The 57671-nt window shown below is 38.2% G+C and carries 54 protein-coding genes, 1 pseudogene and 2 riboswitches (1 of these 57 running past the window's edge); of the genes and pseudogenes, 36 read left to right on the forward strand and 19 right to left on the reverse strand.

Going from position 1 to position 57671, the window contains the following annotated elements:
* Positions 1 to 686 precede the first annotated feature (686 nt).
* Together NQ185_RS15750 and NQ185_RS15755 are read left to right on the forward strand one after the other, a co-directional pair.
* A complete protein-coding gene (locus NQ185_RS15750) occupies positions 687 to 2405 on the forward strand; it encodes an ABC transporter ATP-binding protein (protein ID WP_257582950.1) in 1719 nt (572 codons plus the stop codon).
* Positions 2402 to 4249, forward strand: coding sequence for an ABC transporter ATP-binding protein (locus NQ185_RS15755; protein WP_373370821.1), 1848 nt, complete (start codon positions 2402 to 2404; stop codon positions 4247 to 4249). Before NQ185_RS15750 ends, NQ185_RS15755 begins: the two co-directional genes overlap by 4 nt.
* Before the next feature lie 48 nt (positions 4250 to 4297).
* Here NQ185_RS15755 and opp4C read toward each other — a convergent pair whose 3' ends face one another.
* From opp4C to NQ185_RS15785, 6 genes are all read right to left on the reverse strand, one after another.
* A complete protein-coding gene (opp4C, locus tag NQ185_RS15760) occupies positions 4298 to 5197 on the reverse strand; it encodes an oligopeptide ABC transporter permease (protein WP_257582951.1) in 900 nt (299 codons plus the stop codon).
* Positions 5198 to 5210: 13 nt separating this feature from the next.
* On the reverse strand, positions 5211 to 6161 hold the full coding sequence (locus tag NQ185_RS15765; RefSeq protein WP_257582952.1) for an ABC transporter permease: 951 nt from the start codon (positions 6159 to 6161) through the stop codon (positions 5211 to 5213).
* A gap of 140 nt (positions 6162 to 6301) precedes the next feature.
* Positions 6302 to 7987 (reverse strand): peptide-binding protein, encoded by a 1686-nt coding sequence (locus NQ185_RS15770; RefSeq protein WP_257582954.1) that lies wholly within the window; start codon positions 7985 to 7987, stop codon positions 6302 to 6304.
* A 91-nt stretch (positions 7988 to 8078) separates the two neighbouring features.
* Positions 8079 to 9107 (reverse strand): ABC transporter ATP-binding protein, encoded by a 1029-nt coding sequence (locus tag NQ185_RS15775; RefSeq protein ID WP_257582955.1) that lies wholly within the window; start codon positions 9105 to 9107, stop codon positions 8079 to 8081.
* Positions 9104 to 10087 (reverse strand): ABC transporter ATP-binding protein, encoded by a 984-nt coding sequence (locus NQ185_RS15780; RefSeq protein ID WP_257582957.1) that lies wholly within the window; start codon positions 10085 to 10087, stop codon positions 9104 to 9106. Before NQ185_RS15780 ends, NQ185_RS15775 begins: the two co-directional genes overlap by 4 nt.
* A 451-nt stretch (positions 10088 to 10538) precedes the next feature.
* Complete coding sequence (locus NQ185_RS15785) at positions 10539 to 10685, reverse strand: lmo0937 family membrane protein (RefSeq protein WP_257582959.1); 147 nt, start codon at positions 10683 to 10685, stop codon at positions 10539 to 10541.
* A gap of 167 nt (positions 10686 to 10852) precedes the next feature.
* Here NQ185_RS15785 and NQ185_RS15790 point away from each other — a divergent pair, with 167 nt between their 5' ends.
* Positions 10853 to 11455 carry a spore coat protein gene (locus NQ185_RS15790; protein ID WP_257582960.1) on the forward strand — a complete coding sequence of 201 codons (603 nt, stop codon included), beginning with the start codon at positions 10853 to 10855 and terminating at the stop codon, positions 11453 to 11455.
* Positions 11456 to 11641: 186 nt separating this feature from the next.
* Here the strand turns inward: NQ185_RS15790 and NQ185_RS15795 are convergent, their stop codons facing one another.
* Complete coding sequence (locus NQ185_RS15795; RefSeq protein ID WP_257582961.1) at positions 11642 to 11959, reverse strand: thioredoxin family protein; 318 nt, start codon at positions 11957 to 11959, stop codon at positions 11642 to 11644.
* Between the two features lie 234 nt (positions 11960 to 12193).
* Between NQ185_RS15795 and NQ185_RS15800 the strand changes: the two genes are divergently transcribed.
* Positions 12194 to 13363, forward strand: a complete 1170-nt coding sequence (locus tag NQ185_RS15800) for an FtsW/RodA/SpoVE family cell cycle protein (RefSeq protein ID WP_257582962.1) — start codon at positions 12194 to 12196, stop codon at positions 13361 to 13363.
* A 31-nt stretch (positions 13364 to 13394) separates the two neighbouring features.
* Here the strand turns inward: NQ185_RS15800 and NQ185_RS15805 are convergent, their stop codons facing one another.
* From NQ185_RS15805 to NQ185_RS15825, 5 genes are all read right to left on the reverse strand, one after another.
* On the reverse strand, positions 13395 to 14456 hold the full coding sequence (locus NQ185_RS15805; RefSeq protein ID WP_257582963.1) for a Ger(x)C family spore germination protein: 1062 nt from the start codon (positions 14454 to 14456) through the stop codon (positions 13395 to 13397).
* Positions 14453 to 15535, reverse strand: coding sequence for a GerAB/ArcD/ProY family transporter (locus NQ185_RS15810; protein WP_257582964.1), 1083 nt, complete (start codon positions 15533 to 15535; stop codon positions 14453 to 14455). The genes NQ185_RS15805 and NQ185_RS15810 overlap by 4 nt, the downstream gene beginning before the upstream one ends.
* 20 nt (positions 15536 to 15555) lie before the next feature.
* A complete protein-coding gene (locus NQ185_RS15815; protein ID WP_257583058.1) occupies positions 15556 to 16992 on the reverse strand; it encodes a spore germination protein in 1437 nt (478 codons plus the stop codon).
* A 184-nt stretch (positions 16993 to 17176) separates the two neighbouring features.
* Positions 17177 to 17512 (reverse strand): spore coat protein, encoded by a 336-nt coding sequence (locus tag NQ185_RS15820; protein ID WP_257582965.1) that lies wholly within the window; start codon positions 17510 to 17512, stop codon positions 17177 to 17179.
* 15 nt (positions 17513 to 17527) lie between these two features.
* Positions 17528 to 17833 carry a hypothetical protein gene (locus tag NQ185_RS15825; protein WP_373370822.1) on the reverse strand — a complete coding sequence of 102 codons (306 nt, stop codon included), beginning with the start codon at positions 17831 to 17833 and terminating at the stop codon, positions 17528 to 17530.
* Positions 17834 to 18012: 179 nt separating this feature from the next.
* Here NQ185_RS15825 and NQ185_RS15830 point away from each other — a divergent pair, with 179 nt between their 5' ends.
* From NQ185_RS15830 to NQ185_RS15950, 26 genes are all read left to right on the forward strand, one after another.
* Positions 18013 to 18870 (forward strand): proline dehydrogenase family protein, encoded by an 858-nt coding sequence (locus NQ185_RS15830; RefSeq protein ID WP_257583060.1) that lies wholly within the window; start codon positions 18013 to 18015, stop codon positions 18868 to 18870.
* A 99-nt stretch (positions 18871 to 18969) separates the two neighbouring features.
* Positions 18970 to 21393 carry a 3-hydroxyacyl-CoA dehydrogenase/enoyl-CoA hydratase family protein gene (locus tag NQ185_RS15835; RefSeq protein ID WP_373370823.1) on the forward strand — a complete coding sequence of 808 codons (2424 nt, stop codon included), beginning with the start codon at positions 18970 to 18972 and terminating at the stop codon, positions 21391 to 21393.
* A 10-nt stretch (positions 21394 to 21403) separates the two neighbouring features.
* Entirely contained in the window at positions 21404 to 22576 is a 1173-nt protein-coding gene (locus tag NQ185_RS15840; protein ID WP_257582967.1) for an acetyl-CoA C-acetyltransferase, read from the forward strand.
* Positions 22577 to 22596: 20 nt separating this feature from the next.
* Entirely contained in the window at positions 22597 to 24381 is a 1785-nt protein-coding gene (locus NQ185_RS15845; protein ID WP_257582968.1) for an acyl-CoA dehydrogenase FadE, read from the forward strand.
* Between the two features lie 102 nt (positions 24382 to 24483).
* Positions 24484 to 24843, forward strand: a complete 360-nt coding sequence (locus tag NQ185_RS15850) for an arsenate reductase family protein (RefSeq protein WP_257582970.1) — start codon at positions 24484 to 24486, stop codon at positions 24841 to 24843.
* 63 nt (positions 24844 to 24906) lie between these two features.
* Positions 24907 to 25290 (forward strand): glycine cleavage system protein GcvH, encoded by a 384-nt coding sequence (gene gcvH, locus NQ185_RS15855; protein ID WP_257582972.1) that lies wholly within the window; start codon positions 24907 to 24909, stop codon positions 25288 to 25290.
* Between the two features lie 92 nt (positions 25291 to 25382).
* Positions 25383 to 26315 carry a nuclease-related domain-containing protein gene (locus tag NQ185_RS15860; RefSeq protein WP_257582974.1) on the forward strand — a complete coding sequence of 311 codons (933 nt, stop codon included), beginning with the start codon at positions 25383 to 25385 and terminating at the stop codon, positions 26313 to 26315.
* 624 nt (positions 26316 to 26939) lie between these two features.
* Positions 26940 to 27248: a thioredoxin family protein gene (locus tag NQ185_RS15865; protein WP_257582975.1), complete on the forward strand. Its 309-nt coding sequence runs from the start codon at positions 26940 to 26942 to the stop codon at positions 27246 to 27248.
* 125 nt (positions 27249 to 27373) lie between these two features.
* Positions 27374 to 27480, forward strand: a riboswitch (SAM riboswitch).
* A gap of 115 nt (positions 27481 to 27595) precedes the next feature.
* Positions 27596 to 28735: an N-methyl-L-tryptophan oxidase gene (gene solA / locus NQ185_RS15870; RefSeq protein ID WP_257582976.1), complete on the forward strand. Its 1140-nt coding sequence runs from the start codon at positions 27596 to 27598 to the stop codon at positions 28733 to 28735.
* Between the two features lie 21 nt (positions 28736 to 28756).
* Positions 28757 to 29584, forward strand: a complete 828-nt coding sequence (locus NQ185_RS15875; protein ID WP_257582977.1) for a MetQ/NlpA family ABC transporter substrate-binding protein — start codon at positions 28757 to 28759, stop codon at positions 29582 to 29584.
* Between the two features lie 115 nt (positions 29585 to 29699).
* Positions 29700 to 30728 carry a methionine ABC transporter ATP-binding protein gene (locus NQ185_RS15880; protein ID WP_257582978.1) on the forward strand — a complete coding sequence of 343 codons (1029 nt, stop codon included), beginning with the start codon at positions 29700 to 29702 and terminating at the stop codon, positions 30726 to 30728.
* A complete protein-coding gene (locus NQ185_RS15885; protein ID WP_257582979.1) occupies positions 30718 to 31377 on the forward strand; it encodes a methionine ABC transporter permease in 660 nt (219 codons plus the stop codon). Before NQ185_RS15880 ends, NQ185_RS15885 begins: the two co-directional genes overlap by 11 nt.
* Before the next feature lie 280 nt (positions 31378 to 31657).
* Positions 31658 to 31798: a YuzK family famiily protein gene (locus NQ185_RS20425; protein WP_506323686.1), complete on the forward strand. Its 141-nt coding sequence runs from the start codon at positions 31658 to 31660 to the stop codon at positions 31796 to 31798.
* 206 nt (positions 31799 to 32004) lie between these two features.
* Positions 32005 to 32790 carry a Fe-S cluster assembly ATPase SufC gene (gene sufC / locus NQ185_RS15890; protein WP_257583061.1) on the forward strand — a complete coding sequence of 262 codons (786 nt, stop codon included), beginning with the start codon at positions 32005 to 32007 and terminating at the stop codon, positions 32788 to 32790.
* 17 nt (positions 32791 to 32807) lie between these two features.
* Positions 32808 to 34118, forward strand: coding sequence for a Fe-S cluster assembly protein SufD (gene sufD, locus NQ185_RS15895; RefSeq protein WP_257582980.1), 1311 nt, complete (start codon positions 32808 to 32810; stop codon positions 34116 to 34118).
* Positions 34118 to 35347 carry a cysteine desulfurase gene (locus tag NQ185_RS15900; protein WP_257582981.1) on the forward strand — a complete coding sequence of 410 codons (1230 nt, stop codon included), beginning with the start codon at positions 34118 to 34120 and terminating at the stop codon, positions 35345 to 35347. The genes sufD and NQ185_RS15900 overlap by 1 nt, the downstream gene beginning before the upstream one ends.
* Entirely contained in the window at positions 35337 to 35771 is a 435-nt protein-coding gene (gene sufU / locus NQ185_RS15905) for a Fe-S cluster assembly sulfur transfer protein SufU (RefSeq protein WP_257582982.1), read from the forward strand. The genes NQ185_RS15900 and sufU overlap by 11 nt, the downstream gene beginning before the upstream one ends.
* A 254-nt stretch (positions 35772 to 36025) precedes the next feature.
* A complete protein-coding gene (gene sufB / locus NQ185_RS15910) occupies positions 36026 to 37423 on the forward strand; it encodes a Fe-S cluster assembly protein SufB (RefSeq protein WP_257582983.1) in 1398 nt (465 codons plus the stop codon).
* 365 nt (positions 37424 to 37788) lie between these two features.
* Entirely contained in the window at positions 37789 to 41865 is a 4077-nt protein-coding gene (locus tag NQ185_RS15915) for a carbohydrate binding domain-containing protein (protein ID WP_257582984.1), read from the forward strand.
* 105 nt (positions 41866 to 41970) lie between these two features.
* Positions 41971 to 42816: a DUF72 domain-containing protein gene (locus NQ185_RS15920; RefSeq protein ID WP_257582985.1), complete on the forward strand. Its 846-nt coding sequence runs from the start codon at positions 41971 to 41973 to the stop codon at positions 42814 to 42816.
* A 65-nt stretch (positions 42817 to 42881) separates the two neighbouring features.
* Positions 42882 to 44243: a bifunctional metallophosphatase/5'-nucleotidase gene (locus NQ185_RS15925; RefSeq protein WP_257582986.1), complete on the forward strand. Its 1362-nt coding sequence runs from the start codon at positions 42882 to 42884 to the stop codon at positions 44241 to 44243.
* Between the two features lie 50 nt (positions 44244 to 44293).
* The gene (locus NQ185_RS15930) at positions 44294 to 44596 is read left to right on the forward strand and encodes a YunC family protein (protein ID WP_257582987.1); all 303 of its coding nucleotides are present in this window, start codon (positions 44294 to 44296) and stop codon (positions 44594 to 44596) included.
* A gap of 78 nt (positions 44597 to 44674) precedes the next feature.
* Entirely contained in the window at positions 44675 to 45421 is a 747-nt protein-coding gene (gene yunB / locus NQ185_RS15935; RefSeq protein WP_257582988.1) for a sporulation protein YunB, read from the forward strand.
* Positions 45422 to 45494: 73 nt separating this feature from the next.
* Positions 45495 to 45677: riboswitch (Lysine riboswitch) on the forward strand.
* A gap of 84 nt (positions 45678 to 45761) precedes the next feature.
* The gene (locus tag NQ185_RS15940) at positions 45762 to 47333 is read left to right on the forward strand and encodes a Na+/H+ antiporter NhaC family protein (protein WP_257582989.1); all 1572 of its coding nucleotides are present in this window, start codon (positions 45762 to 45764) and stop codon (positions 47331 to 47333) included.
* 191 nt (positions 47334 to 47524) lie between these two features.
* Positions 47525 to 49048 (forward strand): sodium-dependent transporter, encoded by a 1524-nt coding sequence (locus NQ185_RS15945; protein WP_257582990.1) that lies wholly within the window; start codon positions 47525 to 47527, stop codon positions 49046 to 49048.
* The gene (locus NQ185_RS15950) at positions 49048 to 49164 is read left to right on the forward strand and encodes a methionine/alanine import family NSS transporter small subunit (RefSeq protein WP_257582992.1); all 117 of its coding nucleotides are present in this window, start codon (positions 49048 to 49050) and stop codon (positions 49162 to 49164) included. The genes NQ185_RS15945 and NQ185_RS15950 overlap by 1 nt, the downstream gene beginning before the upstream one ends.
* Before the next feature lie 34 nt (positions 49165 to 49198).
* Here the strand turns inward: NQ185_RS15950 and NQ185_RS15955 are convergent, their stop codons facing one another.
* Complete coding sequence (locus NQ185_RS15955) at positions 49199 to 50179, reverse strand: M23 family metallopeptidase (protein ID WP_257582993.1); 981 nt, start codon at positions 50177 to 50179, stop codon at positions 49199 to 49201.
* Between the two features lie 70 nt (positions 50180 to 50249).
* On the reverse strand, positions 50250 to 50921 hold the full coding sequence (locus NQ185_RS15960; protein ID WP_257582995.1) for a YhcN/YlaJ family sporulation lipoprotein: 672 nt from the start codon (positions 50919 to 50921) through the stop codon (positions 50250 to 50252).
* 109 nt (positions 50922 to 51030) lie between these two features.
* Here NQ185_RS15960 and NQ185_RS15965 point away from each other — a divergent pair, with 109 nt between their 5' ends.
* Positions 51031 to 51306, forward strand: a complete 276-nt coding sequence (locus NQ185_RS15965; protein ID WP_257582996.1) for a YutD family protein — start codon at positions 51031 to 51033, stop codon at positions 51304 to 51306.
* 153 nt (positions 51307 to 51459) lie between these two features.
* Here NQ185_RS15965 and NQ185_RS15970 read toward each other — a convergent pair whose 3' ends face one another.
* The gene (locus NQ185_RS15970) at positions 51460 to 51774 is read right to left on the reverse strand and encodes a cytosolic protein (RefSeq protein WP_257582997.1); all 315 of its coding nucleotides are present in this window, start codon (positions 51772 to 51774) and stop codon (positions 51460 to 51462) included.
* 133 nt (positions 51775 to 51907) lie between these two features.
* On the opposite strand from NQ185_RS15970, the gene NQ185_RS15975 reads away from it, so the two are divergent.
* Positions 51908 to 52345, forward strand: a complete 438-nt coding sequence (locus tag NQ185_RS15975; protein ID WP_257582999.1) for a DUF86 domain-containing protein — start codon at positions 51908 to 51910, stop codon at positions 52343 to 52345.
* A 407-nt stretch (positions 52346 to 52752) separates the two neighbouring features.
* On the opposite strand, the gene NQ185_RS15980 is transcribed toward NQ185_RS15975, so the two are convergent.
* On the reverse strand, positions 52753 to 53253 hold the full coding sequence (locus tag NQ185_RS15980; RefSeq protein ID WP_257583000.1) for a phosphatidylglycerophosphatase A family protein: 501 nt from the start codon (positions 53251 to 53253) through the stop codon (positions 52753 to 52755).
* A 132-nt stretch (positions 53254 to 53385) separates the two neighbouring features.
* Here NQ185_RS15980 and yutH point away from each other — a divergent pair, with 132 nt between their 5' ends.
* A complete protein-coding gene (gene yutH, locus NQ185_RS15985; RefSeq protein WP_257583001.1) occupies positions 53386 to 54393 on the forward strand; it encodes a spore coat putative kinase YutH in 1008 nt (335 codons plus the stop codon).
* A gap of 235 nt (positions 54394 to 54628) precedes the next feature.
* Here the strand turns inward: yutH and NQ185_RS15990 are convergent.
* A pseudogene (locus NQ185_RS15990) lies at positions 54629 to 54885 on the reverse strand (NifU family protein).
* Between the two features lie 83 nt (positions 54886 to 54968).
* On the opposite strand from NQ185_RS15990, the gene NQ185_RS15995 reads away from it, so the two are divergent.
* Positions 54969 to 55301: a YuzD family protein gene (locus NQ185_RS15995; protein ID WP_257583002.1), complete on the forward strand. Its 333-nt coding sequence runs from the start codon at positions 54969 to 54971 to the stop codon at positions 55299 to 55301.
* A gap of 85 nt (positions 55302 to 55386) precedes the next feature.
* On the opposite strand, the gene NQ185_RS16000 is transcribed toward NQ185_RS15995, so the two are convergent.
* On the reverse strand, positions 55387 to 56454 hold the full coding sequence (locus NQ185_RS16000) for an NAD(P)/FAD-dependent oxidoreductase (RefSeq protein ID WP_257583003.1): 1068 nt from the start codon (positions 56452 to 56454) through the stop codon (positions 55387 to 55389).
* 282 nt (positions 56455 to 56736) lie between these two features.
* Here NQ185_RS16000 and NQ185_RS16005 point away from each other — a divergent pair, with 282 nt between their 5' ends.
* Entirely contained in the window at positions 56737 to 56973 is a 237-nt protein-coding gene (locus NQ185_RS16005; RefSeq protein ID WP_257583004.1) for a YuzB family protein, read from the forward strand.
* Between the two features lie 74 nt (positions 56974 to 57047).
* On the forward strand, positions 57048 to 57410 hold the full coding sequence (locus tag NQ185_RS16010) for a HesB/IscA family protein (protein WP_257583005.1): 363 nt from the start codon (positions 57048 to 57050) through the stop codon (positions 57408 to 57410).
* 228 nt (positions 57411 to 57638) lie between these two features.
* On the opposite strand, the gene NQ185_RS16015 is transcribed toward NQ185_RS16010, so the two are convergent.
* A protein-coding gene (locus NQ185_RS16015) for an NAD(P)/FAD-dependent oxidoreductase (RefSeq protein ID WP_257583006.1) crosses the window boundary here: on the reverse strand, positions 57639 to 57671 show its 3' portion. 966 nt of this gene lie beyond the right edge of the window; 33 of the gene's 999 nt are visible here — the last part of the coding sequence; its start codon lies beyond the right edge, outside the window — the gene reads right to left on this strand; its stop codon occupies positions 57639 to 57641.

The following is a 57671-nucleotide window of genomic DNA, read 5'->3' on the forward strand; positions in this document are numbered from 1 at the left end:
ATTAGCGTTGCGATTAGGCTCGAATCACACCGGAACACGGTCCAATCCTGAATTATCGTTGCGATTAGGCTCGAATCACACCGGACCATGGTTCAATCCTGAATTAGCGTTGCGATTGAGTTCGAATCGCCCCGGACCGTGTTCCAATCCCGAATTAGTGTTGAGATTGAGTTCGAATCGCCCCGGACCGCGGTCCAATCCTCGAATTATCGTTGCGATTGAGTCCGAATTCCCCCGGTCCGTGTCCCAATCCCGAATTAGCGTTGCGATTGAGTTCGAATCGCCCCGGACCGCGGTCCAATCCCGAATTAGCGTTGCGATTGAGTTCGAATCGCCCCGGACCGCGGTCCAATCCCGAATTAGCGTTGCGATTGAGTTCGAATCGCCCCGGTCCGTGTCCCAATCCCGAATTAGCGTTGCGATTGAGTTCGAATCACCACGGACCGCGGTCCAATCCCGAATTAGTGTTGCGATTGAATTCGAATCACCCCGGTCCGCGGTCCAATCCCGAATTAGCGTTGCGATTGAGTTCGAATCACCAACTCTCGTGTTCCAATCCCAAATCCGTCTCGATTCAGCCCGAATCCCGTAGGAGCGATCATCTATTAAATATTTATATTGACTCAATGAATGATTATCAATACGATAGAATTATCAGTTTTTTAATAAGGAAGTGATTCGTTAACATGCTAAAAGCTTTAAAGCCGTATACGTGGCAAATAAGCATGGTTGTCATCTTAACACTGGCAGGAATTTTACTGGAACTATTATTACCAACGTTAATGGCGAATGTAGTTGATATTGGAATTGTAAACGGTGACATTCCATACATAGTAAAAACAGGTGTTTATATGATTCTTTGTGCCTTGGCCGCTGTGTTTCTTACAGTAGGAGTGTCTTACTATGCTTCAAGAGTGGCGCTTGGATTTGGAAGAGATGTGAGAAGAAATTTATTTGTACATGTAGAAAACTTTTCACTACAAGCATTTGAAAAGATTGGAACGGCTTCGTTAATTACGAGGACGACAAATGATATTAAGCAAGTGCAAGATGTTCTCAATATGATTTTACGAATGATGACGCGCGCACCGTTAATGTTGGTTGGAGGGATTATTCTAGCGGTTTCGAGAGATGCAGGTTTATCGCTTGTTTTTTTAGCTGCCTTGCCCATTCTAGCCTTGCTCATTTTTGTGATTTCAAGGAGAGCAATCCCGCTATTTGTTTCAATGCAAAAGAAGACCGATCGACTCAATCTAATCGTTCGTGAAAATTTAACCGGAATTCGTGTTATACGCGCTTTCAATAAAGTAAGCTTTGAAAAAAAGCGGTTTAATACGGCAAATGAAGACTTCCGTGACACTGGAATTAAAGTGAATAAATTGATGGCCCTTATCTTTCCAGTCATGATGATTGTTATGAATTTTACGAGCGTTGCCATTGTTTGGTTTGGAGCGATTCGCATCGATAATGGCTTGCTTCAAGTCGGTAATTTAATGGCATTTTTACAATACGCTTTGTTAATATTAATATCCTTGATTATGCTATCGATGGGCTTCATTATGATTCCTCGTGCTCAAGCTTCTGTGAAAAGAATCAATGAAGTGTTGAAGATGGAGGCGGAAATAGTAGATCCAGAGAACCCGAAGGAAATACCAACTAAAAAAGGGTATGTTGAATTCCAAAATGTAACTTTTCGTTATGAAGGTGCTGAAAAACCAGTGCTTGAAAATATATCATTTAAGGCACAGCCAGGGGAAACAACGGCGATTATTGGGAGCACTGGATCGGGAAAATCAACTCTCATTAAATTGATTGCTCGTTTTTACGATGTCGAGAACGGTGCTGTACTGATTGATGGGATTGATGTAAAAGAAATGACGCAGCAAGCGCTTCGAAACAAAATTGGTTACGTTCCCCAGAAAGCTTCTTTATTTAGTGGAAGTATAAAGGAAAATCTTCAATATGGAAAAGAAGATGCGAGTGAAGTTGAGATGAGAGATGCCCTTGAAACTGCTCAAGCCATTGATTTTGTTATGGAAAAAGAAGATGGCATCCATGCTAAAATAGAGCAGGCTGGAGCAAATCTTTCAGGGGGACAGAAACAGCGTCTTTCTATTGCCCGAGCGCTGATTAGAAAGCCGGAAATCTATTTATTTGATGATAGTTTTTCAGCTTTGGATTATAAGACGGATGCGAAATTAAGAGCTGCATTAAATAAAGTAACACATAATGCGACGATTATATTAGTAGCACAGCGTGTCAGTACCGTTATCAATGCTGATCAGATCATCGTATTGAATGAAGGTAAGGTAGCAGGAATTGGTACACACCGTGAATTGCTGGCGGAAAATAAAATCTACCAGGAAATTGTATCCTCACAACGTACAGAGGAGGAGGGCGCATGAGTAAACATAATCAAAAAAGTACAGGCTCCTCTAGAAGACATCCTGGGGGCGGCCCTCCGCATATGATGCATGGAGAAAAGCCTAAGGAGTTCAAAAAAACTCTCAGGCGGCTGGCTGGATATTTAAAGCCTCGTAAATATCAATTAATATTTGTGTCCATCGCAGCTATTTTTTCTACGTTATTTAATGTCATTAGTCCAAAGTTACTCGGAGATGCTACGACGTCTATTTTTGGGAGCATAACAAAAGGAACTGGAATCGACTTTACATTTTTAAGTAAGTTAATTTTCATATTAATTGGCCTATACATTTTGTCTGCTCTTTTTGCCTATTTACAGCAATATATTATGGCTGGGGTCTCACAAAAGACGACCGCAGAACTTAGACAAGCCGTGAATGAAAAATTAACGAAGCTTCCTTTACGTTATTATGATCAGCATCCGCATGGGGATGTGCTAAGTCGAGTCATTAATGATATCGATAATATTAATAACTCGATTCAACAAGCATTATCACAATTGATTACATCCGCTATAGCAATAATAGGAACCATTATTATGATGCTAGTGATTAGTCCATTATTAACATTGGTAGCACTTGTCACACTTCCGTTAAGTGCAGTCGTTATTCGTTTTATTGCTTCATTTTCCCAAAAACATTTCGTAAACCAACAAACAGAGCTTGGAAATGTGAATGGTCATATCGAGGAAATGTTTTCCGGTCATCAAGTTGTAAAAGCATTTGGGCAAGAGAAAGCATCGATAGAAAAGTTCGATGAAATGAACGATCGATTTTATGAATCAGGATGGAAAGCACAGTTCATTAGTGGTATCATGATGCCGCTCATGACGTTTGTTGGAAATCTTGGCTATGTTTTTGTCAGCATCGCTGGTGGAATTCTTGTTTTAAAAAGAGCCATTTTTTTAGGGGATGTCCAAGCATTCATTCAATATACACAGCAGTTGTCTCAACCTATGGCTCAAGCAGCCGGGATTGCTAATATGATTCAAACTGCCCTTGCATCAGCGGAAAGGGTTTTCGCATTATTGGATGAAGAAGAGGAAAGAGTGGAAGAGCACACAACGGTTAATTTAGACTCGCTTGAAGGAAGGATTTCTTTCGATCATGTTCGATTTGGATATGAGCCAGAAAAGCCAGTCATTAAGGATTTGTCCTTAGAAGTGCAATCTGGGCAAACGATCGCGATTGTTGGTCCGACAGGTGCTGGGAAAACAACGATAATAAATTTATTGATGAAGTTTTACGAGATTGATAAAGGGAATATTATGATCGATAAAATCAGTCTACGTGAGTTGTCACGAGAACAGGTTAGGTCGATGTTTGCTATGGTTCTACAGGATACGTGGCTTTTCAATGGATCGATTCGGGATAATATTGCTTACGGCAGCTATGGTGCAACTGAAAAAGAAATCATCCATGCTGCAAAAAGTGCCTATGCTGATGATTTCATACGAACATTACCAGAAGGGTATGATACCGTTTTAACAGAGGATGCCTCCAATATATCGCAAGGACAGCGACAATTAATCACGATAGCTAGAGCAATCCTAGCCAATCCCAAAATTCTAATTTTGGATGAAGCAACAAGTAGTGTTGATACGAGGACTGAAATGAATATACAACTTGCCATGAATAAGCTTATGGTAGGACGTACGAGTTTTGTCATTGCACATAGACTTTCAACAATTCGAGATGCAGATATTATTTTAGTCATGAACGAAGGGGATATCATCGAAAAAGGCTCACATGAAGAGTTGATAAGTAAAAACGGATTTTACGCTGATTTATATAGAAGCCAGTTTTCTGAAGAGAGTGCTGGTTAGAAATTTTATAAAAACAAAAAGCCAGGAAAAATTCCTGGCTTTTCATAATCAGTCACCTTTCGGATCTAGCGCATCTCGTAATCCGTCACCAACGAAGTTAAAGCATAGAACTGTAATCAAAATGAGTACTCCCGGGAAAGTAGGGTACCAAGGTGCTTTTATTAATACAGTAATACTCTGTGCATCTTGAAGCATGTTTCCCCAACTTGGAGTAGGAGGTTGAATCCCTAATCCCAGATAGCTCAATGCCGCTTCCGAAAGAATAACTCCACCAACCAATAAAGTAGCTGCTACAATAATTGGTCCCATTGCATTCGGTAAGATATGGCTAAAGATAATTTTTGTTGCTCTTGTTCCGATTGTTCTAGATGCGAGGACAAATTCACGTGTCCTTAATGATAAGAATTCCCCGCGAACTAATCGGGCTGTGCTTGTCCAAGATGTTAGAGCAAAGATGTAAATCAACTTATCCCAACCTGGTTGAAAAATCGTGACGATCGTAATTAGCAAAAATAAACTTGGAATCGAGATAACGATATCTACAAATCTCATAAGAATGGCATCCAATATACCGCCATAATAGCCGGCAAGGGCGCCAATGGTTGTTCCAATAATAAGGGCACCAGCAACAGAACCAAAGGCAACCAATAAGGAGATTCGACCTCCGAAAAGGAGACGAGAGAAAATATCGCGTCCAAAACGGTCTGTTCCAAGCCAATATTCTTTACTTGGGGGTTTTAGCTTATCTCCCATTTTAACTAATTCATGATTATGAGGAGCGATTAAGGGAGCAAAAATGGCCATAAGAATAATTATGAATAAAATAACCGCACCAATGACTGCCAATTTATTTTTAAAAAATTTACGGAAGAATATTCTTGTTAATGTGTCAGGCTTTTGTGGTACGGGATTTAATTCGATTTCATCTATAGTAGAATTTGTTGACATATTAAATCCCTCCCTAATACTCAATTCGCGGATCAAATATTGCGTATAGAATATCCGCTATTAAATTTCCGATTACAACAAATACTGCTGAAATAACTGTAAGAGCCATTATGACTGGATAATCACGGGTAAATGCTGATTCGATAAATAAACGACCAAGACCCGGCCAGCTAAATACGGTTTCTGTAATGGCGGCACCACTAATGAAAGATGGAATCATAAGACCAAAAATAGTAATAATCGGAATTAGCCCATTTCTTAGACCGTGTTTTAAAACTACTTTACTTTCTTTAAACCCTTTTGACTTTGCTGTTCGAATATAATCCTGTTGAAGGACATCAAGCATACTTGAACGGGTATAACGTGTTAATGCAGCCATATCGGCAGCAGCCAATACAAATGCCGGCATAATCAAATGGTGAATTCTATCCCATATACTGAATGGGGCATTTAGAGTCGCAACTCCACCAGTTGGAAACCATTTAAGCTGAACCCCGAAAAAGAGGATCAACATTAAGCCGAGCCAAAAGCTTGGGGTAGCAACACCAAGAAACGAACCGACGGTTACGGTATAATCTCGTATCGTGTATGGCCTCATAGAAGAAAATATGCCTAAAGGTACTGCGACGAGGATTGCGAGTATAGTGGATACACCCATGAGTAATAAAGTATTTGGTAAACGAGCCATTACCATTTCACTTACAGGAACACCGCGTTCAATAATGGAAGTGCCAAAATCGCCTTTAGCCATTTTACCAAGCCATACTACATATTGTTTAGGAACAGGATCGTCTAAGCCGTATTTTTCCCTAAACTTTGCTTGGTCTGCAGGTTTTAACGTTGGATCCATCATTAATGTTGTCGGGTCCCCAGGTGCTAATTGAATAATGGCAAATGATAAGATCGATATACCGAGCAATAACGGAATGGCCATCAGCGTTCGACGAATAATATAGGAAATCATTGCCTATTCTCCTTCCAATTGAATCATCTATCTTATATATACTGCTTACAAGCTGTATATTAGTTTTCAATTTTATATTAAACATAAGGAAAAAGGGGAAGCGGACAATCCATTTCCCCTTTATTTTAAATACTTACAATTTATTTAGCTGGCTTTAACCACCATTTGTGTGGGTGATAAATATAGTTTTTAGCATGGAACTCATAACCTTGAAGCTCAGCTGGCATAGCACGGTATTCTTCTGGGTAGTAAAGGAAGCTATATGGTTGATCTTCTGCAATTCCAGCTTGGACTTTACCAATTTGTTCTTTACGCAAATCTTTATCTCTTTGTTGTAGTTGCTCATCCATTAATTTATCTAATTCTGGATTAGAGTAACCAGCAAAGTTTAAACCTTCAGCAATTTCTTTCGTATGGAAAATACCACTTGGGTCTGGATCTGTTGCAAGGCTCCAGCCTAGAACGATTGCATCAAAGTTCCATACACCAGGATCAATATCAGCAATTAAAGAGCTGAATTCAACGATCATTGGTTTAACTTCAATACCAACTTCTTTCAATTGTGCTTGAAGAAGAACTGTGATATCTTCACGTACTTTATTACCTTGGTTAGTTTTTACTTCAAATGAGAATTTTTTTCCATCTTTTTCAAGAATGCCATCAGAACCTGGTGTCCAACCTGCATCAGCAAGCATTTGCTTCGCTTTTTCAGGATCATATTCAAATTTAGGAACATCAGGATTGTAAGCCCAGCTTAATGGACTTTCAGGAACGTCGGCAACTTCACCTTTACCGTCCATGATTTCATTTACGATTTGGTCACGATCAATTGCATGTGTAATGGCTTGACGAACTTCTTTATCCTTAAATAGGTCATTACGTAGGTTATAACCTAAGAAAGTATAAGAAAGAGCTAGACCATGTTCAAGTTTGATTCCAATGGAATCTGCAAAACTTTCAACTGTTTCTACATCAGATTGTGGAACTCCAGCCCAGAAATCAATGTCTCTGTTTTGAAGTTGAGTTAACATAGCGTTAGCATCTGGAACAATTTTCATTGTAATAGAATCCAAATGTGGACGACCTTGATAGAAGCCATCAAATGCTTCTACTTTTACATATTCGCCTGGTTTGTTTTCAACAAATTTAAATGGACCAGAACCGATTGGAGTCTTTGTATTGAATTCATTTGTTCCTAGGTCAGCGATTGGAACATCTTTAAGGATATGCTCAGGAAGAATTCCGAAGCTTAGTCCAACTGATGGGAACTGTACATCAACTTTTTTAAGAGTAAATTTAACAGTTAAATCATCAACTTTTTCAACTTTTTCTAAAGCTTCAAAGTAAGATTTACGAGGACCATCATAGTCATCACTCAATGGAATATTGTATGTGAAAACTACGTCATCAGCAGTTAAAGGCTCATCGTCGTGGAATTTAATTCCATCGCGAAGTTTGACTGTGTAAGTAAGTCCATCTTCAGATTCCTCAACACTTTCAGCCATTGCATCATCTGTAGTAGGATTGAATTCTAAGTCTGAGCCGATTAGGCTGTCATAAATTAAACCTTCAACGTCAGAGCTTACGCTGTCGTTTGAATATAATGGGTTAAATAAAGTAGGTTTACCACTTGACCCGATAATTAAATCTCCGCCATCAACTGGTTCATCGCTTTCTGCTGGTTCTTCAGTTTTTGGACTTTCATTATTACCTGTGTCATTTCCCTTGTTATTGTCTTCAGGAGCAGCGTTATTGCCACCACAAGCAGCCAAGAACATGGAAAGTACAAGCATCATGCTTATTAAAAGCCATGCAGGTTTTTTCATTGTTTTCCCCCCATAAAATTAGTATTTCATAATCAATCACTACTACTTAGAAAAGTTAGATGCATCTCCCCCTTTCAAGTGTTCAATTTCATTACTTATCTTGAAACAAATGACAAGCAACAAAATGTTCAGGTTTTACTTCTTGAAATTGTGGGACTACTTTACGGCAAATATCCATAGCCATTGGGCAACGTGTATGGAATACACATCCAGTAGGTGGATTTGCCGGACTAGGTAGCTCTCCCTTTAATACAATTCTTTCTCGTGCTTGAACACCTTTTTTTCTAGGGACAGGCACAGCTGAAAGAAGTGCTTGCGTATAAGGATGCAGAGGTTCTCCATAAAGATCAGCTTTAGGAGCCATTTCCATCATTTTCCCAAGATACATAACGCCGACACGGTCACTAATATGACGAACGACACTCAAGTCGTGGGAAATGAATATATAAGTAAGACCAAAATCGTCTTGTAAATCTTTCATCAAGTTGATGATTTGCGCCTGGATTGATACATCCAACGCAGATACTGCTTCATCGGCGATAATTAGATCTGGATTTAATGCCAATGCACGAGCGATTCCAATTCTCTGACGTTGACCACCTGAGAATTCATGCGGATACCGGTTGATGAAAGATGGATTAAAACCAACACGATCCAGTAATTCTGCTATTTTTTCGTCACGCTCTTTACGATTGTACAATTTATGAGTAATCATTGGTTCGCTTAAAATTGATTTCAATGTTTTCCGCGGATTCATCGAGGCGTAAGGGTCTTGGAAAATCATTTGAATATTTTTACGGACAGAGCGGCGTAATTCCTTCTCAGACATTTTGGAAATATCTTGGTTGTTAAAAATGATATTCCCTTCAGTAGGATCATACAAGCGGATAAGTGTTCTACCAGCGGTTGACTTTCCGCAGCCTGACTCACCAACGATGCCAAGAGTTTCTCCTTTTTTCACATGAAGAGATATTCCATCTACCGCTTTAACATGGCCGACGGTTCTTTGGAGAATACCGGCCTTTATAGGAAAGTGTTTTTTTAAATTATTTACCTCTAATAAATATTCTGACTTTTTGTCATTAGAGAGGCTTTTTTTGTTAGGAACATTTGCTGTCATACTGTAGCCTCCTCCTTATCGTATAAAAAGCAGCGTACTAATCGTTTTCCATCTATAGACATTAAGCTTGGTACTTCTTGGAGGCAACGATCAAAAGCATGTGGACACCGTGGTGCGAAACGGCAGCCCTTCGGGAAATTATCCGGAGAAGGCACATTGCCTTGAATAGGTACTAGACGGTCCGTATCCGCTTCAAGTGAAGGAATGGATTCCATCAATCCTACTGTATAAGGGTGTAGAGGCTCATCAAAAAGATCTTCTACATTTGCTTCTTCTACCACTTGGCCACAATACATAACTAGCACTTTATCTGCGATATCTGAAACTACACCTAAATCATGGGTGATGATTAAGATAGAAGTATTAGTTTTTTCACTTAGCTCTTTCATCAAGTCCAATATTTGTGCTTGAATCGTTACGTCAAGGGCGGTAGTAGGCTCGTCCGCAATTAGTAATTTCGGATCACAGCTCATCGCAATTGCAATCATGACACGCTGTCTCATACCACCAGATAAACGGTGTGGATAATCATGAATGATTTCTTCGGCACGAGAAAATCCTACCATTTTTAATAAATCAATCGCTTTTCTCGTAGCTTCTTTTTTAGACATTTTCTTATGATATATAAGAACTTCGGTAATTTGTTCACCAATTGTCAAAACGGGGTTTAACGATGTCATAGGCTCCTGGAAGATCATGGATATATCGTTTCCGCGAACTTGGCACATTTCATTTTCAGTCAATTTTGCCAAATCAGTTCCATTAAATAAAATTTCTCCATCAACAATTTTTCCAGGAGGACTAGGGATTAATTTCATAATGGAAAGAGATGTAATACTTTTCCCTGATCCAGATTCACCGACAAGAGCAACAGTTTCACCTTTATCAATTTTTATATCTACACCGTCGACAGCCGGTATAACCTTTTTTCTATTGAAAAAATGTGTCTTTAAATTTTTGACTTCTAGTAAAGTAGTCAATTAAAAGTCACCTTCCTTGTTCTAAGACTATTTAACTATAAAACACGATATTAATAGATTGTATAATATATATATAAATTGCTCAATAAAATAATCGTTTTCATCATAAAAAACTATTATTCCAATATATTAAAGTTTTCAGTAAAATCGTATGGCTCATATGTATATTATTACAGATTAATTACGAATACAATAACTTTTTTAAAATTAATAATGCATTAAGTTTGGTCATTTATTATTTTTTTATAAAACAATTATACATAAAAACATATTTTGTAGAATTCGTATGTTTTATTTATCTCCTAAAGTTAACGCATTATACTACGATAAGACCTTTTGAATTAACTTTTTTGAAGAATATTATCGTAAATAGAAAATTGTATGTAATTACATATTCATGCAATAAATCCATAAATTTCAAAAGCCGTTCCTACGAGTAGGAACGGCTTCGTTATCGAGTCTTTTTGCCTGCAACAAGATTGAAGATGAAGAGTACGAGAGCGGCTATTAGCAAAATGTGGATAAGTGCGCCGCCAATTTTTGCTATAAAACCAAGTAACCAAAGTACCACTAATATTCCAACAATGGTCCAAAGCATAGATCAAAATCCTTTCGTTAACTAAATTTTGAAGCATATTAATAAACTACCCTTTGTATACATTTTTAAAACTTCCAGTGAAGTGAATAAACAGGACGTTCGAAATAGGAGGAAATAGTTGAATAAAAATATTTTATCGTAGGAGAATATAGTTGGAGGTGAAAAACATGCAATTAGCATCGCATGAGCTTCATGATTTAAGTGAGCTGATTGCAAGTTGCTTTAATACTGTAACTTGCATGGGAACATTTATTAACCAAGCCCAAGATCCCGAATTAAAGTCATTGCTTCAAAAGCATTATCCAAAGCATATTGAGGATTATAATTTGAAGGTGGAGTTTGTTCAGAGTTCTCAAATTCCTGATATTTCGAAATTTCAACCAGATGTTTTATCGCCAAAGCTAAATAATTACTTACAACCACCAACAACTATGGCGCAAGCAGCTGCCCCACGAACGAATGCACAAACACACAATGATCGAGAAATTGCAACAGCATACTTACTCAATCAAAAAGCCGCCGCAAAAAATTATGCAGCTGCCGTTCTGGAGTGCGCAAATCCTACATTAAGAACTTTTTTAGAAAATGCCTTTCTTAATAGTAGTCGGCATAGCTATGAAATTTGGGAATATATGATGCAAAAAGGTTACTATCCACTTACACCAGCTACAGGAGAAGCGATCCAAACAATTGGAAGCTTGTATCAACCTGTACAGCAATTTCCATATATGAGTGATTCAACGACTATGCAGCACCAACATTTACAGTAGAATCAAATATATTAGCCAGGTACTTCTTTAGAAGATACCTGGCTTTCGTAATTGGAAACCACGTTGAATTCGGACTGAAAATCGAAAAGATCGGGATTTAAGTCTGAATCAGGGCCGGATTCGTCTTTGAGTCCGAATCAGTGCTAGATTCAGACTGAAAATCAAATAAATAAGGATTTGAGTCTGTTATTTCACACTGACAAGAAACTCGTTTACTTGCTCTGGTGATTTTGCATTAGCACTGTGTAAATGGGCTGTTTTTTCACCATTTTTGAAGATGAGTAGACTTGGTATACCCATGACAGCATTTTTTTCTGCGATTTCAGGAAATTTGTCACGGTCTATCTCATACCAAGTATACTGGCTATTTTCCTCAACAATATCATCGATGAACATATCCATACGTTTACAGTCCGGACACCAATCAGCTTCAAACTTTACGATGACTGGGCTGCTGCCGGAAATAATTTCCTCAAATTGCTCTTTACTTTTAATTTCTTCCATATATACCACCTCCTTATAGTTATCTTATAAGCTTAAGGTAAGCAATTCAATTTTCAAGCATTCCATCAATATTGTGAAAACCACATATTGCTTCTTTTTATATTTAACTTCATTCAGTATAATGGTAAGATGACCAAGGGATATCCTTAGTTGATTTTCGCTCCAATCATCATAATGGTGGAATAATCAACAGTGAACAATATAAAAGCCTATAAAATAAGAGGAGACGAAGTGATGACTTCTCAAAAAAAACCAGTTCCTAAAATAGATTACGGTATTATTTTATCATTAATGTTATTGACGATCGTTAGTTTGATTACTATATATAGTGCCCAAAAAACGCAGCAATATGGTTCGACGAATTTTGTATTGCAACAAGTCATGTGGTATGTCATTAGTACAGTAGCTATAGTTGTCATTATGCAGCTAGACTCTGATCAAATGAAAAAGATAGCATGGTATGCGTACGGATTTTGTTTACTATTATTAATCGGTTTAATCGTGGCTCCCAATACAGAACTGACTCCAATTAGAAATGGTGCGCAAAGTTGGTATGTAATTCCAAAAGCAGGTGCAATTCAGCCATCAGAGTTTATGAAAGTTTTTACAATTGTCGTACTTGCAAAAGTGACTGCAGGGCATAATCTCAAATTTATTAATAAGAATGTTAAAACCGATATTTGGCTTTTATTTAAGCTTGTCGTTATTACAATGATTCCAGCTGCTTTAGTCTTAAAACAACCTGATCTAGGTACAGCACTCGTATTTGGATGTATATTACTAGCGATTATTCTTGTTTCAGGAATAACGTGGAAGTTATTATTTCCACTTTTTTCTTCCATGACGGTTTTGGTTGGAGGCGTTCTTTATATTGCGATATTTCAACACGAGCTGTTAAAAGGGATTTTGGCAGACCATCAATATAAACGAATCTACTCTTGGCTTGACCCTTATTCATATCGATCAGATGAAAGCTTTCAATTGGTTAAATCACTGCTTGCTGTTGGTTCAGGGCAAACAACTGGAAAAGGATACAAGAACGGAGAAGTTTATATGCCGGAAGCCCATTCTGACTTTATTTTTAGTACAGTAGGAGAGGAATTCGGCTTTATTGGCGGAAGTATTGTGATCAGTTTGTTTTTCATGCTGATCTATCAAATTACGAAAACTGGAATTGAAACAAAAAATCCATTTTATTCTTATATTTGTGCTGGTGTAATCGCCATGCTTGCGTTTCACGTATTTGAAAATATTGGGATGACTATTGGCTTGGTGCCTATTACCGGTATCCCACTACCATTTGTCAGCTATGGGGGAAGTGCATTGTTAGGAAATATGATGGCAGTAGGAGTGATTTTATCGATTCGCTATCATTATAAAAAATATATGTTTTCTGATGACTAAGAGGGCTGACCGAGGAGGGCAGCCTTCTTCTCTATTCTAAAGTCCCTGATTCAGAGATTGTAACATTTGAATGAATATGGAAAGTTATTTTTTTATAATCTTCTTTCCAATTTTTTTTATCAAAGCTCCTATTCTGCTGTATAAACTTCCGTTCGATTCCGACTGGATCAATTCCCTTTTCTTGAAAATCCGTTAGTAATTTCTGTATCTTTTTTTCAATGTCTTCTTCCCCATTTTTAGCAATTTTCTTAATGACATCATTTTGCAATTTTTTTCCCGTATATTTTGTGATGATGCCCGTCATATTATATTCAATATCAACTGTCATTTTTTTTACATCAGTTTTGATGGAAGAGCGTGATCTTATGTTGTGAATGGTAACTCCTTTGCCATCTAACTCTACATCTAAACTTCCTTTATTATGTTGATCAACTAATAATTTAAAATAGAACATATCTTCCGTTGGAATTTTATACACTACCTTATCTTTTGAAAAAATCGCAAGCCCGTCTATTAATAGTTTTTCATCTGTTACTTTTTTCAAAATAGGGAGAAAAGAGCCTTTTGCTTCCTGGAAAAAATCAGATGCATACATATGGAGATTTGTATTTGGAATATCCCGGTGCTTAATATTCGTTTCAATCATAGTAGATATAAATTTAGCGTTTCCCTCGGGGCCATACTTTCCCATTAATAATTCATGAGCAGATCCTTCAGAAATTACTAAAAACAATCTTGAACCGACACTCGGATTTCTTTGCAACGTATCGATTATGGGGTAAATACCTCTTTTTGCCGTTTTCATGTCAATGACAACGATATCGATATCTCCGATTAAAACGGGTGATGTTGCTTCCCTAGATAAATGGTCAAGAATACCAGCATCCTTATTCATGGTCATCGTAATATTATTGTCTTCAGCCTGTTTCTGTTCATTATAAATGGTGTATATGCCAGTGACTTTTATTTTATTTCCATCAATATAATCAATCCCACCAGCATTTATTAGCGTTAAATTATCAATGACTTTCGTCTGCACACATCCAGTTAATATGGTTAGAAGCAGAAAAAAAATAATAGCTCTTATCCTCATTTTTTCACCTTCTTAACGATAAGTACAATTATGAAAAAAAGCGGAATATAAATGAAATTAATGATAAATCCCGCTTGGTTGATGAAATTTAGAAATGATTCAATTTGATGCCTCGTTTCTAAAAGCGGGACAATAAACAAGATTACAGCTGAAATCCAGAAAAGCGCACTGCGTTGTGAAGTTTTAATTGTTTTTTTCATGATTCTGCTTGCACACCAAAGAGGAATGCATATATTTGGAAGAATAACCATGAACCAAGTAGCGATTCCGATATATTCAAATCGCCACATAAAAGAAAGCTTTACTATTTTCCAAATCGATAATGTGGCCCAAATAATATGCTGAAGCTGACCTTCACTGTAATATCCAAATGATATGAAGGTGATAAAGATGTATATGATACACGTAAATAATAATCCGAAATGTGCCCATTTTTTGGATTTCTTCGGATTTTGGATAAAGGGATAATAGTAAAGCAAAGTTTCATAGCCTAAATAAGCAATTGATAATTGCAGTGTTGCTTTGAAAATATCTTTAAAGGAATGGTGTAGAATCGGTAAAAAATCACTATAATCCGAATAAGGGACGGCAAAAAGAAATGCAAAAAATAAATAAAACGGAATGACAACGCTAAAAAAAGCCATGCCTGTTACAGTTCGTATGCCACCGTTGACAATATATACCGCCAGAATCAAAAAGCTAAAAGTAAACCAAAACACGCTTAAATCTTGGAAGAGCCAGATCTGCAAAATTTCGATATATGCACGAGTAACCGCGATAGCTATAGAGATGAAATAAATAGCGAAAATAAGATTGAATATCCCCCCCACATATTTCCCAAATATATATGATTGTGTATCATTCATATCCCCTTTTCCTAACTCTGCAATTTTATATATAATAAATAGGATGATATGTGATAATACACACGCAATTAAGACGGCAATCCACGCATCATAACCGGCATTTTTTGATATTTGCCGTTGGTATCCGAGGACACCAATCCCTATCTGCATAGAATGGACAAGGAAAAATACGAGATATGGTGAAATTTGCATTCCCTTTTCGGTGCTGCCCATCATGGCGACCTCCCGATTATTCATTCATCGATATCTTTCATTTTATTTTCCTTTTTTAATTGAAAGCGCACCGGTTTTTGACTATGTAAATAACCCGGACGTAATCGTCCTTTGTAAAAAGGAAACCTAATGAAAGCATCCTTCATATCCGTAAGTCTTGGAGGATAGATGGGCTCTAAGTAAGGCCGCCCCAATGATTTCAATTGAATAAGGTGCGCTAAAATAATACAGACGTTAATGACAATCCCTAAAAATCCCCATAATTGGGCGAAAAACAAAAAAGGGAAGCGGATCAATCGAATTGTTGTGCTTATTTTATATACTGGAGTAGTAAACGATGCTAAAGCAGCGATGGAAACGAGAATTAATAAGACATTACTTGTCAAGCTTGCTTCTACGGAGGCAGTCCCAAGGACGATACCACCAACAATACCGATTGTTTGTCCAACCTTTGTCGGAAGGCGGGCTCCGGCTTCACGGAGGAGTTCTATCGTAATTTCCAGGAACAATGCTTCCAAAAAAGGTGGGAAAGGAACATGTTTTCTAGAACTAATAATAGAAGCCATCAAATCTTTCGGGATGATTTCAGGATGATACGTTAATATAGCAACATACATCGGAGTAGCGAAAATCGATACTATGACTCCAATAATTCTAAGAATCCTGATGAAGGATGCAACTAGCCAATTCATTAAATAATCTTCTGCCGAACTAAAAAAGGACATGACTGATGAAGGGCCCATTATGGCAAATGGTGATCCATCTACAATCACTGCGACTTTCCCCTCAACAAGCGAAGAGATGACTTTCATAGGTCTCTCGCTATTTAATAGTTGGGGAAAGGGAGAATTTTTATTGTCGGCAATCATCTCTTCGATATATGAACTATCCTGAATTTGGTCAAAATTGATGTCCTCTAATCTTTGCCTCATTGTGTTTACATCTTCTTTTTCAGTAAGACCATCGATATAAATAATAGCTACTCGTGTTTTTGTTAAAGTTCCTACAAGTATTTCGTCGATGACAAGCTCCTTGATAGGAAGCCTTTTTCTTACTAAGTTAAGATTTTTTTCAATCGATTCTACAAAGCTTTCTTTTGGTCCACCTACTGTAAATTCAACTTCTGAAGGTGAGACTTCTCGCCCAACTTCAGCTGTTGCCGGCACTAAAGCAACTGTTTTATCATTATTTTTCAGTCGGATCATGACCCATCCAGTAAGTAATTTTTCCTCTATATCCAATGGATCCGATGTAATATTACAATCACGTGAGGGAAGCAAATACTTTAAATCCTCAAGTGTATGAAATTTCCCATACAGTAAATAAGGCATCAAATCTTTTTGCGTAATTTTGTCGTCCACCAAAGTAGCAATATATGCAATAAAAAAGGATGTATTTGTTTGTTCATTGATTGCTTCTGATTGTTTAAAATCTTTGGATTTAGATAACTGTTCCATAATTTCAGGAAGGGATTTTACAGGATTTACAGTATTAGTAGTAAACTCTTTTTGTTTTTTTGAGAACAAGGTTATCTAATCCTCCCAATATAATGGATGTTTTGCTTTATCTGTGCCCTAATTCACATAAAATATTCTAATTGAAAAAAGATGCAAACCGGGATATTGTTTGCATCTTTATCATTTATTGAATATGACCGCTATACGGGAATTGATTTGTATAACCAGTATGCTGCTGATATGATTGTTGAATTTTTTGTGTGTCCTGAACCTCCATCTTATACCAGCCTTTTTGAAACATGAGATTGAAAATATCTCTTTGCATTTGTTGAGTTTCTGTAAAAATAGATAATAAATCATCGTATAAGTGTTGGTGACTCGCTTCGTGAAGGGCAGTGGTGTACGCTTGAGTCATATACTTTTCGGTAGAAAGCATATCGTTCAGAAAATCTCGATCGTTCATCTGTGGTGTTTTAGGAACTTGAGTCGCTGGGTTTTGAATTTTATTTTGATTTTGCATGATGAGCCTCCTAGATCATTGCATAATGGAATTGTTTTGTTGTTTTTCCTCTAAATGTCCGAGAATCTTCATGTAATGCCTTTGATGCATTTGCCCGCAGGCATCTAGTTGGGTTTTTATTTGTTGATCTTGGCACTGAGAGGCAGCGAAATGGGCTTTTTTCATGACGAGTAAATTCCAAGATAACATATCATTAATATAGGAAAAATCTTTTGTCGTAATAACATGTGGCGGCTGCTGCATCATCTGTTGTTGATTTTGTGGCTGCTGCATCATATTTTGCTGATTTTGCATTTGTTTGTTCATCTGCTGGTTTTGCATGATCCGGATCCTCCTTTATCATTTCTATCATTATCATGCCTGACCATTTTCTTTTTATGTACGAAAAAAGATGATAAAATGAAAACGAATACATCAATGATTCTAAGGGGAAATGAATCGTGGAAAAAATATTGCGGACATTTTTTTTATTTTTATCGAAAAATAGAATTCTTACGAAAATGGCAAAAAAATATGGACTTAGGTTCGGTGCCTCAAAGTTCGTAGCGGGGGAAACGATAGAGGAAGCCATCCGTGTCATTAAGGAATTAAATAATAAAGGATTATCCGTAACGATCGATTTCTTAGGAGAATTTGTGGATAGCGAAAAAGAAGCGAATGTAATGGCTGACAACTCTATTCGTGCCATCGAAGCAATTCGAGGTGAAGAACTAAATTCACAATTATCATTGAAGCTTACGTCCATGGGACTTGATATTTCCGAAGATCTTGTTCTTTATAATATGAGAAGGATTATGGATGCTGCTGGGAAAAATAATGTTTTTGTGACAATTGACATGGAGGATTACGCCCGCTGTGAAAAGACATTGCACATTTATAAGGTGTTAAAATCGGAGTACGCAAATATCGGGACCGTTTTACAGGCTTATTTGTATCGTACGGAACAAGATATTAACGACCTAGACAAGTATTCCCCAAATTTAAGACTTGTAAAAGGTGCATATAAGGAATCAGCAGAAGTTGCCTTTCCAGTAAAAGAAGAAGTGGATGAAAACTTCAAAAAAATGATTGCCACCCATATATTAAATGGAAACTTTACGGCTGTAGCTACGCACGATGAGACAATCATTGAATATATGAAACAATTTGTTTTAGAACATAAGATTGACAATGACTTATTTGAATTTCAAATGCTGTATGGAATAAGGTCCGACCGCCAGCTTGAACTTGTGAATGAAGGGTACAATATGAGGGTGTATGTACCGTACGGGACAGATTGGTATGGATATTTTATGCGCAGATTAGCAGAAAGGCCAGCAAATGTTGCTTTTGTGCTAAAAGGATTATTAAAAAAATAGAATTTTTTTAGTTTAAAAGATTGCACATAAAGAATATTTTCGATATATTAATAATAATTATATACTCATTCGAGAGTTATTTTTTTACCGGAAAAATGAATGAGTATTCATTCAAAAAAGTTAGAGGGGGAGTTACTTTTGTCGTTCAGCATTAAAAAAGCCGCTGTTTTAGGCTCAGGAGTCATGGGCTCAGGAATTGCAGCTCACCTTGCAAATGTTGGTATTCCCGTATTATTGCTTGATATCGTTCCTAAAGAATTAACAAAGGAAGAATTGGCTAAAGGACTGTCATTGAAGGACAAGGAAGTTCGGAATCGTATGTCAAACTCAGCGCTTGCAAAACTGTTGAAACAAAAGCCTGCACCTCTTACTCATAAAGATCGCCTATCGTATATCAGCACAGGCAACCTTGAAGATGATGTAGAAAAATTATCAGAAGCCGACTGGATTATTGAAGTAGTGGTCGAGAACCTTGATGTAAAAAAGAAAGTGTTTGAACAAGTGGACAAATATAGAAAGGAAGGCTCGATTGTTAGTTCCAATACATCAGGAATATCTGTTGAGGCGATGGCTGAAGGCCGTTCCAATGATTTTCAGAAACACTTTTTAGGGACGCACTTTTTTAACCCGCCACGCTATTTGAAATTACTTGAAATCATCCCGACTAAAAGAACAGATAATGATGTATTAGCTTTCATGCAGCAATTTAGCGAAGATGTTTTAGGAAAAGGTGTAGTCATCGCGAAGGATACTCCGAATTTCATTGCAAACCGGATCGGGACGTACGGCCTGCTTGTCACGGTTAGGGAGTTGCTAAAAGGCGGATTCAGTATTGGCGAGGTCGATTCGATTACAGGGACATTGATCGGACGCCCGAAAAGTGCCACTTTCCGGACATTGGATGTTGTCGGACTCGACACATTCATTCATGTTGCGAATAATGTTTACGAACAAGTTGAAGGTGACGAAAAACAAGTATTCGAAGTACCAGAATTCATGAATAAGATGCTTGAAAATGATTGGCTAGGAAGTAAATCAGGCCAAGGGTTTTATTTGAAGCAAGGAAAAGACATATTGGAATTAAATCCAGCGACATTTCAGTATGAACCTAGAAAAAGCTTAAAGACACCAGGGATTGAAATGGCAAAACAAGCAAAAGGAACAGCTCAAAAAATGAAAGCGCTTGTATACTCAGAGGATAAAGCAGGAAAACTCCTTTGGGATATTATGGCCCCAGTCCTTGCGATTTCAGCACGGCTTTTAGGTGAAATTGCTGACTCCATTGTATCGATTGATCATGCGATGAAATGGGGGTTTGGCTGGAGATTAGGTCCTTTTGAAACATGGGATGCGATTGGTGTTGAAAAATCAGTTCGGATAATGGAGGAACAGGGGATTCAAGTTCCTATTTGGGTTAAGGAAATGCTGGATGCAGGCCACACTTCATTTTATAAGGACATTGACGGACGCAAGCTTTATTTTTCAAACGGAGAATATAAAGAAATCGTCAAAAATCCGAAAGAAATTGATTTGAAAGTATTAAAAAAGGAAGGGAAAGTACTTAAGAGGAATAGCGGTGCTAATTTAATTGACTTGGGAGACGGTGTTCTTTTACTAGAGTTCCAATCGCCAAATAATGCCATTGGCTTTGATATTATCCAAATGATCAATTTTGCGATTGATGAAGTGGAAAGGAATTATAAAGGTCTTGTCATCGGAAACCAAGGAAAGAACTTTTGCGTCGGTGCGAATATAGCAATGATCCTGATGGCTGCCCAAGACGATGATATTTTTGAAATCGACATGGTCGTACGCCAATTCCAGCAGGCGATGATGAAAATTAAATATAGTAAGAAACCTGTTGTAGCAGCACCTTTTGGAATGACACTCGGTGGCGGTGCGGAAGTTTGTCTGCCTTGTACACATATACAAGCGTCGATGGAAACGTATATAGGACTTGTTGAAACTGGGGTAGGACTTATTCCAGGCGGGGGAGGAAACAAGGAGCTATATTTGAAGCTTCTTAATGAAATGCCAGAGGGAATGGAAATTGATTTACAAAAAGTGGCTAATCGTGTGTTTGAAACGATTGCGATGGCGAAAGTATCTACTTCTGGAGAAGAAGGAAGGGAAAATCATTTTCTGAATGATCAAGACGGCATTAGTGTTAATGGGGATCATCAGCTATATGATGCAAAACAAGCGGTCATTAGTTTACATGATCAAGGATATCTCCCACCTGCGAGGCTGAAAATCCCGGTTACTGGAGAAACAGGCTATGCTGCTCTTCTACTTGGAGCGGAAGCGATGCATCTATCCGGTTATGTATCCGATCACGATATGAAAATTGCTAAAAAACTTGCTTATGTCATCGCGGGAGGAAATCTCCCTTATGGGACGGAAGTGGATGAACAATATTTACTAGATTTGGAGCGCCAAGCATTTTTAAGTTTAATAGCAGAGCCGAAATCACAACAACGTATGCAGCATATGCTTGTTAAAGGAAAACCACTAAGAAACTAGGGGGGATACCATGCGAGAAGCAGTAATAGTAGCTGGAGCAAGGACACCTGTTGGCAGAGCAAAAAAAGGAACACTTGCCCATATGCGACCAGATGATTTAGGGGCGATTGCCGTTAAGGAAACATTGAAACGTGCGGGCAATTATGAAGGAAATATTGATGATTTAATCATTGGCTGTGCCATGCCCGAGGCGGAGCAAGGAATGAATATGGCGAGGTATATTGGAGTGCTTGCGGGACTTCCTAATACAGTGCCGGCGATTACGATCAATCGTTATTGCTCTTCCGGCTTGCAGTCGATTGCGTATGCAGCCGAAAGAATTATGCTAGGGAATGCGGATACGATTATTGCAGGTGGTGCTGAGTCTATGAGTCTTGTGCCGATGATGGGCCATGTCGTTAGGCCAAACGTCAAAATTGCTGAAAGTATGCCGGAATATTATATGGGAATGGGGCACACAGCAGAGGAAGTGGCACGAAGATTTCATATTTCACGTGAAGATCAAGATGCCTTTGCAGTCAGGAGTCATCAAAAAGCAGCAGCTGCTGTTTCGGAAGGGAGATTTGATGAAGAAATCGTCCCCGTAAATGTTGTATCTCGCTCTGTCGTAGATAACAAATTAGTGGAAAAAAACATTGAATTTGCGATGGATGAAGGTGTCCGTCCTAACACAAATATGGAAGTTCTATCAACACTTCGCCCAGCTTTTTCAGTAAGTGGTACGGTCACTGCAGGGAATGCTTCACAAACAAGTGATGGAGCTGCGGCGGTTATGGTTATGGATCGTGAAAAGGCAAGTTCGCTAGGGTTGACACCGATGGTTAAATTCAGATCGTTTGCGGTAGCGGGGGTTGCTCCTGAAATTATGGGAGTAGGGCCTGTCGAAGCTGTTCCGAAGGCATTGAAAATGGCGGGACTTGAACTTTCGGATATTGGCCTTTTTGAATTAAATGAAGCCTTTGCCTCTCAATCGATCCAAGTCATCAGACAGTTAGGATTAAATGAAGAGATTGTCAACGTAAATGGTGGAGCAATTGCACTTGGGCACCCACTAGGCTGTACAGGAACGAAATTAACACTCACACTTGCTCATGAAATGAAACGTAGAAATGTCCAATTTGGAGTAGTGACGATGTGTATCGGTGGAGGAATGGGAGCGGCTGGAGTATTTGAGTTGATTTAATTATACAGGGAGGGAAAATGATGGATAGTAAAACGGAAAAACTGATAAAAGGCGGCGCTTTTTTAATCGAAGATATCTCTGCTGACCAAATTTTCACACCAGAAGATTATACAGATGAACATAAAATGATTTACAAAACGAGTGAAGATTTCGTCGTAAACGAGGTTTTACCTTTAGTCGAAAAATTGGAAAATCAAGAATTTGAACATTCCGTTTCGCTGCTTAAACAAGCTGGAGAACTTGGGCTGCTCGGGGCTGATGTTCCCGAGGAATACGGAGGATTGGCACTTGATAAAGTGAGTTCTTCCCTTATTTCCGAGGCAATGTCTAGAGCCGGAGGATTCTCGATTTCTCATGGGGCACACGTTGGAATAGGCTCTCTTCCAATTGTTCTCTTTGGAAATGAGGCCCAAAAGGAAAAATATTTACCTGCACTTGCTACAGGTGAAAAGTTGGCGGCTTATGCGTTGACGGAGCCGGGATCGGGTTCGGATGCACTTGGAGCAAAAACGACCGCTAAATTAAATGAAGCTGGGACACATTATCTTTTAAATGGAGAAAAGCAGTGGATTACGAACTCCGCTTTTGCCGATGTATTTATCGTATATGCGAAAATCGATGGTGAACAGTTTTCCGCCTTTATTGTGGAGCGGGAATTCCCTGGAGTTTCGACTGGTGCTGAAGAAAAGAAAATGGGTATCAAAAGTTCATCGACACGAACATTGATTTTAGAAGATGCAGAGGTTCCTGTTGAAAACTTGCTTGGTGAAGCCGGAAAAGGGCATCGAATTGCATTCAATATTTTAAATATTGGTCGTTATAAACTTGGGGTCGGGGCAGTAGGTGGTTCAAAGCGAGCGTTTGAAATCACAATTCAATATGCAAATCAACGGAAACAATTTAAAACACCAATATCACAGTTTAATTTAACGAAAGAAAAATTCGGAACACTTGGTGCAGAACTGTATGCAGCGGAAAGTTCTGTCTATCGGACGGTAGGATTGTTTGAGGATCGCATGAGTCAATTGACGGAAGAACAAATTAAGAATGGTGCCGATGTAGCGAGCTCGATTGCGGAATATGCCATTGAATGTTCATTAAATAAGGTTTTTGCATCGGAAGTTCTTGACCATGTTGTGGATGAAGGGGTCCAAATTCATGGCGGCTATGGTTATATGCAAGAATATGAGATAGAAAGAGCATTTCGTGATTCACGCATTAATCGCATTTTTGAAGGGACGAATGAAATAAATCGATTGCTCGTACCTGGGACCTTTTTGCGAAAAGCTTTCAAGGGTGAGCTTCCATTACTGGAAAAAGCCCAAACCTTGCAGGAAGAATTGATGATGCTGATGCCGGAGGAACCTGGAGATGCTCCGCTTGAACAAGAAAAGTATTTAGTTAAAGGGACGAAAAAAGTGGCACTAATGATTGCGGGGCTTGCCGCTCAAAAATACGGTCAGGCGTTGGAGAAGGAGCAAGAAATTTTAGCAAAATTGGCTGATGTTGTTTCTTACGCATATGCGATGGAATCCACCGTTCTTCGGACTGAAAAGGCGATTGATAAAGTCGGACTTGAAACAAGTACACAAAAACTTCTTTATACTCAAATTTTCTGTCAAGACTCTATCGTAAAAGTTGAACAGCTTGCAAGGGAAAGCCTTGCCGCGATTGAAGAAGGTGACATGTTCAGGATGATGAACTCGGCTTTGAGAAAGTTGATTCGTCATACACCAATTAATGTCATCGCCAAAAAGCGGGAAGCCGCCGAAAAATTGATTGATGCTGAGCGTTTTGTTGTATAAATTGTGATATAAATGAAGGAGCATCGGAAAATATCGATGCTCTTTTACATTGTAATCATTTTTATGTTACAATCAATATAATGAATTGTTGGAGGGATGTAATTGGTTTTAAGCTTTTATTGTTATCCAAAATGCGGTACTTGCCGTAAAGCTAAAAAATGGTTGGAGGATCATCAAATTGAATATAATGAAATTCATATTGTTGAAAATACTCCAACAAGTGAGGAAATTGAGAAAATCTATAAAAACAGTCATTTCGAACTAAAGAAATTTTTCAATACAAGTGGAATGAAATATCGTGAGCTTGGCTTGAAAGATAAAATAGGAATCTTGACTGAAAATGAACTATTTGACATCCTTGCCAGTGATGGCATGCTTATAAAGCGTCCACTCGTTACGGATGGACATAAAGTAACTCTCGGTTTTAAAGAAGAAGAATTTGAAAAGACTTGGAATGATTGATTTCTTGATTTAGTCCAAGCATTTTTGTACATTAATAATAGATAAAATCATGGAGGGATCTAGATGAATACACCAAAAGAATTGCGCTATTCAGAAGAACATGAGTGGGTAAAAGAAGAAGATGGAAAAATCCGTATTGGCATCACTGATTTTGCTCAATCGGAGTTAGGAGATATCGTTTTTGTCGAGCTTCCAGAAGTTGGCGATGATGTAACAGCGGACGAGCCATTCGGAAGCGTAGAATCAGTAAAAACTGTTTCCGAACTTTACGCACCACTTAGCGGAAAAGTTGTTGCTGTGAACGAAGATCTTGACGACAGCCCAGAATTCGTAAACGAATCCCCATATGAAAAAGCTTGGATGATCGTAATCGAACCATCCGATTTAAGCGAAATGGACAATCTAATGTCCGCAGATGATTATCTAAAAATGACTAGTGAAGAATAAAAAGATACACCTACACCTTGGCCGTGATGCTGAGGTGTATTTTTATGTGCCTTGAATAAAGGGGTCAAGTTTCATACAATTGAGATAATTGTGTGCGAAAGGAAGTGGAAAGAAAAATTAAACAAAGAATTGAAAGCAGAGAGTTAAAAATGTATAGGAGCTTAAAAAGTAGGTCGGTGTTATCAACAGATGATGCAGCACATCTTGCTAGACTTGAAAAAGGGTACAAGGGGGAATTATTGTTTGACGAACGCCTTGGAAAAATATCAAATAATTGGCTCGTTCTAAATGACCTTCAATTAGAAAGCAACAACAATGACTTCCAAATCGATTCGCTTTTAATAGCTCATAGACCAGCAATATTATTTGAGATAAAAAATTATGGAGGTGACTATTATATTGAAGGTGATAAATGGTTTTACAGCAACGGTTCAGATATACAGAATCCAGTGTCCCAGCTGGAAAGAAGTGAAATTTTACTTCGGCGATTGCTTCGAGACATGGGGTACAATATCCCCGTTGAATCCTATCTCGTTTTCATCAACCCCGAATTCCACTTATACAACGCCCCAAGAAATCTACCTATAATATATCCAACCCAACTAAATCGATTTTTCGATAAGCTGAGTAAAATGCAAACAAATGTAAGTGAGAGTCATATGAAGTTGGCCCGAAAAATTATATCCCAGCATAAAAAAGATTTCCCTCTTAAAAATGTACCAAAATATAGCTACGCGAAGATTCGGAAAGGGGTAATGTGTGCTAGTTGTTGTTCTTTTAATGTCGTAAGTAATAGATCCTTCGTAGTATGCAAAGATTGTGGAAGTTTTGAAAAAACTGAGATAGCAATTTTACGGAGTGTAGATGAGTTTAGACTTCTTTTTCCAGAAAAGAAAATTACTACAAGTAGAATTTTTGAGTGGACTAACGGAATAAAGACTACGGAAACGATTCAAAAGATTCTATTGAAAGAATTTATTCAAATTGGGAGTACGAAATCATCATATTATGTAAAAAAAAGTTAATGTAAAAAATCTAATTATGTTTTTACTTAAATCTCCGCACAATAGAGGGACATCCCCATTAAATCTTAAATCTAGCTCCAATTCTTGATATAAAAATTAAAATTATTGATTTAGTAGATAATTTTGGGTTAATTCTCGAATAAAAGAAAAGAGCCCCTGCTTTACTCGATAATTCCGTGTTAATTCTCGAATAAAAGAAAAGAAATCCTGCTTTACTCGATAATTACGCGTTATTTCTCGAATAAAAGAAAAGAAATCCTTCTTTACTCGATAATTCCGTGTTAATTCTCGAATAAAAGAAAAGAAATCCTGCTTTATTCGATAATTCTGGGTTAATTCTCGAATAAAAGAAAAGAAATCCTGCTTTACTCGATAATTCCGTGTTAATTATTGAATAAAACAAAAAGACCCTACTTTACTCGATAATCCGGAAATAATTCTAGATGGAAAAATTTAAACTGCTGGAATAGTCGAGAAAGCAGCATCGAATCTCGGGGAGAAGAAATATTATAACAATTAAGTTAATCTAGTTGTTGAAATTAATTTAAACAATATTTAGTATTGAATGTAATAATCAATAGAGATATCCAAAAATGAATATCCTAAAAAAGGATGAATTTTTTCATGAAAGAATTAACAAAAAATGATATTGTACGAGCAAGCAGCCAGCCCAACACAACCATACTTTATTTCTACACCCCACTCTGCGGTACGTGTCAAGTGGCGGGCAAAATGCTTGAAATCGTAGAGCAAATATTTCCAGATATAGCTTTTGGCAAAACCGACTTAAATTATGTTCCTGAAATGGCTGAAATGTTTTCAATTGAAAGTGTTCCTTGTTTGTTAATCATAAAGGCTGGCGAGGTTCAAGAAAAAATTTATGCTTTTCATTCGGTGCCATATTTGCATGAACTTATTTCAAAATACAGCTAATATCCGAGACTATTAACAAAAAGTCTTCGACATATTTCCTAGGCAATTTTTCGTATTTCCCTGTTGACGCTTTAATAAGTCTATGATAATATGACTTTCATACCTTACAACTTCATATCTTTTAACTCTTATCAAGAGAGGTGGAGGGATGTGCCCTATGAAGCCCGGCAACCGTCACGTAAGTGAAATGGTGCCAATTCACACAAAGCTTAATTGCTTTGAAAGATGAGGGGAAGGATTTTAAAATTTATTTATGCCTTTCTGCTCATTTTTGCAGAAAGGTATTTTTATTTTAAAAAGAAGCCTTCTCCGAACGAAAAAACACTATACAGCGAGGTGAGAAAATCATGACAGAGGATTTTAAATGGGATGTTGCGGTAGTTGGCTTAGGCTCTATGGGGAGCTTTGCTTTTTGGCAACTTGCACGAATGGGAGTCAATGTCGTTGGCTTTGACCGCTTTAGACCTGGTCATGACAAAGGGGCTGGACACGGAGAAACAAGAATTTTCCGTACGGCCTATGGTGAAGGTGTTGAATATGTTCCTTTACTCAAGGAAGCACGAAAGCTTTGGAGAGAATTGGAAGGAGAAACAGGCGTTCAGTTGTACACTGAAAATGGTGGTACGATGTTTGGATTAAAAGATGATCCTTTCATCAAAACCGTAGAGGAAAGTGTGAATACATTCAATCTCCCGCACAAAAAATATACGGGAGCAGAGGCTAAAAAAGTATATCCGCAAATTAATTTCCAAGAAAATCAAGTAGCAATCTACGAGGAATTTGCAGGATTCATAAAACCTGAGTTATCCATTGAAACAGCTGTAAAACGTGGAGAAGAATTAGGTGGAACAGTCTTTACTGACTGCCCAGTTAGAAATATTGAAGCGGATGAAGATGGGGTATCAATCATATGTGAGGATAAACAATTTAGGGTTAAAAAGGTGATTGTTTCTTCAGGCGGTTGGACTTCCCACCTTTTTCCAGGACTAAAATTGCCGCTTTCACTTGAACGGCAAGTACTAGTTTGGTATGATGCAAAAAATCCTGAACAGTTTACACCAGAAAAGTTTCCGATTTTCTCGAGAATGAAGGATGGAATTGGATTTTACGGCTTCCCAACTGTTGATGGAAAAACGGTCAAGGTTGCACTTCATCATGGAGGAGAAAATTTTAATCATCCGGATGAAGTAGATCGGGAAATTCATGAGTCCGATTTAGAGCCAGTTACAGAAAAAGTGAAAGAGTATTTCCCAGATCTTATTCCTGTGCCTGTAAAGGCAAAAACATGCTTTTATACAAATACACCGGACGAACACTTTATCCTCGGACTCGCACCCGGGTTGCCAAACGTAACCCTTCTTGGTCCAATGGCGGGACATGGATTTAAATTCGCTCCAATCATGGGGAAGATTGCGGCTAAATTAGCAACTGATAAAAAGCTGAATTTAGAAATCAGTATGTTTGATCCAAATCGATTCAATAAATAAAAACGAATGAGGGATATTATAATGAAGAAATTATTTGCTGTGATTTTATTAGGATTAATTTTAGTATTATCTGCTTGTGGCTCTAAAGGTAAATCTGATGTGATTAAAGTAGGTACAACTACATCAGAGGTACCGACTTGGAATCTTGTAAAAGAACTTGCTGAAAAAGAAGGCATTAAAATTGAAATTGTAAAATTTGATGACTATGTTCAGCCAAATCTAGCAGTGGATAGCGGCGAAATTGATATAAATGCATTCCAAACAGTTGTCTATTTTGATAGTTTTAAGGAAGATCGTAAACTTGATTTGGCTGCGGTTGGAACAACGAACATTTGGCCAATGGGTTTATATTCCAAAAAAGTCAAAGATATAAGTGAATTAAAAGATGGGGATCAAATCGTGATCCCGAAAGACCCTACAAACTTAGGAAGAGCTCTATTATTACTAGAAAAAGCTGGGTTAGTTACGTTAAAAGATGGTTTTGATGGTACTGGCGGAGTAGAAAATATTGTGGAAAACCCTAAAAATCTAAAAATTACTCCGGTTGATGCTGGACAAACAGCTCGTGGACTTGATGATGCAGCTGCGTCTATCATTAACTCCGACATGGCAATCAATGCAGGTTTGAATCCAACAAAAGAATCGATCTTCAGAGAAGATTCAAGCAATAAAGCTTATATCAATATTATTGCCGCTCAAACAAAACGCAAAGATGACGAAACGTTAAAGAAAATCGTAGACATTTACCATACAGATGAAGTGAAGAGCTTTATTGAAAAAGAATTTAATGGTGCTGCAGTTCCTGTTAGAGAGCCGATTTCATTCTTGGATGATTACAAACAAAATTAATTAATTTACCATTAGCCTGTTTTCTATAAAACAGGCTAATGGTTTATATATTTTAAGATATATTGTAAAATCGTAATGCTTGCTGTAAATATTTAATGAAGTAAGGAGAAAGCATATGCTTGTATTAGAAGATGTCCATAAAGTGTATGGGAAACAAAAAGAAAAACAAGTCGTGGCCTTACAAGGGATTAATCTCTCAGTTAATAAAGGGGAAATATTTGGGGTCGTAGGTTTTAGTGGAGCCGGTAAAAGTACCTTGATTAGATGCGTCAATTTATTGGAGCGGCCTACGTCCGGAAAAGTACTAATCAACGATGTCGATTTACTTTCACTTTCGCCAAAGGAATTGCGGGAACAAAGAAAGAAAATTGGCATGATTTTTCAAAACTATAACTTATTGCATTCAAAAACTATTTTTCAAAATGTGGCAATGCCGCTTATTTTAGATGGGAAACCTAAGGATTTCATTAAAAATAAAGTGACCCAATTACTTTCCTTTGTTGGGTTGGAAGACCGAATCAATCATTATCCGGAACAGTTATCCGGAGGTCAGAAGCAAAGGGTTGGGATTGCACGGGCACTTGCAACAGATCCAGATATCCTTTTATGTGATGAAGCGACATCTGCGCTTGACCCAAGTACAACAGAATCAATTTTGGATTTGCTGCGAAAGGTTAGAGAAGAATATGGTCTTACGATTTTGATGATTACGCATGAAATGAATGTCATTCGGGATGTTTGCGATAAAGTAGCTGTAATTGAAGGCGGAAAAATTGTTGAACAAGGATCGGTTATTGATGTGTTCACCGAGCCTGAAACAGAAATTGCAAGAAGCTTTGTTAGGACCGTATTAAATGATGCAACACCAGACTCCATTAAAGAATTGATAAAAGCCAATTCCGGAAAAACATATCGGATTATCTTCAAAGGGATCTCTACAAGTGCCCCATTATTATCTGACACGGCTAAAAAGTTCTCAGTTGATTTGAATGTATTTCATGGCATGTTGACAGAACTGCAAGGAACTCCGTTCGGTAATTTGTTGGTGAATATCCAGGGGGATTCAGAAGAAATAGAACGGGCAGTTCATTATATGAAGGATCAAGCTGCCATTGTAAGGGAGGTTACTCGAGATGCACTTTGAGCCTTGGTTTTGGCCTGAGTTTTTTAGTTCTATAAATGAAACACTTTATATGGTCATTGTGGGTCTAATCATTTCTATCATAATCGGAATACCGATTGGTGTGATTTTAGTTGTTACACGAGAAGGCGCCATTTTGGAAAATAATATACTCTATAATGTTCTTAACGTTGTGATAAATATATTTAGATCCATTCCTTTCATTATTCTTATTGTAGCTATTATTCCATTTACCCGATTTATCGTTGGGACATCTATCGGTACAACGGCAGCTATTGTCCCACTCGTTTTGTATACCGCCTTTTATATCGGAAGACTAATCGAAAACTCCTTATTGGAAGTGGATCAAGGAACAATTGAGTTGGCACAAGCCATGGGAGCTACTCCTTGGCAAACGATATGGCGTTTTTTACTTCCGGAAGCTTTGGCCTCCATTGTTTTGGCACTAACGGTTGCAACAATTGGTTTAATAGGGGCATCCGCAATGGCTGGAGCAGTCGGTGCCGGTGGAATTGGAGATTTAGCAATTACGTACGGTTATAATCAATTTAAAACTGAGATCATGGTCATTACGGTAATAACGCTTATCGTAATGGTCCAATTAGTTCAATCTTTTGGGAACTGGTTAGCGAAAAAAATAAGAAGAAATTAATTCATTCCGGGCATTTGCTCGGGATTTTTTTGTAGGGCTTTTTCACCAAAAGAAAATTTAGGTGGTAATGCTTACATCGTCTCCAAACTCGCTCACTGTCTATATTTGTTCACTTTTTTTATCGAATTTTTTATTTTCATGAAAGTTATTTTCCTTTATAATGGGGAATGTGAAAAAAGGCAGTGAAGTCAATTTTGGACACCTAGGTCCCAACAAATGAAAGGATTGGTTCTTTATTAATACCTTAGATTTACAGTACACAAATGGGATGGAAAAAGCGATGTACGGTGCACATGGAGTGGGATACGAAACATACAAGCGGCAACATCAAGTTAGGGTGATAATTGAGAAAAAACGTGAAAAAGAGTACGTTCTTTCTCAAAGATTAAAATCGGAATTGGAACGAAAAATACATTCTTGATTCTTAAGTGATTTTGTTAAAATGAGATAAATCAAGGGCGGACGTAATTAGCGTCGGCCCTTTAAAATTGGGAAATTATCATGGAAGCGATCTAATATTTCCTCCTAGTTGATAATAATTTTAATATGATATAAGATAAGAATTGAGAATAAATTGAGAATGAACTCATCAAAATAAGAAAATCACTTTCTTTACACGGAGGTATGATCATGGCTTCAACATTAACGATTAAGGATCTTCACGTAGCAATTGAAGATAAGGAAATATTAAAAGGTGTGAACCTTGAAATAAAAGGTGGAGAAATCCACGCAATCATGGGTCCAAATGGTACTGGTAAATCAACATTATCCTCTGCCATCATGGGTCACCCAAAATACGAAGTGACAAGTGGTTCCATTACACTTGATGAGGAAGATGTTTTAGAAATGGAAGTAGATGAGCGTGCTCGTGCGGGCTTGTTCCTTGCAATGCAATATCCGAGTGAAATTAACGGTGTGACAAATTCCGACTTCCTTCGTACATCAATCAATGCACGTCGCGAGGAAGGACAAGAAATTACATTAATGAAATTTATCCGCGAGTTGGATAAAACAATGGAATTGCTTGAGATGGATCTTGATATGGCACAGCGCTATTTGAACGAAGGGTTCTCTGGTGGAGAGAAAAAACGTAATGAAATTTTACAATTGATGATGCTAAAACCAAAAATTGCAATTTTGGATGAGGTTGACTCAGGTTTAGATATAGATGCTTTAAAAATTGTTTCTAAAGGCATTAATGAAATGCGTTCAAGTGATTTTGGCTGCTTAATCATTACTCACTATCAACGCCTTCTTAACTATATTACTCCTGACTACGTCCACGTGATGATGCAAGGCCGTATTGTAAAATCTGGTGGTCCAGAGCTTGCTCAACGCTTGGAATCAGAAGGTTATGACTGGATCAAAGCTGAACTTGGAATTGAAGACGAAACAGTTGGTCAGGAAGCATAAGTGTTAGGAGGATCATAATGACAATCGATACGAAAATGAATATAGATCTGGGTTATATCCGTTCTTTTTCGTCTGAAAAAGGCGAACCTGAATGGCTTACTGAGTTACGACTCAAGGCTTTCACTTTATCTGATGAAATAGCTTTGCCGAAACCAGATAAAACAAGGATAAATAATTGGAATTTTACAGAGTTCACTAAACATCAAGCTGAAGGAAGAAAAATCCAATCTCTAGATGAGCTGCCTGAAGCAGCAAAATCGGTCGTTCATGTAGATAACACGAATCAAAATCTTTATATTCAACATAATCAAACGGCTGCTTATCTTTCTCTTTCTGATGAATTAAAAGAACAAGGTGTTATTTTTACTGATATTTTTACAGCAGCAAAAGAACATCCCGACCTTGTTCAAAAGTATTTCATGAAAGATGCAGTAAAAGTGGATGAACATAAGCTGACTGCTTTTCATGCGGCTATGTTAAATGGCGGTGCGTTCCTCTATATTCCGAAGAACGTTGAAGTAAAAGACCCAGTACAAGCTGTATTTATTTTTGATGATAAGGAAGCTGCAATGTTTAACCATGTTCTTGTTGTAGCTGACGATAATAGTTCTGTCACATATGTGGAAAACTACATTTCAACGAATGAAGAAGTAAGTGGTATTGCTAATATCGTTGCGGAAGTCATTGCTAACAATAATGCTAAAATCGTCTTTGGTGCAGTAGACACTTTAGCGAAAGGTTCGACTATTTATGTAAATCGTCGCGGTGTAACGGGCAGAGATGCTACAGTTGATTGGGCTCTTGGCATGATGAATGACGGCAATACAATTTTTGAAAATATTACGAACTTAATTGGCGACGGTTCAAGCAGCGACGCTAAAACAGTTGTTGTCGGTAGAGGAAAACAAACGCAGAACTTTACGACAAGCATTGTCCACTTTGGGAAAAACTCAACGGGGCATATTTTGAAGCACGGAGTTATGAAAGATTCTGCCTCTTCTATCTTTAATGGAATTGGTAAAATTGAAAAAGGGGCTTCAGGAGCAAATGCTGAACAAGAATCCCGTGTGTTGATGCTAAGTGAAAAAGCCCGTGGAGATGCAAACCCAATTTTACTCATCGATGAGGATGATGTAGTAGCTGGGCACGCAGCATCGGTAGGGCGAGTTGATGAGCTTCAGCTTTACTACTTAATGAGCCGTGGAATAACACGTGCCGAAGCGGAAGTATTGATTATTCACGGATTCTTGGCACCAGTTGTTGAGAATCTTCCGATTGATGCTGTAAAACAACAGCTTACTGACATTATCGAAAGGAAATTAAGATAATGAATAGTTCAGAGGTTCGCAAACTTTTTCCAATTCTTGACCAGGAAGTAAACGGGCATCCACTCGTATATCTGGACAGCGCTGCGACCTCACAAAAGCCTGCCCGGGTAATTGAAGTATTAGATGAATACTATCGTGAATATAATTCTAACGTTCACCGCGGCGTTCATACGCTCGGAACGAGAGCAACCGACAGGTATGAAGCGGCCCGCGCGAAGGTTAGAAAATTCATCAATGCTTCTTCAACAGAAGAAATCATTTTTACTAGAGGCACAACGACTGCACTTAATACTGTTGCTGTAAGTTTCGGAATGGAAAATCTCAAAGAAGATGATGAGATTGTCATTTCTTATATGGAACATCATAGCAATATCATCCCTTGGCAGCAGCTAGCGAAACGCACTGGCGCCAAGCTTAAATATATTCCACTTCAAGAAGATGGTTCAATCTGTCTTGAAGATGCCCGTAATACGATTACGTCTAAAACGAAGATCGTTTCCATTATGTATGTCTCAAATGTTCTCGGAGTCATTAACCCTATTAAAGAACTCGCTGCTATCGCTCATGAAAATGGTGCAATTATGGTAGTAGATGGTGCTCAAGCTGCACCACATATGAAAATAGATGTAAGAGATTTAAATTGTGATTTTTTCGCTTTTTCCGGACATAAAATGTGTGGCCCTACAGGGATTGGCGTTTTATATGGAAAGAGAGAGCATCTTGAAAAGATGGAACCAATTGAGTTTGGTGGGGAAATGATTGATTTTGTGGGCTTGCAAGAATCGACTTGGAAAGAACTTCCGTGGAAATTTGAAGCAGGCACCCCCATAATTGCAGGTGCAATCGGACTTGGGGCAGCAATTGACTTTTTAGAGAAAATTGGCCCGGAACATATCTTGGACCACGAACATCATTTAGCAGCTTATGCTCTTGAAAAGATGTCAGCAATAGAAGGACTCACAATATATGGACCTAAAGAGGCTGAAAAACGTGTGGGCGTAATTACATTTAATCTAGAAGATGTCCATCCGCATGATGTGGCGACTGTTTTAGACTCTGAAGGGATTGCGATTCGAGCAGGCCACCACTGTGCCCAGCCTCTCATGAAATGGTTGAACGTATCTTCAACGGCGAGAGCGAGCTTTTATTTATACAACACGGAACAAGACATTGATAGGCTTGTGGATGGGCTTGTCAAAACAAAGGAGTATTTCACGAATGTCTTTTAATAACCTAGATGCACTCTACCGTCAAGTGATTATGGATCATTACAAAAACCCTCGCAATAAAGGCATCCTGCAGGATGGGAACCTGACTGTCGATATGAATAACCCGACATGTGGAGACCGGATCCGCCTTACAATGAAGGTAGAGGACGGAAAGGTAACAGATGCAAAGTTTGAAGGTGAAGGATGCTCCATTTCAATGGCATCCGCGTCGATGATGACCCAAACAATTATTGGGCAAAATGTCGATAGAGCTGCTAAACTTTCGCATATTTTTTCCGACATGATACAGGGAAAAGACTACGATGATGATGACCTAGACTTAGGTGATATAGAAGCGTTGCAGGGAGTTTCAAAATTTCCTGCACGCATCAAATGTGCAACCCTTGCATGGAAGGCAATGGAAAAAGGGTTGCAAGAACAGTAACTAAATTCAGCAGAATTCCCTACTTTGAGATAAAGAAAAAATCTTTACTTTCGGTAATTGTTTAAAACTGGGCTGAATTAAGTTACAGCCTCCGGCGGATGCCTCAGATTTTTAAAGGAATTATAGGAACACAAGCTAAGAGCGCGACGTCCTGTCGCAACGCTTGTGTGACCAACATCTTGTTGGCCAAAGCTCGATAAAAATCTGGGCGCAATTCCGCCAAGGCGTCATTGATTAGAATGGAGGAATGAATAATGGCTAAAAAAGCACCAGAAATCGGTGATTATAAATATGGCTTCCGAGATAAAGATGTCTCCATTTTCCGTTCTGAGCGGGGATTAACGAGAGAAATCGTAGAGGAAATCTCAAAAATGAAGGAAGAACCACAATGGATGCTCGATTTCCGTTTAAAATCTCTTGAGCATTTTTATAAAATGCCAATGCCACAATGGGGTGGAGATTTAAACTCATTGAACTTTGACGAAATTACGTATTACGTAAAACCGTCTGAGCAAACAGAACGTACATGGGATGAAGTTCCTGAAGAAATCAAGCAAACATTTGACAAATTAGGTATCCCTGAGGCGGAACAAAAATATCTTGCAGGGGTATCTGCTCAATACGAATCTGAGGTAGTGTATCATAACATGAAGCAAGACCTTGAAGATATGGGGATTGTTTTTAAAGATACGGATTCTGCATTAAAGGAAAATGAAGATATTTTCCGTGAGCATTGGGCAACCGTCATTCCTCCAACAGATAATAAGTTTGCAGCATTGAACTCTGCAGTTTGGTCAGGTGGATCATTTATTTACGTACCTCCTGGCATCAAAGTAGATACGCCGCTTCAAGCATATTTCCGAATCAATTCAGAAAATATGGGACAGTTCGAGCGTACACTTATTATCGTTGATGAGGGAGCTTCTGTTCATTATGTTGAAGGATGTACAGCTCCAGTTTATACAACAAACTCCCTTCATAGTGCAGTTGTTGAAATCATCATCAAAAAAGATGCGTATTGCCGCTATACAACGATCCAAAACTGGGCGAACAACGTATACAACCTCGTTACAAAGCGTGCAGTTTGTGAAGCGAACGCTACAATGGAATGGATCGATGGAAATATCGGATCAAAATTAACGATGAAGTATCCTGCTGTATTATTGAAAGGTGAAGGCGCACGTGGTATGACACTTTCCATTGCACTTGCAGGAAAAGGCCAACACCAAGATGCAGGGGCAAAAATGATGCATCTAGCACCTAATACATCTTCAAGTATTGTGTCAAAATCAATTTCTCAACATGGTGGAAAAGTAACGTACCGCGGAATCGTTCATTTTGGACGTAAAGCGGACGGTGCTAAATCTACTATTGAGTGTGATACAATTATTCTTGATAATAAATCAACTTCAGATACTATTCCATACAATGAGATCCTAAACGACAATATCTCATTAGAGCATGAGGCGAGAGTATCGAAAGTGTCCGAAGAGCAGCTCTTCTATTTAATGAGCCGTGGAATCGGTGAACAAGAAGCGACAGAAATGATCGTCATGGGCTTCATCGAACCATTCACAAAAGAACTTCCAATGGAATATGCGGTTGAGATGAACCGACTCATTAAGTTCGAAATGGAAGGCAGCATCGGATAATCAAAACGAAAATAGACCTCCCTTAAACTTACCATGTTTAAGAGTGGTCTTTTTTTAATTCCCCTTTGTTGAATGAGGAAATTGTTATATGAACCCCTTTAGATTCATGCAAGAAACTCCCTTCCGCATACAAATAATACCAAAGAATATAAGCTTTAATAATTTATAAAAGTAGTTCAATTCCTTTAAATTTCTCAAAAACAAAAAACATATGCCATTAGACCTATTTTCAGAGGGTTGGGAGGATTCTAACATTTATGCACTGAATAATAAAAGTAGGAAATAAATGTTTATTATATGAGAAATAAGGAGGAGGGACGAACACAACTAGCGGCATTTTTACTATTTTTTAGGGGGCTTGGCAAATGTCAAAAAAGTGGTGGAGTTTGTCGATGGTATTTCTATTGTTTTTTTCGAACTTTTTTAGTCTTAATGTAAAAGCCAATGAAACAAATGAAGAACCTCCAAGTGAAGATTCTGATTGGTCATTAGTTTGGGAGGACAATTTCGATGGTAATGAATTGGATACTACTAAATGGTCAATCGATACTGGCAATGGATTTGAAAATCCCGACGGTTCTTGGAATCCTGGTTGGGGAAACAATGAACTTCAATATTACGATGAGAATAATGTGAAAATAGAAAATGGAAAATTAATTTTGGAAGGTCGGAAAGAATCTATTTCGGATAATCATGGTACGTATCAATATACTTCAGGTAAAATCCTTTCCCGAGGCAAGTTTAGTAAAAAGTACGGAAAAATTGAAGCGAAAATGAAATTGCCGAAAGGAAAAGGGTTTTGGCCTGCATTTTGGATGATGCCTGAGGACGATGTGTATGGTGGCTGGGCAGCATCGGGTGAAATCGATATTATGGAAGGAAAGGGGAGTATACCGAATAAAGTTGGCGGTGCAATCCATTATGGTGGTGGCTGGCCAAATAACACGTATACTGCGAAGGACTATGAATTTTCATCCGGGGATATTACTGATTTCAACGTATACAGTCTAGAATGGGAGCCAGGAGAACTACGTTGGTATGTAAATGGAGAGCTTTATCAAAAGCTTAATAATTGGAATTCAACTGGTACAGGGAATGCGGCGAAATATTCATATCCAGCTCCATTTGATCAAGAGTTTTTTATCATTCTTAATCTAGCCATCGGCGGCCACTTTGATGGTAATCCTGATGGAAGCACTGAATTTCCTGGTCAAGTCGAGGTCGATTATGTAAGAGTTTACGAACTGACAGGTAGAGATTATTTACAGCCTGTTGAACCTGGATTTGATGTGGAGGAATTGCCGGATAATGCAAAGAAAGCCATTGATGGAAACTATATATACGACAACGCTTTTGAAAAGGGCTTTACAACGATTACGAATAGCTCCGAATTAGATAATAAATGGGACTACATGAATTGGAATTTAGTTTATATGAATGATTTTGCTGGAAATGCATCTGCGAGTGTTGAAAACCTTGATGGAACACCTTTCGCAAAAGTGAATATCAATCAGCCAGGAAGCCAATCGTACTCTGTTCAGCTTATTCAAAATGTTACATTGGGAAAGGGCCGATGGTATAAGTTAAGCTTTGATGCTAAATCGAATGCAAACCGTAATGTTAATCTAAAATTTGGAGGCGGCCCGGAAAGAGGGTACACAGCATATGCGCCTACACCTGACTTTGCCTTAACGAACGATGTTCAATCATATGAAATGAAATTCCAAATGCAGCATGATACGGATGCAGCGGCGAGGCTTGAGTTTAATATGGGACTCAATGCAAATACTGTTTGGATTGGAAATGCCGTTCTTGAAGAAATTGATCCTGTAGATCCGTACAATGAAGATGCCCCAAAAAAACCGTTAAGCAATGGTAACCATATATACAACGGAACGTTTGACCAAGGTAGATTGGATCGGATGACGTATTGGAATCTTCATACTGACGGGGCTGTTGCAAAAGCTTCTGTCGATCCCGATAAAAGGGAGTTAAAGGTAGAAATCACGGATGGCGGCAGCAGTAATCAAGCAATTAAGGTAGTGCAGAAAGGTCTTAATTTGCTAAGTAATGATGAGTATGAATTGACTTTTAATGCAAGAGCAGAATCTCTGAAAGATATACAGGTTGCATTATTAAATGAAGATGGAACTGTCAATTTTTCCGGAAGTCAAAGAATATCGTTAACGACTGCAATGGAAGAGAAAACGCTTCGTTTTACAATGCCGGATGTGACCGATGTTAAAGGGCAGCTCGTCTTTTTGCTTGGTGGAAATAACAGCCATGTTTATCTGGATGATGTAAAACTAATTCGCTTAACGAACAAGAATGATCAATTAACACTAAATGATATTTTTCCTTTGAAAAATGGTGATTTTTCAAAGGAGTTAGAGCATTGGACGAAGCATATACAAGGGGATTTTGATGGTCACGGTTCATCAGGTACTCTTCAAGTAGAAGATGGCCAAGCAAAATTCACCATTCGAAATGTTGGCTACAACCCCTGGGATCTCATGTTAATCCAAGAAGGGATGAATCTAAAAAAGGGCAATACGTATGTCGTTCAATTCGATGCGAAATCGACAGTTGACAGAACGATGGAAATAGTTGTTGAAAACGCATCCTATACTAGATTTTTTAACGAAAAAATTCAGTTGAACAATACGATGGAAACATTTCAATTTGAGTTCAAAATGAATACGGATGAAGCGGTTGGCCTAAAATATTTGCTTGGAAATATTGCTGGAGCCTCAGCCATAAACGAAGCTCATAATGTATTCATCGACAATGTTCGTTTTGAAATAAAAGGGGAAAGAGAAAAGCATTTCCCACTTAAAAATGGTGACTTTTCAAATGATTTGTCTAGTTGGAATCGACATGTGCAAGGAGATTATGACGGAAATTCCAAAGCAACGATGGAAGCAGTAAACGGTGAAGCGAAGGTTTCCGTTCAAAACGTCGGTACGAATCCGTGGGACGTGCAATTGCATCAGTCGGGACTTGCCTTAATGGAAGGGAAAACGTATGTCGTTTCCTTCGATGCGAGATCTACAATTGATAGATTGCTAGAGGTAGTCATAGATAATGGAGATCCCGCATACTATCGTTATTTTGAGGAAACGGTCCAACTGACGGATTCAGCAAAAACTTATTCTTTTGAATTTAAAATGACAAGCGATGACATGACTAAATTCCAATTTTTAGTTGGTAATGTAGGCGGTCAGCAGTTAACGATTCCACATGATGTATTTATTGATAATGTGAGATTAGAGGTTAAAGGTGCGAGGGAAGCACTTGAAGACGGAGCAGATGATAATGAGCCGACAGATCCAACAGATCCTCCAGAAGAGAAAAAGTGGAAGGAAATTGGGGAGAATCTAGTCATTGATGGAACATTTGACACTACGAAAGAATTTGGAACAGCGCCAGATCAATTAGTTGATGGCTGGAATATTTTTAACATGGGTAATCATGTTGATTTTGCAGGTTTAGCAGATTTTTCAGTTGAAAATGGTCAGCTTCACGCCAATGTAAAACAAGTAGGCTGGAATTGGTATGATATTCAACTATTGCAGAATCTAAACGTCCCAAGTGGAACATATAAAATTCAATTTGATATGAGTTCCGAGCAAGAACGCCCAGTTTATGTTGAGCTTGCGGGATCAGGGGTAAAAACGTTCAATGTGACGAATGTAATGAAAACATATGAAGTGATTGTTGATGCACATTCAGATGGGGTAAAACAATTTATGTTAGGATTAGGAAGGAATTCAGGGGATGTCGAACCATCTGTTCCTTATACAATCGTCATCGATAATGTAAAGCTCGTAAAGGTAGAAGAAGTAACAGATGATGAGCCGACAGATCCAACTGATCCACCTGAGCAAAAGAAGGATCAAGTTGATGCAGATTTCCGAATGAATGGGAATAATGCGGTAATCTCAGACGCTGATTTCGAAAGTCTTTTAGATGAAATGAAAAACGAAGGAACTGTTGTTATCAATTTGGCAAACAATAAAGACAATACGTTCGTTCGTCTTAGTGAAAGACAGGCTGAGCTGTTAAAAGAAAAATCAGCAAAGGTTCAAGTTAATTTGAATGATGATGTTATTTTATCCATCCCATCACAAATATTTAAAAACGAAAAAGGAAAAGTTGAAATAAGTATAAAGAAAGAAAAAGCTGTTAATGGGGCTGTTAGTTCAGTCTATAATTTGGAAATGAAGCAAGGCGGCCATACGATTACCGATTTTGATAAGCTAAACGTCACGATATCCTTCAAGGTGGAGAAGGGAAGCGACAATCTTAGCGTTTACTTTAAGGCAAAGAATGATTGGGTAAAACTTGGAGGCACATATAACAAAGGACTGGTGACCGTCGAAACAGATCACTTTAGTTCATTTGCAGTATTTGTAAACGCTCCTACCAATAAAAAGAAATAAGGAATAAGAAAAGGCGGCCTGAGATTAGCCGCCTTTTTCTTATCCCTTCATTTATATTAAAAAATTTGATACATTTTTAATATCAGCTTTAAAGAGGGTGAGCGTATGATTTATATTGGAGTAACAGGATGGGGAGACCACGATTCGCTGTATAGTCAAGGAATAACTGCACGCGATAAGTTGAAGGAATATGCTGCCCATTTTCCAACTGTCGAGGTGGATACTTCCTTTTACGCGATTCAGCCGGAAAAAAATAGTGCAAAATGGGTTCATGATACGCCTGATAACTTTCGCTTTGTCGTGAAAGCTTATCAAGGTATGACGGGGCATCAAAGGGGCGAAATTCCATTTGCCACGAAAGATGAAATGTTTGAGGCTTTCCTTTTATCGATAAAAGCTTTTACCGAGAGTGGAAAATTAGCCATGGTGTTATTCCAATTTCCACCTTGGTTTGATTGCACAAAAGAAAATGTTGCATACTTAAGATATTGCCGTGAAAAAATGCAGGAAGTTCCCGTTGCATTGGAATTCCGTAATCAAACGTGGTTTTATCCTCAGTATAAAGCAAGCACGCTTCGGTTCATGGAAGAAGAAAGATGGATTCATAGTATCTGTGACGAACCTCAAGTGGGTTTAGGTTCTGTGCCTACTATTTTGCATTCGACAAATAAGGAAAAAACATTAGTGCGTATGCACGGCCGCAATGTGGCGGCTTGGATGAAGCCGAATGGGAATAATTGGAGAGAAGTTCGTTATTTATATCGCTATAATAAGGAAGAACTGCTAGAATGGAAAAAATGGATTCTTCAATTACAAAAAGAAACGAAAGATATATATGTTCTTTTTAATAATAACTCTGGCGGGGACGCGGCAGATAATGCTAAACAATTTATCGAAATGCTCGGGATTGAGTATACAGGCTTAGCCCCAAAGCAGCTTGGTTTATTTTAATTTAGATAGTACCTTTAATTGGGAAATTATAAAGTATTTTAAGGCAATCGTTAGGAAGTGTACTCTTGAAAGAAAAAATTCATATCTATCATACAAATGATCTTCATAGCCATTTTGAAAATTGGCCTAAAATACAATCTTTTCTAGCAGAAAGGAAAGCGTTCCATGAAGCAGCAGGAGAAGATGTTTTTATTTTCGACTGTGGTGATTTTATGGATCGCTGGCACCCATTTACAGAAGGTTCAATGGGGAAAGGGAATACACAAGTATTAAATGAAGGCTATTATAATGCTGTAACTATTGGGAACAATGAAGGAATTACTCTCCCATTTCAAGATTTGGACGGCCTATATGAAGAGGCGAATTTTGAAGTGATTGTGGCGAATTTATATCTTCCTGAATATAAAAGACCAAAGTGGGTCCAGCCTTATGTCATTTATAAAACAAAGCAAGGTCATAAAATTGGCGTTACGGCGGTCACTACCTATTATCAAAAATTATATCAATTACTTGGCTGGGAGCTTTCGGAACCTTTTACGGAACTTGAAATGCAAATAAATAGAATGAAAGATAAAACTGATATGATAATTGTTCTTTCGCATTTAGGAATTCATGATGACGAAAAAATGACAGAGTTATTTCCCCAAGTTGATTTAATATTAGGCGCACATACGCATCACTTTTTCCATGAAGGAAATAAGGTGAATCATACGATGATGGCGGCGGCAGGGAAATATGGCCGATTTGTCGGATATATAGAAGTCGAGCTAATGGAAAAGCCTTTAATGATCCAGCCGAGGCTATTTGAAACAGATTTACTACCATCCGTTAAAAATGAGGAGATCTTTGTACGTGAACTGGAAAGCGTCGGAAAAAGGCAATTAGATAGTAGAGTCGCTTACTTACATAATACTTTAGAATTTTCATGGGAAAGGCCTTCATCATTAGCAAATCTATTATGCGAGGCGATACATGAATGGTGCAAACCCGATTGTACTTTGATTAATTCAGGCTTAGTGCTGACGCAACTTCAAAAAGGATATGTGACAAAATATGATATCCATCAAATGCTGCCGCATCCGATAAATCCTTGTAATGTTGAACTTACAGGGGCTCAATTAAAAGAGGTGCTTCTTCATTCCGAAGATGATGGGTGGTCTGATCTTGAAGTAATCGGTTTAGGATTTAGAGGATCCGTAATGGGGGCGTTCGTTCATTATGGAGTAGAAATAGACAAGGAAGAGCAACAAGTGTTTATTAAGGGAAATCCAATCGATCCCGAAAAAACGTATACACTTGGAACGACTGATATGTTTACCTTTGGAAGATTTTTTCCGGAGATACGGCGTTCTGAAGTTAAGAACTATTTTATGCCGGAATTTCTTCGTGATATTATGGAATGGAAATTAGGGCGAATGAATGATTGACCAATTTTCTCCCTCCTTCATACATATGAGTATTGGGAGGAGTGAAGAATATGGTTTCTGTGGAGCCTTTAATAATAGAAGGACATACGTTTATTGCTACTTCTGTATTACTGCCAAAGACTACATTACTGACAATTTCAAATGATAAAGGCTATATTATGTGTGGAGCACTAGATGTAGCCTTATTAAATAACCGCCTAGTTGACCGGCATATTATTGCTGGAAGAGCTGTAGGCGTTAAGACGATTGAACAGTTAATGAATGCGCCTCTTGAATCCGTTACGGTCGAGGCTGAGAGATTAGGGATTCATGTAGGTATGATCGGTGCGGAGGCATTATTGAAAATGGTATAACAAAATCCGGGACAAATTTTTAAAACTTGCCCTAACTTTCCCCTCTTACGCATACATTTGCATTAAGGGGGGATTTTTTTGGCTGTATTTCGTGCGCGAAAGATACGGCGTGGCCCTTTGCCGTTCCGCTATGTCATGCTTTTATCATTCGTATTTTTTCTATTTTCAACTGCATTAGGGCTATGGATTATAAATAGTGGGATAAAACCTACATTAATCAACTATGCTGAATCGCAAACAAGTAAAATTGCGCCAGCGGTCATTAATAAAGCAGTTCAGGAAGTCATACCTAATGTTAAAAATCTTAACGAGGTAATGGAAACCCAGCCGAATGGTGGAGTAGTATTTAAAACGGATATTATTAACCAAACGCAAGCAGAATTATCTAGGGCAATCCAATTTAATTTAAAACAAGCGGAAAAAGGAAATCTTGAGGAATTGGAGGCGGAAACCGGTATTCGAATTGATTATCATAAATCAAGTGAAGGCGAGGGAATTGTTTATTCATTTCCAATAGGCCAAGCTACTAAGAACGCCTTGCTTGGGAACTTAGGACCGAGAATTCCCATTAGGTTTACCGTAGTAGGCAGTGTAAATTCCAATGTTGTACCCAAGGTGGAGCAATATCCAATAAATAATTTATTTGTATCTGTTATCATACCTCTTGAAGTAACTGTCCAAATCATCATCCCTTTTGGATCAAAAAAAACAGTTGTCAAACAAGAAGTGCCGCTTGCAATGGGAGTACTTCCTCTGGATGTACCAAATTTTTATAATGGAAATGGAAAAACAAATCCATCCATTCAAATCCCTACAAATCCTTAGTCATATTGCGAGAAGATAGAAAAAATGTTATATTAATATAGGTATTTTTAACTTAATAAACCTTATCAAAATCGGATGAGGTAGAGGCGCAAAAGGAATGAGTAGACTGTGTTAGGATGACAACGATGATCACAGTGCGAAAGGTTCTTTTGCCGAAGCGGGGATTTTTTGTCAAAGGGTTTTCGCTGGTGTTGCTTTGAAGAAGGGTAACACTCTCATATAGTGCTGTGTACTATTATGGGGAGCTACAGATCACGATGGAGAAACTGACATTACAAATAAGAGTAATGATAGGTCTCTATCATTACTCTTTTTATATTTTTGGAGGGAAAGAGGAAGTATGGAGAATTCAATTTTATCCTTGCTGCCGCCAATATTGGCGATAGTGATGGTTATCATTACAAAAAGGGTATTACTTTCGTTAGGAACTGGTATTGTTGTTTCGGCTTTGTTATTGTCGAAAGGGAATGTCCTTGAAGGCACCGCCATTTTATGGAGTGCTGTAAAAGGAATCTTTATTGAAGATGGTGCTTTGAATACTTGGAATTTATATATTTTATTCTTTTTATTTTTGTTAGGCATCATTACAGCCCTCATAAATATTTGCGGGGGGAGCCGAGCTTTTGGGGAATGGGCAATGAAAAAAGTAAAAAATCGTGCCGGCGCTCAAATTCTTGCTGCTGTGTTTGGCGTTATCATTTTTATTGACGATTATTTTAATGCACTTGCGGTTGGACAAGTTGCCCGTCCGATTACGGATCGTCATCGAGTATCAAGGGCAAAGCTTGCGTACATTATCGATTCGACTTCTGCCCCTGTTTGTGTTGTGTCGCCCATTTCCAGTTGGGGAGCGTTTATCATTGGAATCATTGGCACTGTTTTAACTACACATCAAATAACAGATATATCAGCCTTTACTGCTTTCATAAAAATAATTCCTATGAACTTGTATGTGTGGACAACGCTTGCTATGGTATTTATCATTGCTTGGCGAAACATTGATTTTGGCAGAATGAAAGTTCATGAAGAACGGACAATTGCTACGGGAATTCCTTACGATCCTAATAAAACGGTACAAGGTGAAATAAAGGAAGACTTGCCGATTAGTGAAAAAGGAAAAGTCGGCGATTTATTATGGCCGATTATTGCGTTATTTGCAGGGACTTTAGGTGCCATTATTTGGAGCGGATTAGGTGCCACAGAAGGTAAAGCGACAGCAATGGATATATTCGGAAATGCCGATGTGTCAGAGGCACTTGTCATAGGTGGCTTAATTGGATTATTTGTAACGATTGGGTTATTTTTCCGTCAATCCTTAATATATCGCTCAGTTAAAAGCGGCCTGCTCTTTACTGGATTTAGAGTTGGGATTAAATCAATGATGCCAGCGGTGTTAATATTATTATTTGCTTGGGCTATTATTACGCTTATTGATGAATTAGGAACAGGCTTATATCTTGGCAGCTTAGTAGAGAAATCACAATTGAATCCAGCCTTATTACCAGTCATATTATTCATCGGGGCTGCTGCGATGGCCTTTGCAACGGGTACATCATGGGGGTCCTTTGGAATCCTGCTGCCGATTGCTGGTCAAATAGTTTCCGTAACGGATTTGTCACTGTTATTACCTTCTTTGGCAGCAGTGCTTGCAGGAGCGGTTATGGGTGACCACTGCTCACCGATTTCCGATACGACGATTCTTTCATCGACCGGAGCGGCCTGTAATCATATGGACCACGTCATGACCCAATTGCCATATGCAATAGTATCCGGCTTGATCACTGCAGTTGGGTATTTGGTGATAGGAATTTCAGAAAGTATGATTTTGGGTTTGCTTACGATTATGATTTTACTCGTTATTTTGTTTGCTTTTTTGAGAAAAAATAAATATGTTTCGACAAAAACAGGATGAGTTCATCCTGTTTTTTATATTAATATAATAATTTTTCATCTTTTTTTATAAGAGTAAAATTTGACAAAAGCTGATATATCCTAAATATTTTCTGTTTTGACAAGTTAGGCTTATCTCGCTATAATGTTTTTAGATTAATCAATAATCTGAAAAAATAAAATCTTCTAAATGGAGAGAAAGGGGGAAGTTAAATGGAGAATCGCGCGCAGTTCGGTTCGAGAGCCGGTTTTATTTTTGCGGCCGTAGGTTCTGCGATTGGACTCGGAAATATTTGGCGATTTCCAGCGGTTGCGTATGATAATGGAGGAGGAGCATTCTTTCTGCCATATTTATTCGCTTTGCTAACGGCTGGTATTCCGCTTTTGATTCTTGAGTTCGCAATTGGTCATAAGTATAGGGGTTCTGCACCATTGTCGCTTGCAAGGGTTAAAAGGGGTGGAGAATGGATTGGTTGGTGGCAAATCAGTATTTCCTTTGTCATCGCAACATATTACGCGGTTATTATTGCATGGGCACTAGCTTATACGTATTTTTCCTTTAAACTTGAGTGGGGAACTGATACAACTCCATTCTTAATTGAAAATTATTTAAAAGTTGGGGGCACGGAAACATTTGGAAGCTTTGTTCCTGGGGTACTAATTCCTCTCATACTTGTTTGGCTTATCGTACTTGGGATTCTTTTTGCTGGTGTTAAAAAAGGGATTGAAATGGCAACAAAAATTATGATTCCTTTACTTGTTGTTTTATTTTTAATTATCGTTATTCGTGCAGTAACTCTTGATGGTGCAATGGAAGGTCTAAATCAATTCTTTAAGCCTGACTGGTCCATGATCACGAATGGAAAAGTCTGGGTGGCAGCATACGGACAAATCTTCTTCAGTTTATCAATCGGTTTTGCTATTATGATTACTTATTCAAGTTATTTACCGAAGAAGTCCGATATAACGAATAGTGCCTTTATTACAGGATTTGCCAACTCAGGATTTGAATTGCTTGCAGGATTTGGTGTATTTGCTGCATTAGGTTTCATGGCTGCACAGCAAGGCGTACCTGTGAATGAAGTTGTAAAAGGTGGAGTTATTTTAGCATTCTCTATTTTTCCTACTATCATTAATCAATTGCCTGCTTTTAACGAAATCTTTGGTATCTTATTTTTCGTCTCATTAACTCTTGCAGGACTAACGTCTTTAATTTCGATTGTTGAAACGTATATTGCTGGCATTCAGGAGAAATTTAACATTAGCCGTGCTAAAGCAGTAACCTTTGGTGGTGGGGTAACAGCCATTATTTCACTAGCATTTGCCACACAAAATGGTCTGAATCTTCTTGATGTTGCGGATTACTTTATTAACCAATTCGGTGTTGCGATGGCTGGATTGTTTGAAGTTATCTTTATTGCTTGGTTTGCTAAACAGCTAAAACCTCTTCAAGCGCATGCCGATTCAGTATCCGATATAAGACTTGGGGCATGGTGGAGGATAAGTCTTTCTATTATTACCCCAGTTGTTTTAGGTTACATGATGTTTGATAATTTACGTCAAAACTTGACTGCTGAATACGGTGGAGGAGACTATCCACGTGAATTCCTATTTAAGTATGGCTGGACAGTTGCAATTGGAGCGATTTTAGTTGGTGTCTTAATTACATTGAAGCCATGGAAAGGGCAAGCCCTAGAACAGCCTGCTTTCGAAGATAAGAAGGAGGAGGTTTCATAATGACTGGTAGTGCAATCGTCATGATGATTATTGGAGTTGTCATTATTTGGGGAGGCTTAGGTGCAAGTGTGGCACTTGCCATTTCTAAAGCGAAAGAAGCAAAAAGAAAAGCTTGAATATAAAAGCTTCGGGAGTTAAAGCCCGAAGCTTTTACTTTTTACTTCTTTCTTGTCTTTCCCATTGGCTTAGATGTGGATAGGGATCGAATGACCATTCATTTTTGCCATTATCTTTATACATGCCGAAATGTAAATGGGGAGGGAATTTTCCCGAAGTACCTGGAGGCCCATAGCCTGAGCTTCCTACACTTCCGATTACTTGCCCAGGGGAGACGATATCACCAATCTTTAGACCTTTTGAAAATCCATTCAAATGTGCGTAATAGTGATAGGTATTATTTAAATCGCGAATCCCAACTCTCCAGCCTCCATACTTATTCCATCCTTTAAGTTCCACTACTCCATAGGCTACAGCACGAACAGGAGCCCCATATCCTGCAAAAATATCCGTCCCTTCATGTATTCTCCTGCCTCCCCAGCCCCTTCTGTCGCCCCATGTATTTTTAAATGAATAATTATACCCCTTAGGGATTGGGAATGCCTTTTCATCAAGGTCTACACGGTTAAAGTTACGATATAATCTCGCATTTACCATGATCGACCCAACCGTTTGGTCGCGTTTATAATAATCCCAAATAGCAATTCGAAATGCCTGATCATTTACGCCATACTCCGATAAATAATTGGCTAATGTAAATAAAAGATCTTCTCCATTTTGTTTGTCGGCTTTTCCATCACCGTTGCCATCTAACCCGATACCATTGAATAGTGAAAGGGTAATTGGGTTATGATCATTGGGATCTGGGTTTAGAGGACCAGTCCAATGCTCTGAAGGTACATAATACCCGACAATATCGCCTGGTCTAGGTAAATCTTTCCTCACGTATCGGATGCTTCGTTCAAACTGGTCAACTGCAGCGATATAGTACCAAGGAATTTTCGTAGCAGCTTCTGTCTTTTTGTATAAGTGCATTCTCTTTTCGTATATTTCTTTTTGCGATAGTTCTTTGGCATCCACATGATCGAAAAAAGGCAGGAAAAATAAAAGAATTACGAGCACTAGTTTTTTCATGGATATTTACCTCTTTTCAAAAACAATTAATGAAGCTTGGCCTCCTTAAGTCAGGCCAAGCATTCGACTGTTATTTTTTATTCTCAAACTGCTGCCTGTAATTGGAGCGTTCCAAATGGTGGTTTTGATCGCCAATCGCTTCACCATTAGGATTTTCTCCATCATTCATTTTTCTACCTTGCGGGGAGCGTTTTAGCATCAAGTTTACTGTGTCACGTACCGTTTTATCCTTATTGCTTGAACGAGCATTCATGGAAGCAATATTTTCTATGTTTTGGCGCAATGTAGGATCATCCGTAATGTATACATGATAAAAACGCGGCACTACACTAATCGCTGTTTTTTTCACCTGGTCTGCTATTTCAAAACGTTCTGAATCCCGCTTTTCATTTGTTTTATAAGCAACAAGAACTTCTTGGTCCGTTACAAGGACACTTGCGTCCTCTACACCTGGCAGCAAGACTAATATTTTTCCAATATTATCAGCAGTTTGTTCCTTATTAATCCCTTTTATGGGTTTCGCAGCTTCCCCACCATTTATAGGACTTTTCACTTGTCGAACAAATCCAAATAAATCCTCTTCTTGCTGATTACTGTTAAAGTTTTCTCCATGTTCCGCGACATTTATAGAATTTCCACTATTATGGTAAACATGATTATCCTCGGCATTTCTTTTGTCATTTACACCACATCCAACCAACATGGTACTAATAAAAATTATAGGAATTGATTTGTATTTCATTTCATACACCTCCTCTTTTTATAGAATGCTCAGGAAATTATATTTTTTTCTTAGTAATTGTTGGAGATTAAGCTATAATCTAATTAACATAGGATTTTCGGAGGGAAAAATGATTATTATCAATAACTGTCAATATGAATTAGTCAATGAATTTCGGGACGGATATAATGAGGAGGCCTTTCGTGCCAGGTTCAGCGATGTTTTATCGAAATATGATTATATTGTCGGAGACTGGGGCTACGGCCAGCTCCGTCTTAAAGGCTTTTTCTCAGATCAAAATCAAAAGGCTTCGTTCGATACTAAAATTGGAACATTAACCGAGTATTTATATGAGTATTGCAATTTTGGCTGTGCTTATTTTGTATTGAAAAAAGTGGATAAATAAAAAAGCGGAAGGGCATGTCCATCGACTTACAGGCAGAGATAAAGGGAAGCACAATGGGGAACGAGTCGAAAAAGAAGGGCTAGAACCCGTTAGTCGATAGGCTCAGGAGCAAGACGGGAACAGGTGTCCAGGATTATCCGGGACACCTTTTTTTTAACTATCTTCATACGGAGGCTGAGTTTCTCTATCCGGATCATCGTGCGTATTATGAGCATTCGGTCCTTTACGGGGGTGGCCTTCGTGCATTGATTTAAATTCATAGTTAAAAGCACTATAAGAACGTTGTCCTTCTTCCCAAGGGGTTGATTTATTTTCTACAGGTGTATCCTCTCCACGCGGCGCCCCGTATGCCCCTTCCGGAAGTTCTTCAGGGATTATATAATTTCTTTGGTCTGCCACGTTTGATAAATCCGTATAGGGAGGGTCTTCTTTATCTTGGTTATTTGCTTTAGGACGTTCGTCTGCCATTTCCATCCTCCTTTTTACCATTTATCTTCTCCTGTTACGTTCAATATATTCCCTTGCATACTTCCCGTATTGGACCACTGTCGATTAATTTTGTTATGATAATAATGATCATATCGAGTGGAGGCATCAACCTATGTATTTTGTAGATAGGGAAAAAATTGAAGCAACATTAGTCTTTATGGAAAAACAAATATATCTTATTAAAGGTAATAAAAGTTGGGAGTCAGAGATTGAAAAAGCAGCGTTGGAGCGGGGAATACATACCATAATTGAGGCCATCCTTGATACAGGGAATGCTATGATTGATGGGTTCATTATGAGGGATCCGGGAAGTTATGAAGATATTGTTGATATTTTGACAGATGAAAAAGTGGTTGAAGAGGAATTGTCTCTTGTATTAAAGCAGTTTATTTCTTTTAGAAAAATGCTTGTTCAGCAATATATAGAAATAGACCACGATGCACTAATAAATGAAGCCTTAGCATTGATAACGAAACTGCAACTATTTCCCGTTTGCGTTCGTTCGTATTTAACGAATGAACTTGGACCGGTATCGGCATTTAGAAATTAAATGGAATAGCGCAAGGGGGTATCCTCGGGGCTAAAAAGCACACAAAGTCAATTGCAATATGAAGGCAGTTTCCCCGTCGTTTTTTTTGATGGTGTTCGCCCGTCGTTTGAGTCTCGATTGGGTTCTAATCAGGACTCAAAAACAGTATTCCAATGGTTTCAGTCTCAATTGGGTGCGAATCGAGACTGAAAAACAGTTTTAGAATGGTTTGAGTCTTGATTGGGTTCTAATCAAGACACAAGATCAATTCATCAGTAACAGAGCTACAAAATTAGTATTGACCTTAAAAAACCCGCAATTTCCCCATTGGGGATATTGCGGGTATCTTTTTATTGGTATTATTTAAACATGTAAAACGTAATGCCTTTCAGTACGTTCTGAGCAGCCCCACGAGTTTATTTCTTACTTTAAATCTCACCTTTAGAGCTATGGGCAAGTCTGCTTGAAGCTGCGGCTGCAATTGCTCCAACAATATCATCTAGAAAAGTGTGGCATTTACCTGATGAATGATCATTTAATTTTTCCAGTATACCCGGTTTTTGTTTGTCGATGTATCCGTAGTTTGTAAAGCCAATGGATCCATATACATTAACGATTGAGAAGGCAAGGATTTCATCCACTCCATAAAGGCTTTCATCACTAGCAATAATACTTTGTAAAGGCTCCTCCAATTTACCGTTTTCAGCAAGTATATCTAATTGAATACCTGTTAAAATCGCATTTTGCACTTCCCTTTTTTGAAGGACGCGCTCAATATTGTAAATACATTCTTCGATTTGCAAGCCCGGATGATATTTTTTTTGAAGGAACATCACTAACTCTGCAATATCGTCAATTGTTACTCCACGCTCCACTAAAAGGCGGCGCGCTGTTTCCTCGGAAATGCTTATAATTCGTTCATTGTCCATTCGTCTCATCCTTCCTATAATTCCATCATTTAACTAGTTTGTTTCTTGGCATATCAAAGTACTCGGCAAGAAAACCTTTTAACTTCATATAATTGAACTAACAACAAAGAGCAATTGAAAGAGGGGTGCTCCATGTCAGTAAAAATACTAGAAAATTATTTTGGAATAACAGCAAATCAAACGATCCAAGATGGAAATTCTGTTCGTTACAAAGTAGATAACTCACTTTATACTATTATTCAAGTTACTCAATTGGAACAAGAGGCATTAATTGAATTATATGAGATGTCGGACCATATGGCAAAGTATGGAGATAATAAAGTTTCCACTTTTGTTCCTGGATTGAATGAAAAGTTTCTTGTCACGCATGAGAAACAAGATTATGTACTTATGCATAATTATTATTTTCCTCCTTCACGAAATAAAAACACTGGAAGAAAACTTGCTAAGTTCCATGAAAGGGGGAAATTAATTCAGGCTCCACTTACCGGAGCAAACCGGGTGGGACAGTGGAAATCATATTGGATCAAAAGACTCGAACAAATTGAAAAAGTGTGGTCGGGCGTTATTCAAGAGAGAACGGGTGAAGAGTTTGAAACATTATTTATCAGATCATTTCCGTACTATCTTGGGCTTTGTGAAAATGCCATTCAATATGTAACGGATACGGAACTTGATGAAGAATTAACTTTTTCCGATATGGGAACGATAGGGCATCAAAGATTTCATGAAAATGTATGGAATATACAAATGGAAATCAGGAATCCATTCGATTGGGTATTTGATCATCCATCAAGGGATATAGCGGAATGGATTAGGGATTGCTACTTTCGGAACAGTAGATCTTTTCAGCCGGATTTAACCCAATTTTTACGTGGATATGAATCCATTTCTCCATTAAGTGGATTTTCATGGAGGTTAATCTATGCTCGATTACTTTTTCCGATACATTATTTTACTTGTATTGAAGATTATTATTTAACTTCATCCCAATGGACTCAAAAGCAATTAGAAGAAAGATTGAATAAGTATTTGCGGGATGCAAGGGATTACGAACGGTTTTTAGGGAACTTTTACCAATTGGCAGACGTAGGTAATGGTCATTTTCCGGTCATTGATTGGTTAGTTCCTTCTTATTGAACATGAAAAAAGAGCCTAAATTTTTTTCTTAGGCTCTTGTACATAAAATAATCTATATTTTGAATTTAGGCATTTACTGTCCAGCTCCAGCGCCTATCGACTAGCAAACTTCCTGTCCTTCTCCCTACGATAAGTCAACATCGATTCACCTTGCAGGCTCATCGTGTTTCCTTTATCTCAGTCGAAGGCCCTGAAGTTTGTACGTCGATGAGCAAGGCGCTTGCGCTTTTCCTAATTAGAATACCTGCTCTACTTCTAATACGCCAGGGACTTCCTCAACCAATGCACGTTCAATTCCAGCTTTCAAAGTGATCGTGGAACTTGGACAAGTTCCACATGCACCAAGTAGACGTAGTTTTACAATTCCGTCATCTACATCAACGAGTTCACAATCTCCGCCATCTCGAAGGAGGAATGGACGCAATTTATTTAATACTTCTTGAACTTGTTCCATCATTGTTTGTTCATACATTGATATCGACTCCTTTCCATATAACCATTATAATCAGTATGAAGAAAAAAATCTATAAAACAATTTTATTCGATTTATCATGATAAAGGGGAGTGTGAAATTTTTGAAGAAGGAAGTTGAAATTTTCGTTTATGGCGCTGAGCAAATTTGCGCAAGCTGTGTCGGTATGCCTTCATCTATAGAAACTTACGAATGGCTAGATGCAGCCATTTCTAGAAAATACCCTAATCAACCTTTTACAATACGATATATAGATATTTTTAATCCGCCAACAGCAGAAACCCACCAAATGTTTGCTAATCAAGTGATTGAAGAGGATTTATTTTATCCAGTCGTAACCATTGGCGAGAAAATTGTGGGTGAAGGAAATCCGAAATTGAAAGATATATATAGGGAGATGGAGAAGTACGGATATAAAGGGGTCAGTCCAACATAAGGACTGACCTAAAATTTTAGCCTGTCTAGCTCATCGCCTAACAACTAGCAAATTATGTCACTGAACAAGGCGTTTGCGCTTTTCGTCAACCTTTATGAAACTTATACATCCAAAGGACACCAGACTTAAGGATTCTCGCTATTCTACCAGTTATGGCACGATCAGCCATTAAACCGAATCCTTGTTTTTTCCCTAAAGAACCAAGAACGCCCTTCAATTTAATTGTAGGCATTTCTTCTGGAAGCTCTTTTCCTTCCCAACGCTTTGTAAGAATGGTCACGATTTGCTCTGCTTGTCCTTCTGCCAGTTGAGCACTCGGAGCATAAGGTAGACTTGCACAATCTCCTACCACATAAATATTTTCGTGATTAGGGATATTATGATATTTTGTTAAAATGACCCTGCCATGCTTATCCTTTTCTACATTCAATTCTCGGACAAGTTTATTAGGTTGAATCCCTGCAGTCCAGACAATCACATCTGTAGAAATGGGCTCATCGTTGTTGAACAACAATTGATCTTCTACCCTTGTAATATTCGCTTCGTTTACCACATCGACGCCATTCATATTAAACCAATTTTGAACATAACGGCTAATTCTCTCAGGAAAAGAAGAAAGAATCGTTTTTCCACGGTCAAATAATTTAATGATTAAGTCTGGACGGCTTTCCCGGAGTTCACTAGCAAGCTCGATACCGCTTAAGCCACCACCAACAATGCTGACAAAGGAGTTGGCTGGTAAATTATTAAGTTTTTGATATGTATCTCGAGCTTTTCCGATCGTTTGAATACTATAAGTAAACGTATCTGCTCCAGGAATATTATGGAATTTATCCTCACATCCCAGTCCGATGATCAGTTCGTCAAAGGGGACAGGTTCTGAATTAGATAAAATAATTTCTTTTTGTTCCAGGTTTATGTTTATTACTTCGCCATATAAGATATTTAAATTTGGATGCTCTGGAAAAGCAACCCGTACTTCTTGATCTGAAATTGTCCCAGCTGCTAGAGCATAGTACTCAGTTTTCAAGGAGTGATATGGTACTCGGTCTATTAATGTAATCGTCACATCGTTCGGCAGATGATTTGGTAGTAATTCACGCAGGACACGCATATTTCCGTATCCTCCACCGAGCAATACTAATTTTTTCATGAAAAATATCTCCTTTTTGCCGTCAACTTGAAGAAAAATGATAATAATGATAACACATTCATATTAATCCCACGTAAAAGTATAGCCGATTCCTATTTTATATACAACAATCGAATAAATGCTTTCTAGGGGAAAATTAGATTCAATAAATGCATTTCGACTTTTCAATATATATCCTACCCTTTGACTATCGATGTTGAAACAGGTAGGATTATATTGTTATGTATTGTCCAGCTACAGCGCTTAGCAAGGCGCTTGCGCTTTTCTTTTTGAGGTGATTTCTTGAATCCTATTATTGAATTTTGTATAAGTAATTTAGGTAGTGGGGGATATGAGGCTTTGCAGATCTTGGAGGAAGATCCGGATTTAGATATTGTTGAGTACGGTTGTCTTGACCATTGTGATTTATGCGCTGAAACGTTATATGCACTTGTTAATGGTGATGTTGTAACAGGAGAGACTCCTGAAATGCTTGTTAAAGCCATTTATCAATATATTGAAGAAAATCCAATGTTTTAATATGACACATCAGTTGAGAATGAGCCATTTCAAGTATATACTTAATATATATGTAAGAAGAAAGGAGTGCACATATGAGTACAACCATAACATTAACAGAAGCCGCAGCTTTACAAATTAAAGATATGATGAAACATAATGGAGAGGAAAATGCATATTTTCGTTTTTCCATAAATGGTGGTGGCTGTAGCGGCTTATCATACGGCATGAGTTTAGACCATGAAAAATCAGACACCGACACTTTTTTCGAGCAGTTTGATATCCCTGTTGTCATAGATAAGGAAAGTGCGCCACTTTTGACAGGAACGGTTATTGACTACAAGCAAAGCTTAATGGGGGGCGGCTTTACGATTGATAACCCGAATGCCCTCGTTTCTTGCGGATGTGGTTCATCCTTCCGCACTGCGAAAGTCGAAGGCACCCCGGAGAAATGTTAAGCAATTATAAAAAGAGCCAGAGGTGAATGCCCTCGGCTCTTTACTTTTTTCAACTAGCAAACTTCTTGTCCTTTTCTTTTGCATAAGGAAGCGAGACTCGTCCCTCGTAGGATTTTCTTTACCGCAAGTCCTTTGGCCGAAATAGGATCATCGACTAAAAACGCCACGTTCTGTGGCTGAGTCGGCGGATCAACCTTCTGTGAATCTGTATGCGTGGACAGGCGGTTTTTACTGCTCAAACAAAGAAGTACTATGCATTGG

Source organism: Lederbergia panacisoli, from assembly GCF_024626525.1.
GTDB lineage: Bacteria > Bacillota > Bacilli > Bacillales > Bacillaceae_C > Lederbergia > Lederbergia panacisoli.

Excerpts from the sequence above, each read along its gene's own strand:
- NQ185_RS15750 (WP_257582950.1), top strand. The coding sequence starts at position 687 with ATGCTAAAAGCTTTAAAGCCGTATACGTGGCAAATAAGCATGGTTGTC.
- NQ185_RS15755 (WP_373370821.1), top strand. The coding sequence starts at position 2,402 with ATGAGTAAACATAATCAAAAAAGTACAGGCTCCTCTAGAAGACATCCT.
- opp4C (WP_257582951.1), bottom strand. The coding sequence starts at position 5,197 with ATGTCAACAAATTCTACTATAGATGAAATCGAATTAAATCCCGTACCA.
- NQ185_RS15765 (WP_257582952.1), bottom strand. The coding sequence starts at position 6,161 with ATGATTTCCTATATTATTCGTCGAACGCTGATGGCCATTCCGTTATTG.
- NQ185_RS15770 (WP_257582954.1), bottom strand. The coding sequence starts at position 7,987 with ATGAAAAAACCTGCATGGCTTTTAATAAGCATGATGCTTGTACTTTCC.
- NQ185_RS15775 (WP_257582955.1), bottom strand. The coding sequence starts at position 9,107 with ATGACAGCAAATGTTCCTAACAAAAAAAGCCTCTCTAATGACAAAAAG.
- NQ185_RS15785 (WP_257582959.1), bottom strand. The coding sequence starts at position 10,685 with ATGCTTTGGACCATTGTTGGAATATTAGTGGTACTTTGGTTACTTGGT.
- NQ185_RS15790 (WP_257582960.1), top strand. The coding sequence starts at position 10,853 with ATGCAATTAGCATCGCATGAGCTTCATGATTTAAGTGAGCTGATTGCA.
- NQ185_RS15795 (WP_257582961.1), bottom strand. The coding sequence starts at position 11,959 with ATGGAAGAAATTAAAAGTAAAGAGCAATTTGAGGAAATTATTTCCGGC.
- NQ185_RS15800 (WP_257582962.1), top strand. The coding sequence starts at position 12,194 with ATGACTTCTCAAAAAAAACCAGTTCCTAAAATAGATTACGGTATTATT.
- NQ185_RS15805 (WP_257582963.1), bottom strand. The coding sequence starts at position 14,456 with ATGAGGATAAGAGCTATTATTTTTTTTCTGCTTCTAACCATATTAACT.
- NQ185_RS15810 (WP_257582964.1), bottom strand. The coding sequence starts at position 15,535 with ATGGGCAGCACCGAAAAGGGAATGCAAATTTCACCATATCTCGTATTT.
- NQ185_RS15815 (WP_257583058.1), bottom strand. The coding sequence starts at position 16,992 with ATGGAACAGTTATCTAAATCCAAAGATTTTAAACAATCAGAAGCAATC.
- NQ185_RS15820 (WP_257582965.1), bottom strand. The coding sequence starts at position 17,512 with ATGCAAAATCAAAATAAAATTCAAAACCCAGCGACTCAAGTTCCTAAA.
- NQ185_RS15825 (WP_373370822.1), bottom strand. The coding sequence starts at position 17,833 with ATGCAAAACCAGCAGATGAACAAACAAATGCAAAATCAGCAAAATATG.
- NQ185_RS15830 (WP_257583060.1), top strand. The coding sequence starts at position 18,013 with ATGGCAAAAAAATATGGACTTAGGTTCGGTGCCTCAAAGTTCGTAGCG.
- NQ185_RS15835 (WP_373370823.1), top strand. The coding sequence starts at position 18,970 with ATGAGTATTCATTCAAAAAAGTTAGAGGGGGAGTTACTTTTGTCGTTC.
- NQ185_RS15840 (WP_257582967.1), top strand. The coding sequence starts at position 21,404 with ATGCGAGAAGCAGTAATAGTAGCTGGAGCAAGGACACCTGTTGGCAGA.
- NQ185_RS15845 (WP_257582968.1), top strand. The coding sequence starts at position 22,597 with ATGGATAGTAAAACGGAAAAACTGATAAAAGGCGGCGCTTTTTTAATC.
- gcvH (WP_257582972.1), top strand. The coding sequence starts at position 24,907 with ATGAATACACCAAAAGAATTGCGCTATTCAGAAGAACATGAGTGGGTA.
- NQ185_RS15865 (WP_257582975.1), top strand. The coding sequence starts at position 26,940 with ATGAAAGAATTAACAAAAAATGATATTGTACGAGCAAGCAGCCAGCCC.
- solA (WP_257582976.1), top strand. The coding sequence starts at position 27,596 with ATGACAGAGGATTTTAAATGGGATGTTGCGGTAGTTGGCTTAGGCTCT.
- NQ185_RS15875 (WP_257582977.1), top strand. The coding sequence starts at position 28,757 with ATGAAGAAATTATTTGCTGTGATTTTATTAGGATTAATTTTAGTATTA.
- NQ185_RS15880 (WP_257582978.1), top strand. The coding sequence starts at position 29,700 with ATGCTTGTATTAGAAGATGTCCATAAAGTGTATGGGAAACAAAAAGAA.
- NQ185_RS15885 (WP_257582979.1), top strand. The coding sequence starts at position 30,718 with ATGCACTTTGAGCCTTGGTTTTGGCCTGAGTTTTTTAGTTCTATAAAT.
- NQ185_RS20425 (WP_506323686.1), top strand. The coding sequence starts at position 31,658 with ATGTACGGTGCACATGGAGTGGGATACGAAACATACAAGCGGCAACAT.
- sufD (WP_257582980.1), top strand. The coding sequence starts at position 32,808 with ATGACAATCGATACGAAAATGAATATAGATCTGGGTTATATCCGTTCT.
- NQ185_RS15900 (WP_257582981.1), top strand. The coding sequence starts at position 34,118 with ATGAATAGTTCAGAGGTTCGCAAACTTTTTCCAATTCTTGACCAGGAA.
- sufU (WP_257582982.1), top strand. The coding sequence starts at position 35,337 with ATGTCTTTTAATAACCTAGATGCACTCTACCGTCAAGTGATTATGGAT.
- sufB (WP_257582983.1), top strand. The coding sequence starts at position 36,026 with ATGGCTAAAAAAGCACCAGAAATCGGTGATTATAAATATGGCTTCCGA.
- NQ185_RS15915 (WP_257582984.1), top strand. The coding sequence starts at position 37,789 with ATGTCAAAAAAGTGGTGGAGTTTGTCGATGGTATTTCTATTGTTTTTT.
- NQ185_RS15920 (WP_257582985.1), top strand. The coding sequence starts at position 41,971 with ATGATTTATATTGGAGTAACAGGATGGGGAGACCACGATTCGCTGTAT.
- NQ185_RS15930 (WP_257582987.1), top strand. The coding sequence starts at position 44,294 with ATGGTTTCTGTGGAGCCTTTAATAATAGAAGGACATACGTTTATTGCT.
- NQ185_RS15940 (WP_257582989.1), top strand. The coding sequence starts at position 45,762 with ATGGAGAATTCAATTTTATCCTTGCTGCCGCCAATATTGGCGATAGTG.
- NQ185_RS15945 (WP_257582990.1), top strand. The coding sequence starts at position 47,525 with ATGGAGAATCGCGCGCAGTTCGGTTCGAGAGCCGGTTTTATTTTTGCG.
- NQ185_RS15950 (WP_257582992.1), top strand. The coding sequence starts at position 49,048 with ATGACTGGTAGTGCAATCGTCATGATGATTATTGGAGTTGTCATTATT.
- NQ185_RS15955 (WP_257582993.1), bottom strand. The coding sequence starts at position 50,179 with ATGAAAAAACTAGTGCTCGTAATTCTTTTATTTTTCCTGCCTTTTTTC.
- NQ185_RS15960 (WP_257582995.1), bottom strand. The coding sequence starts at position 50,921 with ATGAAATACAAATCAATTCCTATAATTTTTATTAGTACCATGTTGGTT.
- NQ185_RS15965 (WP_257582996.1), top strand. The coding sequence starts at position 51,031 with ATGATTATTATCAATAACTGTCAATATGAATTAGTCAATGAATTTCGG.
- NQ185_RS15970 (WP_257582997.1), bottom strand. The coding sequence starts at position 51,774 with ATGGCAGACGAACGTCCTAAAGCAAATAACCAAGATAAAGAAGACCCT.
- NQ185_RS15975 (WP_257582999.1), top strand. The coding sequence starts at position 51,908 with ATGTATTTTGTAGATAGGGAAAAAATTGAAGCAACATTAGTCTTTATG.
- NQ185_RS15980 (WP_257583000.1), bottom strand. The coding sequence starts at position 53,253 with ATGGACAATGAACGAATTATAAGCATTTCCGAGGAAACAGCGCGCCGC.
- yutH (WP_257583001.1), top strand. The coding sequence starts at position 53,386 with ATGTCAGTAAAAATACTAGAAAATTATTTTGGAATAACAGCAAATCAA.
- NQ185_RS16000 (WP_257583003.1), bottom strand. The coding sequence starts at position 56,454 with ATGAAAAAATTAGTATTGCTCGGTGGAGGATACGGAAATATGCGTGTC.
- NQ185_RS16010 (WP_257583005.1), top strand. The coding sequence starts at position 57,048 with ATGAGTACAACCATAACATTAACAGAAGCCGCAGCTTTACAAATTAAA.